The sequence below is a fragment of the candidate division KSB1 bacterium genome (assembly GCA_016214895.1).
Taxonomy (GTDB): Bacteria; Electryoneota; RPQS01; order RPQS01; family RPQS01; genus JACRMR01.
In genome coordinates, this window is record JACRMR010000002.1 from 403,700 (window position 1) to 461,370 (window position 57,671).

Below are 57,671 nucleotides of genomic sequence, written 5' to 3' on the forward strand. Positions count from 1 at the left end.
TGTGGATCTTCGGCAACAATGTCGAAGATCATCTCGGCCATCTCAAGTTCCTGCTGTTCTATCTGGCCGCTGGAGTGATTGCCGCGCTCGCGCACTATGCGGGCGACATCACTTCGACGGTGCCGATGATCGGAGCGTCCGGCGCCATCAGTGGCGTGCTGGGCGCCTACCTGATCCTCTATCCGCAGGCGCGCGTGGTGACGATGGTCTGGTTCTTCTTCTTCCTACGATTTGTCCCGATTCCGGCCTACATTGTGCTCGGCGTCTGGTTCCTGATGCAGCTAACCAATCTGCTCGGCGGCGGCGGCGGTGGGGTCGCCTGGTGGGCGCACATCGGCGGGTTCATCGCCGGAATGCTGCTGATTTGGTCATTTGCGGAAACGAGGAACCGCCGCCGTCGCCTGATTACCTTCTAAACCTGCCTCAGATTTCATGCCGAAGCTGCAGCTCGAGAAAGCATACTCACCGCAACAGGTCGAACAACGTCTCTACCGGGAATGGGAATCCCGCGGCTATTTCACCGCGCCGGTACGTGAGGGCCGCTCACCGTATGTGATCATGATGCCGCCACCGAATGTGACCGGACGGCTCACCATCGGTCATGTGCTCAACAACACCATACAGGACGTCCTGATTCGCTGGCATCGGATGCTCGGCGAGGACACACTCTGGCTGCCCGGCATGGACCATGCGGGACTGGCGACGCAAGTAAAGGTTGAGGCGGAACTCGCGAAAGAGGGGCTGACTCGACACGACCTGGGCCGCGAGCAGATGATCCAGCGGATCAACGACTGGAAAGAACACCATGGCGGCATCATCCTCCGGCAGCTGCGACGCATAGGCGTATCTTGCGACTGGTCACGGGAGCGATTCACGCTGGATCCCAGTCTGTCGCGCGCGGTGCTGACCATCTTCGTTCGCTTGTACGAGAAGGGCCTGGTCTATCGCGGGAAACGCATCGTGAATTGGGATCCGGTCGGACACACCGCACTCTCCGACGAACAGGTGGAGATGCGACCGGTTTCGTCGTCGCTCTGGCATTTCAAGTACCCGCTAAGCGACGGTTCCGGTCACCTCGTCGTAGCGACCACACGTCCGGAGACGATGCTCGGCGATACGGCCGTGGCGATTCATCCGGAAGACGATCGCTATCGTCAGCTGCGCGGCAAGACCGTGCGGTTACCGATTGTGGGACGTGAGATCCCGATTGTGTTTGATGACTATGTCGATCGCGAGTTCGGGACCGGCTGCGTGAAGGTCACGCCGGCGCACGACCCGAACGACTTCGAGATCGCGATGCGGCACCATCTCGAATTCGTCATCGTGATCGGTCCGGATGGCAAGCTGACCAATGCCGCGCCCGCCGAATTCCAGGGCATGACGCGCGAAGCCGCGCGAAAACTCGTCGTCGAGCGGTTGCAGGAATTGGATGCGCTGGAGAAGATTGAGCCGTACACCCATGCGGTGGGTCACAACGAGCGGACGGGCACGATTATCGAGCCGCTCTTGTCCGAACAGTGGTTTGTGAAGATGCAGTCGCTGGCGGAACCGGCGATTCGGTCCGTGCGTGAGGGACGGGTTAACTTTCACCCCAAACATTGGGAGAAGACATTCTTCCATTGGATGGAGAACGTCCGCGACTGGTGTATCTCGCGGCAAGTGTGGTACGGCCATCGCATCCCGATCTGGACGGTGCAGGAAACCGGCGAGGTGATCTGCGCCGTCGATGATCCGTCTCGCGATCCGAGATTCGCCGGCCAGACCCTCGTTCAGGATCCCGACGTACTCGATACCTGGTTCTCCTCTTGGCTGTGGACGTTTTCGACGCTCGGCTGGCCCGAAGCTACCGCGGATTTGCAGAGGTTTCATCCCACGAGCGTACTCGTGACGGCGCCCGAGATCATCTTCCTTTGGGTCGCGCGCATGATGATGGCGTCCGAAGAGGTGTTCGGTGTCGAGCCGTTCCGCGATGTCTATTTCACGGGCATCGTGCGCGATCCCAAAGGCCGCAAGATGTCGAAGTCGCTGGGCAACTCGCCCGATCCGATCGACGTCATCGACGAGTTCGGGGCGGACGCATTGCGCTTCACGATGGTCTCGCTGACGCCGCATGGCGGTGATATCCGGTTCGGTGCTGAACTCTGCGAGAACGGCCGAAACTTCGCGAACAAGATCTGGAACGCGACTCGGTTCCTGCTCATGAATCTGCCGGAGGAGGGGGACGGGTTCGAGTTCGAGCGCATCGACGAACGGGGCAAGCTGCCGGACAGTCTGATTGACCGCTGGATCACGTCGGCGTTCTTCTCCGCGGTCAACGACGTAACGGCGTCGCTTGCCGACATGCGGTTTTCGGACGCGACAAAACGGCTCTATGCCTTCATCTGGAACGATTTCTGTGATTGGTACCTCGAACTGGTTAAGACCCGATTGCAGAGCGCAAATGCCGAGGAAAAACGTGCGGTGTTGCAACATGCGCTGGCGATTCTGGAAGGCGCGCTGCGGCTGTTGCATCCGCTGATGCCGTTTATTACCGAAGAGATATATCAGACGCTGATCCAGTTGTCCCCGAATTCGTTGTCGCAGCCTACCATCTTGTATGCGCCGTTTCCCCGCGTGCGTAAGGATGCCATCGACTCCGCTGTGGAGGCGGAATTCGTGCTGCTGCAGGAAGTCGTCAGTGCATTGCGCACGATTCGCGGCGAGCTGGGTGTGCAATCCAACCGCAAGATTACCGTCGGCCTGACGGGCGGCAGTGACCAGCAGCTGGATTTTCTCGCCGGGTATTCGGCGTTTGTCCAGAAATTGACCGGCGCTGAGCAACTGGTGATTCGAGCGCCAAAGCCCAAGGGCAGCGCGTCGAGCGTCGTGCAGGGAATCGAAGTGTACGTTCCGCTCGGCGGCCTCATCGACCCGGTCGTCGAGCGGGCGCGCTTGAGCAAGGAATTTGACCGCCTCGGTAAGCTGATTGCCGGAGCTGACGGTCGGCTGGCGAACCCGCAATTCGTCGCGTCCGCAAAACCCGAAATCGTCGATGCGGAACGACAGAAACTGGCTGACTTGCGCGACGCGCGCGAAAAGGTTGCGCGCTTCCTGACTGAAATTGAAGCTATGGGAGGGCATTCATGATCCGCAATCTTCTGAGGGCCGCCGCGGCGCTGGCGCTCGCCACGGCTGCGCTGGCCGCGCCGGGGGTCTCGATTACGATCTACAACGACAATCTGTCGCTGGTCCGGGATACGCGCGGCATGGAGTTCAAAGCCGGCCGCGGAGAACTGATGTTCCGCGATGTCTCCGCGCAGATCGACGCGACCTCCGTGCACTTTCGCGCCGACGGCGTGGATATGCTCGAGCAGAATTTCGACTACGATCTGGTATCGCCCGACAAATTGCTTCAGAAGTATATCGACAAAGAGATCGAGGTCGTCAACGAAAAGGGCGAGATCGCGCGCGGAACGCTGTTGAGTTTCGGCGGGATGAGGGGCGCCGGACAATTGGTACTCAAGCAGGGCGACGGTTCGCTGCGCTCGCTGATGCTCGATAAAGCCGCGGATATCCGCTATCCCAGTTTGCCCGAGGGTCTCATCACGCGCCCGACGCTGCGCTGGCTCGTCGATGCCCGGAGCGGCGGCAACAAGGAAACTGAAGTATCGTACCTGACCTCCGGGCTGTCCTGGAAAGCCAATTACGTGCTCGTCTCGAATCAGGAGAACACGCGCGCCGACATGGACGCATGGGTGACGATTACGAATAGCTGCGGCACATCCTACACGGATGCCAAACTGAAGTTGATCGCGGGCGAACCCAATCGCGTGCGGGACGTCATGCGGCGCGCCTATGCCGCTGACATGATGGTGGAGTCCGTGGGGGCGAAGGCCGCGCCACAGTTTCAGGAACAGTCCTTCTTCGAGTACCACCTGTACACGCTCCAGCGCCCCGCGTCGGTGATGGACAATCAGATCAAACAGATCAGCCTGTTTCCGTCCGCAGCGTTTTCGACGAAGAAGTTGTTCACCTACGACTCGCAGGTTGACAACGACCGTGTGACCGTGTCACTGGAATTTGAGAATCGCGAGGAGAACGGGCTCGGGATCGCGCTGCCGGCCGGCGTCGTGCGCGTCTATCAACTGGGTCCGGATGGAAGTCAGGAGTTCATCGGCGAAGATCGAATCGAGCACACGCCGCGCCATGAAACGATGCGCGTGACCGTCGGCAAGGCGTTCGATGTGGTGGTCGAAAAGAACCAGCAGGATTATCGGCAGATTTCGAGTCATTCGAGCGAGACCGATTGGGAAGTGAAGCTCAGAAATCGCAAGCAGGACAAGATCGAAGTGGTCGTCGTCGATCATTTCTGGGGCGACTGGGAGATTCGCCAATCGAGTCTGCCGTACAAGAAGGTGACCGCGACCAAAGTCGAGTTCACGGTCCCCTGCGATGCCGACCAAGAAACCATCCTGACCTACACTGTCCGACAGTGGTAATGAGGCGCTAAGCCGCCCTGCTTCTTGGCTCGAACGTCCGGTCACGGATATCCGCATGATCGGAGAGCACCGTCGTGAGGCGCTCGCTGAATACGGAATCACGACGGTCGGCGAGCTGCTGGAGTTCTATCCGCGCAAATATCTGGATCGCTCGCAAGTCATGCGGATCAAAGATCTGCGGCTGACCGAACACGAAATCACGGTGGTCGGCAAGATCTCGTATGTGAATTGGATCAAGAGCAAGCGCGGCAAAGAGTGGCTCGTAGTCGGCGTGAACGACGGCTCGGGGCTGCTCGAGTGCATCTGGTTTCAGGGTATCCAATACTGGAGCCGGCAGCTCAAGGAGGACCAAACGGTCGCGGTGTCCGGCATGATCAACGATCTTGCCGAGCGCAAGTTCATTCATCCGGCTGTCGATCAACTCGGCGACGACGGCGATACGGAGTTCTATAATACCGGGCGCATTGTGCCGCTTTATCCCGGCGGTATGGCACTGCGCAAAGCGGGGTTGGAAAGCCGGACCTTGCGCAAGATCATGCGGCTGGCGTTGGACTTCGCCGAACGCGATCTGATCGAATTCCTGCCCGAGCAGGACCTGCACGACGCGAATGCGCTTACGCGCGCGCCGGCCATGCGCCAAATTCATGAACCGGAGTCAAACGAGCAGCTGCATGCCGCGTGGCGCCGAGTCCGATTCGAAGAGTTGTTCATCTATCAGCTGCTGTTTGCTTATCGACGGCGAATGAACGCCGAATTGCCCGGCGGTATTGCGTTTGACAAAATCGGCCCGTGCACCAAAGCCGTCTTGGCCGCGCTGCCATTCCGGCTCACTGAAGGTCAGCGCGGGGTATTGACCGAGATCCGTCACGATCTCGAACGAAACTACCCGATGCAGCGGCTGCTGCAAGGCGAAGTCGGCTCGGGCAAGACCACTGTCGCACTGTTAGCGATGGCGATGGCGGCGGACTGCGGTTATCAGTCCGCCATGATGGCGCCGACGGAACTGCTCGCCGAGCAGCATGCGCAACGACTGCTCCTACCGGCGGCCGCCGCCGGTTTGACGGTTCGGTTGTTGCGAGGCAAGCAGCGCCTTGCGGAGCGACGCGAGATCCTGGAAGCGATCGCCGGCGGCCATGCCGAGTTGGTGGTGGGTACGCATGCGCTGATTCAGGATCAAGTTCAGTTCGCCCGGCTGGGACTGGTGATTATCGACGAACAGCATCGCTTCGGCGTCGAGCAGCGCACGTCGCTTCGTTCAAAAGGCATCCGCCCGCACCTGCTGCTGATGACGGCGACGCCGATCCCGCGTTCACTGCGGATGGCACAAATGGGCGATCTGGACGTCTCAACGCTGCGCGAGCTGCCCGGCGGTCCGCGCCAAGTCGTTTCGGCCATCCGGACCGAGCCGGACCGCGCCAAAGTCTATAGCTTTATCGCGGAGCAGGCGCAGGCTGGCCAGCGCATCTTCATCGTCTGTCCACTGATTGAAGAGTCAGAGAAGCTGGACACCGAGGCGGCCATCGCTTACCACGAACGCGTGACGCGCGGTCCACTCAAGGGGGTAAAGGTCGGGCTTGTACATGGACGAATGGCGGCGGAGGCCAAGCAGATCGCCCTCAATGCATTCCGGTCGGGCACAACTCCGGTCCTCGTCTGTACACCGGTCATTGAGGTCGGGGTGGATGTGCCCGAGGCGTCCCTGATGCTGATCGAGAATGCGGAGCGCTTCGGCCTCGCCGCATTACACCAGTTGCGCGGGCGAATTGGACGCATGGGCCAACGAGCCTTCTTCATCCTCATGCCCGGACCGCGAATGACGGTCGAAGCGGAAGATCGAATCAAGACACTGTGCGAAACGGATGACGGCTTTCAGATTGCCGAGCGCGATCTGGAACTGCGCGGCGCGGGTGAATTCTTCGGCACGCGTCAAAGCGGTGAGTTTGAATTGCGCTATAGCAACCCCGCCCGGGATGCCGATCTGCTCAGTCTGGCCGCCGAGCGGGCCGCTGCCCTGATCGAACGGGACCCGGACCTCGAGGGATACCCCGAGTTGAATCGGCGATTCCAGAGTAAACATGCCCACAGGCTGAATTTCCCCGCCAGCGGCTGAGAGGGACAATCTGCCCTTGCATATTTTGCCGCCGTGCCCTATATTAGACATTCTATGAGAAAGATCATCGCGATTGCCAATCAGAAAGGCGGAGTGGGCAAGACCACAACCGCCATTCATCTTGCCGCCGGGCTTGCCCTCGAGGGGAGGCGAGCCTTGCTGGTCGATACGGATCCGCAGGGTAATGCGACGGCGGGCGTCGGACTCTCCAGCACCGGCGAATTCCCCGGTATCTATGATCTGCTCATCAACGGGGCCGCTGCCATTGAGGTGATTCGCCGCACGAACATCGAGGGGCTCGACGTCCTCGGAGCGGACACCAGGCTGCATGGCGCGGAGATCGAACTCGTGCCACGCATGGCCCGCGAACGAATTCTGGACGAGGCGCTGTCGGCGCTCGAGACGCACTATGACTATGTGATTCTGGATTGCCCGCCCTCTCTGGGCCTGCTCACATTGAACGCACTGGCCGCGGCCACGTCGATCATCGTACCGATGCAGTGCGAGTACTTTGCGCTGGAGGGATTGGCCCATCTCATGAAAACGGTCAAGCTCGTGCAAAAACACCTTAATCCGCAGCTCGAAATCGAGGGAATCGTGCTCACCATGTTCGACGGGCGGTTGAACCTGTCGAAGCAGGTCGCCGACGAAATCGGCCAAGTGTTCGGCAGCCGTGTGTACAAGACCATGATCGCCCGCAATGTCCGACTGTCCGAAGCCCCGAGCTACGGGCAGCCCGTTTACCTCTACGACCCGAGTTCGCGTGGCGCGCAGAACTACCGCGATCTGACCGTCGAATTCCTCGGAGCGCAACGATCTATCCGCAGTGAGGTCGTGGCGTGAAGCCGCCCAAGGGATTGGGCAAAGGCCTGCGGGCGCTGATTACGGAATCCGAACTCACCGCGGAAAACGGCGCGACCATCTCCGAACTCGCGGTCGGGGTGATCGACCCCAATCCGTTTCAACCGCGAACGGTTTTCGATGACGCGGAGATCGAGGAACTCAAGCAGTCGATCCTGAAGCAGGGCGTCCTGCAACCCGTGATCGTCCGACCCATGGGGGCAAGGTTCCAGCTGGTGGTCGGCGAGCGCAGGTTGCGCGCGTCGAAGGCCGCCGGGCGTGAGACCATTCCGGCGATCATCCGCGAAGTGGCCAGCGACGAGGAGATGCTCGAGCTGGCGTTGCTCGAGAATGTCGTCCGCAGTGATCTCAATCCGATCGAAATCGCCAAGGCCATCGTCCAGTTGCAAACCCGGTGCAAACTCACGCAGGAGGCGATCGCGGACCGGCTCGGCATGAGCCGCGCCCACGTCGCGAACACCGTGCGGCTGCTGAAATTACCGGGACACATTCAGGGTGCGTTGCAGGACCGCAAGCTTACGATGGGCCACGCGCGCGCGTTGCTGTCGGTCGCCGATGATCGCGAGCGGGAGTTGCTGTTCAACCGCTTTGTGAGTGACGGCAAGCTGACGGTTCGCGCCGCTGAAGCGCTCACGCGCGGGGCCAGCGTCAAAGCGATCAAAGCCCGCTTGAACGGCGAGCTTGAGCTCGGTCCGCGGGCATCGGTCGAATTGCAGCGCATCGAACAGCGACTGCAAAGCGCCCTCGCCACCCGCGTGAAAATCAAGCCCGGTGTGCGCGGCGGCACCATTGAAATCCAGTACTATTCCAACGATGATCTCGAGCGATTTCTGGAACTGCTTGAACCGTGAAAGCTGACCGTTCCCGACGCACCGCCCACCGCTCACGGCCCGCCGATTTTCGCCCCTCGGAGCCCGGAACTGAATCCGGGCTGATTCGTATTTATGGCCGGAAACCGGTCATCGAAGCACTGCGCATCGGTGTCGTTCAGCGCATCGAAATCGCGCGCGGCGCCCATGGCCGCATCATCGCTGACCTTGCGGCGATTGCGCGCACGGAAAAGGTAGAGATGCTCGAAGTCGAAGGCTGGGCGGAGGATGAACCCGGCGTCACACAGGGTATCCGAGCACTCGCCAGGCCCCCCGCTCTGCGCCACGACTTGCGCCAATTCGCGGAGGCATTCCCTGCGGACGAACAGCCCGTCCTGCTGATGTTGGACGGGGTCACGGATCCCCATAACTTCGGCGCGATCTTGCGCACGGCAGCCGCCGCCAATGTTGCAGCCGTCGTGATCCGCGATCGTCGCCAGGCGCCCGTCACGGAAGTCGTCGTAAAGGCGTCGGCTGGAGTGGCCTATCTCGTTCCGATATTCACGGTGACCAATCTCTCCAGCAGTTTAAGAGATTTGGCCGAGCGCGGATTCTGGTCGGTCGCCGCCGCCGGACTCGCCAGCGCCAGGACATACACGGAGTACGACTGGAAGCGACGCCTGGTTCTGGTTGTGGGCAGCGAAGGGGAAGGAGTGAGTGAGCTTGTCCTACGTTCGGTTGACGATATTGTCAGAATTCCACTGCCAGCCCATGTCGATAGCCTCAATGTCTCTGTGGCCACCGGTATCCTCTTATTCGAATGTGCGCGCTGCCGATTTCGCTGAGAATCCTGGTGAGGAATGGTAAATAGTATCGTTTTGTAAGCGTATGTAATTCATTATGTTACATGCATACCTTGTTGCGCTTTGTTCTTGTTTTCACTTGACTCAATCGGGCAAAATCGCTATATTAAAAAGTTTAGAATATTTAAATTAAGTAAAGGCAAAGAGTTGGCTGCAATGAAGGGGCGAGGGTGGACGCTCCTCGTGATTCCGGAGAATGAATCCGGCACTCGCCAGTTCCGGCTGCCTCGCCGGGCCGTTGTGCTCCTTGTCAGCGCCTTGGCCCTCGTTGTTCTTTATGCTGTCGTAGAGACCGTCCTGTTCTGGGCCGTAGCGCGCCGGGCCGCCGACGCGGATCACCTGCGAATCCGAGTACGCGAACTCGAAAACTCAAGCGATGAGTTGCTGCGCATGGGAACGGAACTCGCCAAGTTGCAGGCCTTCGAACGACAGGTCAGAAGAGTCCTCGGAGCGGGCGCCCAGACGGAATCCGAATCCACCCCGTGGATTCCGCCCCCGGTCACGACCTCCTCGCCCTTCGGGAACTTAGGTTCGGGCATCGTCCCGCTGTCGGACGCCGCTCGCGGGAACCAACCCGCGACCCAAGGTTACTCCGCTTCTGACGTCCCCGCCGCATCGCCCGTGTCCGGATTCCTTACGCGCGGTTTCATTACTCACGACGACTCACGAGAGCTCGCTCACCATGGCATCGATCTGGCAGCCAAAGAGGGCGCTCCCGTGGTCGCGGCTGCCGATGGAATCGTGATTAACGCCGGATGGTCTTATCCTTACGGCAATCTTGTGGCGCTGGCGCATCGCTCCGGCTACTTTACCTTTTACGGCCACAATCAGCTCTTGTTGGTCCGACCCGGCGACCGTGTTCGCCAGGGTGAGCCGATTGCCTTGATCGGGAATTCCGGAGTCAGTTCCGCGCCTCACTTGCACTTCGAAGTCTGGTACGACGGCCAGCCCGTCGATCCGACTACTCTCATCCGCAGCATCCCCTGACGACTGTCTGCGCGGTTGCTCGCGGAATGCACTCGCCGTCCACCGGCGATATCTTCAATTCCGTTCTCTCAGGAGGCTGAACATGAGTAAGTGGGGTTCGTCCAACTTGCGGTCGCTCTCCTCTGCCGATATCTCGACCCTCCTCAGCAAGGATGCTGAGATTCGCGGGTCGATCAAGACACAAGGTTCGATTCGCATCGACGGCGCGGTCGTCGGCGATGTGGTCTCCGCCAAGACAGTGACCGTCGGCGCCGGCGGCAGCGTCGAAGGCAACGTCGTCGCCGAAGAGATTATCGTTTCCGGTCGAGTGAAAGGGACTTTGACGGCCAAACAGAAGATTTCTCTCGAAGCCACGGCCCAGTTGGAAGGTGATATCCACGCGACCCGGCTCACGATCAGTGAGGGCGCTGTATTCCGTGGGCAGTCCAGCATGGGTGCGCCGCAGACACCGAGAGTCGTGGTCAGTAATGGCCAAAGCAAGATCGGTGAACTCCCCAAACCCGCAGAGCGAGCCGCCGTCGGAGGGTAAGCCCGGTCGGCGCAAGTTCACCGAGCCGCCACGAAACTTCCTGCGCGACCCGCTGCAAATCGGAGTCTCCATCGTCGGGGTCACGGTGGTCTTCGGCGGAGGGGGATGGTGGCTCGACAGCAAGCTGGGCAGCTTCCCGGTCTTCCTGTTTGTCGGATCGGTGCTCGGTCTGTTCGGTAGTATCTACTCCATTGTGGTCCGATTGCGCGTACAGGATTCCGACGCTTGGAAGAAATCCCATCCCCGCTCCTGACTTCTGTGCTTTCCATAGCGGTTGGTGGTCTGATATCGCTGGTTGCCGCACTGCCCTCCGTACTGCTGCTGGTCGCCACCAAACATTCCGATTTGGGATTGCGCATGCGCGCCTGGGCAATCGGGGTGGCGCTCAGGTTCTTGATCATACTGCTTTCCCTGATCTTCCTCTTTCGTCGTACAGCCCTGAACCGCATCTCCGTCCTCGTCGGCATCCTGCTCGTATTCTTCCTGATTTTCGGTATCGAAGTCTATTTCGCGTTTCGCAGATCTAAGTCCCAATGAAACTGCTCGCAAAGACGATACTTCTGGTCATATTCTGCAGCCTGATTCCGGTCGCAACCGCGAATGTGCCCGCGACTGACCGCATGCCAGCGGCCGCCGATTCGGCAACGGCCGCAAGTGCGGCCGAGGGCGGAGCCGCGCACACCGAACATGAAGGTGGGATTGGCACGACCCTCGTGCGGATTCTTGAGCATCACCTCGTCGATGCCGACAAGATCGATCTGTTCGGATATGAAATTCACCTGCCCGTGTTCGAGATCGGCGGGATGACCTTCGTGACCAAACATCAGGTCTGGTGGTTGATCGCGATGCTGATTGTATTCGCGCTGGTGTGGCGGGCGGGGAAGCAGACGACGGCCGTGCCCACCGGGATGAGAAACGTGTTCGAAATTCTCGCGACGTTCATCCGCGATGAAATCTTGCGACCGAACCTGCACGAGAAGGCGGATACGTTCCTGCCCTATTTCCTCACGCTCTTTACCTGCATCCTCTTTTCCAACCTGCTCGGGCTGCTACCGTGGGGCGCTTCGGCGACGGGAAACATCGGGACCACGGCCGGTCTCGCGCTCTGCACACTCGGTCTCATGACTGGAATGGGCATTAAAGAGAATGGAATCGGCGGTTTTCTGCACAGCTTTGCTCCTCCGGGAGTGCCCGGCTGGCTGATGCCGCTGATCATTGTGGTAGAGATCGCCAGTTTCTTCATCCGCCCGTTTGCCCTCACGATTCGTCTCTTTGCCAACATGCTGGCCGGGCACGCGGTCATTGCGGTATTGCTCGGCCTCATTGTGACACCGCTCTTCGCGATTCCGTCCATCGCCGTGGCGACCGGGGTCATGCTGCTCGAAATCGTCGTCGCCTTGATCCAGGCCTACATCTTCATCATGCTCTCCGCGGTGTTCATCGGATTGGCCGTCCATCCGCACTAATCTGGCAACTTCAACACATCACATATTCAATTCAAGTCTCAAGGGAGTTTTCTGATCCATGGAACAAGGACTTGCTCTGCTCGGTGCCGGTCTCGGTGCCGGACTGTTCGCGCTGGGAGCCGGAGTCGGTATCGGTCAAATCGGCGGTCGCGCAATGGAAGCTATCGCCCGTCAGCCCGAAGCCGCCGGTAAGATTCAGGGTGCCGCTTTGGTGATGGCCGGTCTGGTCGAAGGTGCCGCGCTGTTTGCCTTCCTCATCGAAATCCTGATCTGGACGAAGTAATGTCACGCGCCTTAGCGGCGCATCCGGTGCGAACCTATGCTTAACTTCTTACTCCCGATTGCCGCCGAAAGCGGTGGTCTGGCCTCGGTTGTCAGTCCCAAACCCGGCTCTGTCCTCTGGACAATTATCACCTTTCTGGTAATTGTCTGGCTGGTCTCCAAATTCGGCTGGAAGCCAATCCTGTCCGGCCTCAAGTCGCGCGAGGACTCTATTCGGAAAGACCTCGAAACCGCCAAGGCGGAACGCGAAAAGGCGTCCGCCTTGCTGGCCGACTATCAGGCGTCCATGGCCAACGCCAAGAAAGAGGCTGCCGAGGTCATTCAGCGCGCACAGGATGCCGCCAATCAACACCTTGAACTGGAACGAATTCGCGCCAAGGAAACCGCCGACCGCCTGATTGACCGTGCCAATGCCGAAATCGAGCGAGAACGCGATGCCGCCCGCGCCGATCTCCGACAGTACGTGGCCGACCTTACCGCTCGCGCGACCAGCCGGCTCGTCGGCAAGACCGTAGATGCCAAAGATCACGAGCGGTTCATTCTCGACGCGCTCAAGGAGGATCGGTGAAAGCCGCCCCGCGCTCGCTGGTCAACCGCTACGCCCGGTCGCTGTTCAAGGTCGCCGTGGACCAGAAGGTCGTCGAGCAGGTGCGAAATGACCTGGCGGAAATCGCTGACGTTCTGCACGGAAACAAGGAGCTGACCGCCATGTTGCTCAATCCCGGCGTGAATACCGCGCGCCTCAAAGCGCTGGTTGATGCGCTTTGCAAGAGACTGCCGGCGCAGGAACTCACCCGGCACTTTCTGCATCTGCTGATCGACAAGGACCGGATCGAAGTGCTGCATACGCTCTCACCCGTGTTCGACGATTATTACCGAAAGCACCAAGGCGAGGTGGTGGTCACCGTGACGACTGCCGTGACCGTCAGTGACGCGCTGCAATCACAGATCAAGAGCCAGCTTGCTGCACACAGCGGCATGACGCCGCTGGTCACCTGGAATACGAATCCTGAGTTACTCGGCGGTCTCGTGGTGGAGTGGCCCGATCGCGTCTTCGATGGCTCCCTCGCCCGCAAGATCTCCAACCTCAAATCCGCGCTGGCCGGCACCGCCTGATCGCCGCGGCACGCTCCAAGAATTCAGACCCTCAATAAGATAGCATCATGAGAGTTCGTCCGGAAGAAATCACTTCCATTCTTAAGGAACAGATTGCCGATTATCAGGCACTGTCCTCCGTCGATGAAGTCGGCCGCGTGGTCTATGTCGGCGACGGTATCGCCCGCGTCTATGGCTTGGACAAAGTCATGTACGGAGAGATGGTCGAGTTTGCCGGTGGCGCGCTCGGCATGGCGCTCAACCTCGAAGAGGACAACGTCGGTTGCGCGCTCTTCAGCGGCGATGCGCAGATCGCGGAAGGCAGCGTGGCCAAACGCACCGGACGCGTCGTACAGGTGCCCGTCGGTGACGAACTCGTCGGGCGCGTCGTCAATCCGCTCGGCATGCCGCTCGATGGCAAGGGGCCGATCAACGCCAAGAAATTCAGCCCGGTTGAACGCCTGGCCACCGGTGTGATCACGCGCCAGCCCGTCAAGGAACCGTTGCAGACCGGGATTAAGGCGATCGACGCCATGATCCCGATTGGCCGCGGTCAGCGCGAACTTATCATTGGTGACCGCCAGACCGGCAAGACGACGATCGCGCTCGACACGATCATCAGCCAGAAAGGCACCGGCGTCATTTGTATCTACGTCGCCGTTGGCCAAAAGGGCTCCACGATTGCCAAAGTTGTCAAGACCCTGGACGAACATGGCGCGATGGAACACACCATCGTGGTTTCCTCGACCGCGGTCGAGCCCGCGCCGATTCAATTCCTGGCGCCGTATGCCGGCGCCGCCATGGGCGAGTTCTTCCGTGATAGCGGTCGGCATGCCGTCTGTATCTATGACGATCTCACCAAGCACGCCTGGGCGTATCGCCAACTTTCGCTTCTGTTGCGCCGCCCGCCGGGCCGCGAAGCCTATCCCGGCGACGTGTTCTATCTGCACTCACGCCTCCTCGAACGCGCCGCCAAACTTAGCGATGCGCTGGGCGGCGGATCGCTGACTGCCCTGCCGATTATCGAAACGCAGGCTGGCGACGTCTCCGCCTATATTCCGACCAACGTGATTTCGATTACCGACGGCCAGATCTTCCTCGAATCAGAACTCTTCTATTCCGGAATTCGCCCGGCCATCAACGCCGGTATTTCAGTCTCCCGCGTCGGCGGCAATGCGCAGATCAAAGCGATGCGGCAGGTCGGCGGGTCATTGAGACTTGATCTTGCCCAGTACCGCGAGCTCGCGGCCTTCGCGCAATTCGGTTCCGATCTCGATAAGGCCACGCTCGCGCAACTCACCCGCGGCGCGCGATTGATGGAAGTGCTTAAGCAAGGTCAATATGCGCCGTGGCCCGTTGAAGAACAAGTCGCCGTGTTATGGGTGGCGACTCGCGGATACATGGATGATGTTCCGGTCGATGCGGTCGGCAAATTCCAGTCCGACCTGCAAAAGTACTTCCGCAGTGCGGGCAAAGCCTTGCTGACCGAGATCACGCAAAAGAAGATCATCGACAAGGAGCTGGAAGAGAAGTTGACGCAGCTCGCCAAGGACTTCAAGGCGAGCTGGACTAAGTAGCAGTTTCCGCCACGAGCAAGGGGCGTTGTGGAAGTCGTTCGCAGGCCGCCACCGGACTGGTTGCTGATCGTCGCCCTGCTCACCGGACTGTTCTTGTGGCAGCGCACGGTCTTTCCGCTGTGGATGGTTGATCTTTTCCATATTCAGTACGCGAGTTACGAATGGAAGCAGGGCGAGCTGCAGTGGATGTACACATCCATCGAAGACACCCGGGACTGGGAAGCACACCGCGCGCCCATCGCCGCGAAACTTGGAGCCGAAGGTTGGCCTAACGAACCCCTGTACCCGCCGTTCCTGCATGCTCTGCTCTCCCCGTTCGCCGATGCTGATGCCGCTTCATGGATGTACACGGTCTTTGCCATGAACTTGCTACTGCTTCCCGCCTTCGCATTAATCGTACTGCGCGCGTGCGAAGTCCGCTGCAGCATGCGCTCCATCCTTTGGGGACTCGCGCTGGTAATGGTCTGCTATCCGATGGCGCGCGCGACGAAGTTGGGCCAGATCGGGCCCTTGTTGGTGGCGATCACGTGGCTGGCAATCCTCGCGCTGCGCAGGTCGCGGCAGGTGTTCGGCGGAATCTTGCTCGGCATCGTGGGCGCGCTAAAGATATTTCCGCTGTCGCTCCTGCTGGCGCCGCTGCTATTGCGCCGTTTCCGGTTTGTGACCGCGGCACTGGTGACCGTGATCGGCATTTACGCCATCAGCCTGTTTGCACTGGGGCTGGAGGTGCACGGCTACTGGTGGAAGGCGATTACGAAGTTTGGTAATCTCGTTTGGCCGTTCTTTGGTAACCAATCACTGGCGGGTTGGTTCGTGCGGCTGACGTCAGACGTGCGAATGGATGATTACCGGCCCGTGCTCGACACAAGAATTGTCTGCTTCCGGCTCGCCGCGTTCGGCGGATGCGTTGTGGCCATCCTGCCGGTGGCAATGCGGATCTGGCGCAAGAGCAACTCTGCCGCAGCCATCCCGCTGATCGGCCTCGTCATGGGTGCGGTGTTGCTGCTGTTGCCCACCTCGTGGGAGCACTACTGGCTCTGGATGCTCCCGGTGCTGGGCTGGGCGATTCACCGCGAATGGTGCCGCCAACGCCATTCTGCAACCTCCGCCGTGCTGCTGGGAGTCGCGGCGTTCTTCTTCCTGATGAAGCTAACGCGATGCTATGGCGAATCGATGCTCGGCAGGCTTATCTCAGGTTCGCAGACTATCGGCCTAACGCTATTGGTGCTCTGGCTCCTGCTGGAAATGCGTCGGATGGCGGATCCCTCACCATACGACACCGATGAGACAGTGGTTTCTGCTTCGCGCTGACGGCTGACCCCGCGACTATTGGCTGATCCCGGCCTATCTGCTGGTATTCTTGCTGTTCGCCCGCGGTGCATTTCCGCTCTCGACTTCCGATCTTTTCCATATCCAATTCGCCGCTTACGAATGGAAGCAGGGAACGCTGGAGCGGATCTACACCTCATTCGAGCCCGCGGAATGGGAGGCCTGGCGGGTAGAATGGGAGCGGACGGCGAAGCAATTCGGCGCAGACCTTTACGACAATCCGCACTTCTACCCTCCGTTTGTTTCGGCGGCACTGGCTCCGGTTGCGGACGTTCCCGCGGTGTACTGGCGGAATGCTGTGTTTGTCCTGAACTGCTTGCTACTGATTGCACTCGTGGAAGTGACGCGGCGCCTCTGCCAACTTCCGCCTGGCTGGCGCGGCTTCGTCTGGTTAATGGCGTTCTTCCTCGCCTCCGTGCCACTGGCAAGTGCGGTCCGCTTCGGCCAATTTGCGTTGCTCGTCACTCTTTGCACATGGTCCGGCCTCCTCGCACTTAGCCGACACCGTGAATCGGCTGCCGGTCTCCTGATTGGACTCGCCGCGGCAATAAAACTCACCCCCGTCGCGTTTCTCGCGATTCCGACCATTCAGCGAAGATGGCGACCTGTGCTCTTTGGCGGTTCGCTTGTGGTCACCTTGTTCGCCGCCTCGTGGCTGGTACTCCGCCCTGAAATCCACGCTCAGTGGTGGCGGGCCGCACAGGATGCCAGCCAGACGGTTTGGCCGAACGCGCTCGATCAGTCCCTGAGTAGTTGGTTCGCCCGGTTGTTTCTCGGGTGCAGCGTCAACGACCTCTACTTTCCTCAACCGCCGACCATTCGACTGCTGCGAATTCTTGGGAATCTCGTTTTCGGATTAGGGACGATGATTGTGCTCTGGGTGCGCCGGCGTAACCTGACCGTTGAGAATTTCCCCGCCGCGGCGGGCCTGATGGTTTCCGGTGTTGTGCTGGCCCTGCCGTTTGCCTGGAACTACTATTTCCTGCTCTCGATGCCGGTGCTCGCCTGGGCACTGTTGCGGAGCGAAACGGAACAGGATCGCACGGTCTGGCGCTACGTGCTGTGGACCGTCGCCTTCTTGGTCTTCATGCGGTTCTGGCGATGGTTCGGCGATGGAGGTGTAGGCAAGATCGCGGCTGGACACATCGCCATCGCCAACCTCCTGCTCTATGCGTGGCTGGTGCAGCGCTTCCTGACTAATCCTGCAATCCGGAATCACCGAGCGCTGCAGGTTCCGCCGGCGCCCTGATTCTCTACGGAGGCTCCCGTGGCGTGGTTTCGGTGGCTGCTCGTGAGCATTGCCGCGTTCCAATTCGTCGCCGTCGGTCTCCCGCCCGGCAACGCGGACCTGCTCTCGATCCAATTGCTGGCCTACGATCTTTCCCACGATGATGTCCGTCTGTTGTATCCGGGCCGCGACTATGCGTTGAACGAATCGTGGGTCGAGCATCACGAACGCAATCTGCGTGAGTTGCGCGTGGATGGTGAACCCAATTGGTGCTTCTATCCGCCGCTGGTTCCTTATCTTTGCGTGCCGATAGCTCACGCGGGCATTGAGACCTGGCGAGTCGCCTGGGGAGCGATTCAAATTCTGCTCGCCGTTCTCTACGCGCTGCTGATAGAGCGGATGCTGACCGCGCTGGCGCTGCCTGCTTCGCGAGTCTTGATCTTTGCACTGGTGTTCGGTTCGTACCCGGTCGCGCGCTCCGTATTCCTCGGACAGACCAGTTTATTGATCGCCGTCCTGCTCTGGATCGCAATTTACTTGCGCGAGCTTCGCGGGCGATCTTGGTCGGCATTGATCACGGGCGCGGCTTGTTTCGTAAAGCCGTTCCTGCTGATCGGAGAGCTACCGCGGATCTTTCGGCGACAATACCGGACGACCGCGATTGCGCTGACCATGATGGCAGTATTGCTGGCGATCTCCCTTGCGATACTGGGCGTGACCGCGCATCGCGAGTACTGGAATCTGCTCAGCACGCTGGGCGCCTCGCAAACCGCGTTCAGCGGAAACCAGAGTCTGCTCGCGGGACTCATGCGGATCGGGACTCCAGTGTCGGTCTCCGACTATGGCTTTCAGATGGACCCGACGCTGAATGGGGTCGGGAAACTCGTCGCTCTCGTCGTATTGGCGATCGCCGCCGGGGCGCAGCTGCGTTCGAAGCACGTCCGAATTGTGTATTCCGTGGGGCTTTGGTACTCGGCGATTCTACTCGCGTTGCCGATCTCGTGGGAACACCACCTGATTATCCTGCTGCCGGTGATCGCATTCCTCTGGGCGGAGCAACCCCGGCCTTTCGTCCCACTGCTCGTGACCACCCTGGCGCTCTCCGTCGCGCTGGAGTCGAGCTATGGCGACACTGCCGGCGGCAAACTCGCGTCGATCGTTCCGCTATTCGGCAACTGTTGTCTGTTCGTCCTGCTCACCCGTTTGCATCTGAAGAGCCGCCGCACCCCGGCGCTGCCCGCCACCTCCTGAATCCGATCCTATGTCCGGTCTGAAGCTAATCAAGCGTCGCATTCGCAGCGTGCAATCCACGCAGCAGATCACCCGCGTGATGAAGATGGTGGCTGCCGCAAAACTGCGACGCGCCCAGGAGAACATCGTTCGCGCCCGCCCGTATTCGCTCCGGCTGCGGCGGGTCATCCGCGAGGTCTCCGCGCGCATCGACCGCTCGGCGCATCCGCTGCTTGCCTTGAAACCGCAAAAAGAGCTGGGCATTGTGGTCGTGACCGGCGACCGCGGACTGTGCGGCTCGTTCAATACGAATATCCTGCGCCGCGCGCAACGCCTGATCGAGGAGAACCGACACCAAAGAGTGTTCCTGTTCACGGTCGGCAAGCGCGGCACCGAGTTTTTTACCCGTCGCGGCGCGGCGATCACACACTCGTTGATCGGGCTCTTCAATCACCTGCACTTCCATCATGCGCAGGAACTCGCGGACGAGATCATCGACCGCTACCACCATCATGACATGGATCATGTGGTCGTCGTGTACAATGAGTTCAAGTCGGCGATCCAGCAAAACGTCGTCGTCGAGTCGCTGCTCCCGATCGTTCCGGACGAGTCCGATCATGATGGTCCGACCGCCGATATCATTTACGAACCGTCGGAACTCGAAATCCTGAATTCAATCCTGCCGCAGTTCGTGGAAGTGCAGCTCTGGCGCATCATGCAGGAATCCTTTGCCGCCGAGATGGGCGCGCGCATGACGGCCATGGAAAACGCCACGAAGAATGCGCAAGAATTAATTGAATCGCTTACGCTGACCTACAACAAGGTGCGGCAGGCCTCCATCACCAACGAAATTCTCGAAGTCGTAGCCGGCGCGGAAAGCCTGCGCTGACCACGCCCGACCGCTCCGCGCCTGCCGAGGCGCCGCCGCCGCGCAGGAAACGCGGCCGTTGAAAGTGCTTTATGCCGGCGATGTGACGGAATTCCGGTCCACCGCCAAATGTCTGATCTTATCGAGTCGGCTTTCGAGCTGGATTGAAAAGATCGCCGCGCGCGCCGATGCGGGTGACGCGCGCTGCAACTTGGGTCTCGAAACCGTGCCGATGCGGAGACATCGGAAAATGTAGTTGACTTATGTAAGGAATTGACACGAGATGGGCTTCACTGGTGGCCGTAAACGCGTCTCAATTTTTGTTGACGGCGCAAACATGTTTTACACGCAGAAGAAAGGACTTGGCTGGTTCTTCGATCCGGCCAAACTGCTGAAGGTCCTGCGTTCTGACGACGACCTTACTGACGCTTACTGGTATATGGGACTCAAACAGCCGCCGGACCCGCGTGATGAGAACTTCGTCCGATTCTTGGCTTATGCCGGCTACGTCGTGCGTACAAAAGGTCTCAAGACCATCTATGATCAGGAAACCGGCGAGACCACGCAAAAGGCGAATCTCGACGTTGAAATCGTCATGGATATGTTCAACACCGTCGAGAACTACGACAAAGCGATTCTGCTGTCGGGTGACGGCGACTTCGAACGCGCACTTGAGCTGCTGCGCTCGCGAGGCAAGGAGATCTGCGTCGTCTCCACGCAGAACTGGATCGCCGCGGAATTGAGAATGGCGGTCGGATCGCACTTCGTGGATCTGCAGGACCTGCGGCAACAGATCGAACGCACGGACCGCGTCGCCCCGAGCGAAGCGCAGGCCGCCCGCGCCGCGGAAGCCGCCGCCAGCAGCTCCGATTCCTGACGTTGACGTCGTCGCCGGACCACGCCGCGACCGCTCGCATTGTCGAGCTCTTTGAAGCGTATCTACAAGACCCCGACGACCTGTCGATGCCGGAGCTGGACGCGCTGACCGAGCTGCTCCCGCTCTTCCCGCCCGAATCGATCCGCTCGGTCGCGCGAACCGTGGCGATCCTCGTCGAGAACAAGCCCAAACAAGCGCTGGAGCTGGCGCTGAAACTGGCGGCGTCCGAGGAACCCGCGACCCGCGCCGTTGCCGCGGGAATCATCTCCCGGCTCGCACAGTTTCAGCCAGCCCTGTGGCGCGATTTCGGACGGATGCTCGTCGCCGATCCGGTCTGGGAAGTGCGGCTGCATGCCGCCAGGATCTTCGATTCCTACGCGGAGGGAGAAGGTGCCGCGGAGTATCACATTGACTTCGTCTTCGAGTTGGTGAACGAATGGGTTCGCGACCAACAGTATCTCGTTCGCCACGCGGCTACGCAAGCCCTGCTCGGATGGGCCGGTCTGCACCTCGAACAGGTACCGCGGTTGTTGGCGGCACTTGAACCGACCTTCAACGATCCCATCGAATACGTGCGCGCCGGAGGTGTGCTCGCCCTGCGTGCCATCGGGCGTAAACGGCCGCCGCTGGTGCTCTCTTATATAGAACTTAGATTGGACGACCTCGGTGAATTCGAGCGGGAGACCTACTTGTCCGCGCTCGATGACCGGTTCGCCAATGCTCATACCGAGTGGAAGTCGCGGCTGATGGAAGGTCTGAGTCAGCCGCCGTCGGTTCCTCCCGCGAACATCGAATAGCCATCTACATTTCAGCCCATGAACAAAGGCACCGTTAAGCAGATTATCGGCGTGGTCGTGGACGTGGAGTTTCCCGATGGGCAGCTCCCCGCTCTTTACAATGCGCTCCACATTAGGCAAAGCGACGGGCACCTCATTACGCTCGAAGTCCAACAGCACCTCGGCGACAGCAGCGTGCGCACCGTCTCCATGGATCAGACCGAGGGGCTGCAGCGCGGTACCGAGGTGATCGACACGGGCGTGGCGATCGCGGTCCCGGTCGGTCCGGAAACGCTGGGGCGAATCATGAACGTCGTCGGCGAACCGATCGACGGCTTGGGCGAGGTCAAGACCCAAAAGAAATACCCGATTCATAGACCCGCCCCGCTGTTGATCGATCTGGATACGTCGGCCGACATGCTCGAAACCGGAATCAAGGTGATCGATCTGATCCAGCCGTTCGCCAAGGGCGGAAAGATCGGCCTGTTCGGCGGCGCCGGGGTCGGCAAGACTGTCATCGTCCAGGAGCTCATCAACAATATCGCCAAAGCGCATGCCGGAATCTCCGTATTTGCCGGGGTCGGCGAGCGCACGCGTGAAGGCAACGACCTGTTGCGCGAAATGGTCGAGTCGGGAGTCGTGGATTACGGCAAGAGTTTCGACAAACACTCCTTCAAGACCGAAACTGTCGAACATGCCGCTCTGAAGAATTCCAAAGTCGCCTTCGTCTTCGGCCAGATGAATGAACCGCCCGGCTCGCGTTCGCGCGTCGCGCTCACCGGCCTGACGCTCGCCGAGTACTTCCGCGATGATGAAGGCCGCGATGTGTTGCTGTTCATCGACAATATCTTCCGCTTCACCCAGGCCGGCTCGGAAGTCTCTGCGCTGCTCGGGCGCATGCCTTCCGCCGTCGGATATCAGCCCACGCTCGCCACCGAAATGGGCGCATTGCAGGAGCGCATCGCCTCGACCAAGAAGGGCTCCATCACCTCGGTGCAGGCGGTCTATGTTCCGGCCGACGACCTCACCGATCCGGCGCCCGCGACGACCTTCGCGCACCTTGACGCCACGACCGTGCTGTCCCGCAAGATCTCAGAGTTGGGGATTTACCCCGCCGTCGATCCGCTCGACTCCACGTCGCGGATTCTCGACCCGCTCGTTGTGGGCGAAGAGCATTACAATACGGCCAGACGTGTGCAGGGAACTTTGCAGCGTTACAAGGACCTGCAGGACATCATCGCGATTCTCGGGATGGACGAGTTGGCCGATGAGGATAAGCTCACCGTGGACCGCGCGCGCAAGATGCAAAAATTCCTCTCCCAGCCGTTCCATGTCGCCGAGGCGTTCACCGGCCGCAAGGGCGTGTACGTCAACATCAAAGACACGATCCGCGGCTTCAAGGGAATTCTCGACGGCGAGTTCGATCACATTCCTGAGGGCTGCTTCTATATGTGCGGTGGCATTGAAGAAGCGCTGAAGAACTACGAAGCACAGAAATAAGCGGCATGGCCAAGAACTTCCATCTCGATGTCATCACCCCCACGGAGAAAGTCTTCTCCGGCGACGTCTGGCACCTCCGCGCGCCCGGTGCCGGCGGTGACTTCGGTGTGCTTGCCGACCATGCGCCGATGATGGCGGGACTCAAGCCCGGACGACTCCGCATTGATCTGCCGGACATGAGCTTCGACCTGTTCGCTATCGGCCGCGGTTATTTTGAAGTGCACGGAAACAATGCCGTCGTGCTGGCCGGAGGCTGCTTGCGCAAAGACGATATCGATCTCGATCGCGCGCAGGCTGCGCAGGAACGCGCCTTGCAGCATCTCGCCAAGAGCACGGATCCGCGCGAAGTCGAGGAGGCGCGGGCCGCACTCGAGTTTGCTCTGGCGCAAATCAAGGTCGCCGAAGGCTGACATAGACTTCGCCATAGCAATGCGCAGCGGGCAATTCCCTCGGGAGTTGCCCGCTTCCTCTTTCGGGCATGCTGGCATGTAGTTTGCCCAAAGCTGAGCGATACCCGCGTCGTCGAAGTCCAGGATTTCCCATGCCAATTCTTCTCGCATCGATATTCTCGCTCGCGCTCGGCTGCACGGCGGTCTTGGCGGAGCCGAATCTGCCGGCAACCCTCGATAGGGCGCGCGCCATGGTTGCCGACCCGCGCAGCGACAGCGCGGCCTGCCTCGCGACGGCAACCGAGCTCGCTGAAGCCGTGGCGGCCTATCCCGCTTCGTCGCTCGCCGCCGAGGCCGTGGACATCGCGCTCCATCTGAATCTGCGCTGGGGCGATCGACTCGCGGCGCAGACCTGCGCGGATCTCATCGTGCGCCAGTATCCACTATCCGAGTTTGCGGAGCCTGCGTTTGACGTGGTATGGAACTATCTGACCGCCCACGGCGAAAGCCCGGGTACCGGTGCGGAGGTCGCAAAGCAGTTCGCACTCTCACTGCAAAGCGACGCCCGTTCGCCCCGCTACTTCATGCTCGCGTTTCAGGGCTTCGCGGCGGACGGACGCTGGAAAGATGCCGCCGAAATGGGGGAGCAATTCCTCGGCAGTGCCGCCGGAGCCGCCGCCGATCCGATGGTCTATCTGTCCATGTCCGAAGTCGCGCTCCGGCTCGGAAACACCGCATTAGCACGGCAATCGCTCGAAGCCTTCACGTCGCGCTTCGGCGAGCTTCCGCAAATGGTGATTGCTCTGACTCAGCTCGGCCATCTGCACACCGCGCTCGGTAATCCCGAAATCGCTCGAACCCACTACGGCCGTGCCTGGTCGCTCTATCAGAAAAACCAGCAACGCAGCCAATTTGCCGTCGCCGAAATTTCACATGCTGCCGCGGAAGCGCTCTGGATACTGCAAGCCGAGCGTCGCACCGCCTTTGACGAGGCAGTCGTCCCCGGACCGGGATTCAAAGAACCGGCCGTGCGCCGAACGGCCAACAGTCTCATCGATAGCTACACCGAAATCGTCAATACCGATGCCGAGTTCGATTTCCGGGCCTTCTCAGCAATGGCCGATGTCTGTGCCGCGCTGGCCACTGCCCTCGCTGACGAATCGTTTCGCAAACTCGTGATGTCACCGGGCGAAACCCCGCGATTGGACCCCCTCGCGGCCGCATCCGCCCAGGCCAATCGCGCCGCGGCGTACTATCAAGCCGCTACCGAACGCGTCATGCTGCACGAACACGATCCGGATCGGCAGCGGGACCTGCACGCCGCCGCTCGATACGTTGGAGAGCGGCGCTTTGAAATCGCGAATGCGCAAGCTCAATGGACTTACCGCTACGCCAATCTGCTCGCGGACAATGCTCCGACGGAGAAGCTCGGCAATCCGCATGACTTGTCCAGACTCAATTACTTCATCGACGTCGTGCTGCCGGTCGCGACGCGTGGTCTCGAGCAAAAGCAAGTCGCACTGTCCATTGTGGGCCCGGCGGACCACAATTCGCTAACGGCGGCCACCGCCGCCACGGCGGACGAGCCGCTGCGCGAGCTTGTGACCAAGCTGTCGTCGCTCTGCATGACACAGTGGAAGCAAACCGCCACGGCCGCCACGCAGCTCTCGTCGTCGGTTCGCTTCGGATTGCGAACGTCATCCTCCTCGGGGCTGGTCGATGGATTGGACGCGAACTGGAACCGCTCTGAGCAGTATGCCGCGCGCGCCGTTAAGGCGGTTCGTGAGACTTACGACGTGGCGCGCAAGTCGAATCTGTCCCCTGAGTCGCTGCCGCACTGGAACTCGCTGATGATCTCGCTGCTCGGAGAGTATGTCGCGCTCAGCGCGGCCGCACAGTCCGCCCTGCAGGAGGCAGTGGCGGCGCTGCCGCCGGACCCGGACAATCCGCTGGCTCCGCTTCGGGCGCAGCTCGGTCGGCTGGCTGCCGACTGCGGAAGCGCGGAGTATAGCACGCTTGTGGCCTGGAATGATCTGGTAACCTATCAGAACATTGATGATCCGCGTAACCGCGAGATGGCCCTCAGGCTCGCCACCCTCGATCCGCAACGCTACGGGGCCGGAGCCGACCCCTCCGCCAGCCGCAAGCATCCCTGACTCGCGGGTCGCGGACCGCCGTCATGGGGACTCGAACGGATCCGGGACTTGATTTTCTGACGAAAAATCCGCAATTTACCCTCTGCCGATGTAGGGCAGAACTGGAGCACCGCCCCCGGGCGGTGTTTTTGTTCCCGCCGGTCGTAGCTCCCGGGCCTGCGCGGCAGGTTCTAACTGGTACAATCCTTAACATGCAAAGACGTACTCATACTTGTGGCCAACTGCGGAAAGCCGACGCCAATCAATCCGTCATCCTGCAAGGCTGGGTCGCGCGCAGTCGCGATCTCGGCGGGCTGATCTTCATCGACCTGCGCGATCGCTATGGTAAGACACAATGTGTCGTTCATCCGCAGGACAATCCCGACCTGGCCAATCTTGCCCCGACCCTGCATGCCGAATGGGTGGTCGAAATCCACGGGGTTGTGATCGCCCGCCCCGCCGGCATGATCAACAACGAGATGGTCACGGGCGAAATCGAGGTGAAAGTCCTGGCGCTCGAAGTGCTGAATCAGAGTCCTGTACTGCCGTTCCAACTTGACGACGCGGCGAAGGCGAGCGAAGAGCTCCGGCTCAAGTATCGCTACCTCGATTTGCGCCGCCCGGAAATGCAGGAGATCCTGTTGCTCCGGCATCGGATGTCGAATGTCATCCGCGAACATTTCACCGGCGAGGAGTTCATCGAGGTTGAGACGCCGTGCCTGGTCAAGAGCACCCCCGAAGGTGCCCGTGACTATCTCGTCCCGAGCCGCGTCTTTCCGACACAGTTCTATGCCCTGCCGCAATCGCCGCAGATCTATAAACAGATCCTGATGGTCGCCGGGTTCGACCGCTATTTCCAGATCGTGCGTTGCTTCCGCGATGAAGATCTGCGCAGCGATCGGCAGCCGGAGTTCACGCAGGTTGATGTCGAAGTCAGTTTTCCGGATCTTGACCTGATCTTCGGCATCGCCGAACGGCTGTTCGTCAAGATCATGCGCGCGGGATGGAACATCGAGATCAAGACCCCGTTCCCGCGCCTATCCTATCGCGAAGTCATGGAAATGTACGGCAGCGATAAGCCCGATCTGCGGTATGACCTCGCGTTCCGCAACGTCACCGATCACTTGCGCGGAACCGATTTTCGCGTGGTGGCCGGGGCGCTGGAGCAGGGCGGCGAGGCGATCGGACTGAAGCTGGAGGGCAAGGCGGAACTGTCGCGAAAAGAGATCGGCGCGGTCGAGGAGCTCGCCAAAAGCTCCGGACTCGCGGGCATCCTTCCACTCAAAGTGACCGCTGAAGGTTTTTCCGGTGTGCTCGCGGGCAAGGTGAGCGAGGGATCATTGCGGGCGATCGCGACCGCATTCGCGGCGATCCCGGGTGATCTGCTGTTGATCGCCGTGGGCAAGAAGAGCGACGTGTTGAAAGCGCTCGGCGTGTTCCGCCGCCGCCTCGCCGAAGAGTTCAAACTCTATGACCCGGAGGACCATTCCAATCCGTCGTTGTTCTGGGTCGTAAATTTCCCGCTGTTCGAACGCGACGACGAAACCGGCGAAGTGTTTCCATCGCATCATCCGTTCACAGGATATCTGCCGGAAGACGAGCAGCTCGTCGAAACGGAACCCTGGAACGTTCGTTCCACTGCTTTCGACGTCGTCATGAACGGAAGTGAACTGATCTCGGGATCCATTCGTATTCATGATCCGAAGCAACAGGCGCGCATCTTCCGGCTGCTTGGCATCAGCGACGAGGAGGCCGAAATGCGATTCGGTTTCCTCGTGGATGCGCTGCGCTACGGTGCGCCGCCGATGGGCGGATTCGCCCTCGGCCTCGACCGCTTGATCATGAACCTGACCAACAGGTCCATCCGCGACGTCATTGCCTTTCCCAAGACCAACTTGGCTCAGAGCCTCATGGACGGCTGCCCTTCTCCGGTGGACCCGCGGCTCCTGAAGGACCTTGCCCTGATCCTCGATCCCGCGAGCGCAAAATGAGCGGCGTACGCGTGCCCTGACCGTCGGGGAATCCGGTTCGCTGCTGGCGAGGCTTGACTTGCCCTCGCCGATTTCGTATCTTTGTACTCTATTGTTTGTCTAAAACGAGGCGTTCCAGCAGTTCCGAGTGGACGATCCGCTCTCCCAGTTGCCTTTCGCAAGGCCCCAATAAAGCGACTTAGCCTCTGTTTTTTAGAGAGTTCTCTCTAACTGCGGAGGCCTTTTTCATTCTCATACACTGATTCACTTTCACTGAGGAATACTCAACTGCCGTCGAAAAGTCAGGAAGCTCTCCAAAACAGCGACGAATACACCGAGATAGTCGAACTCCCGGTCGAAGAGGGTGTCTTACGGCCGCTCCTCGGACCCGGTGATTCCAATTTGCACTATCTGCAACGGTTCCTCGGTAGCCGGATCACGGCCCGCCGCGAGAAGATCCTGCTGCGGGGCGCTCCTGCTGAAAACCTCCGTGCAGTTGAAATCGTTACGGAATTAGTCAACCTGACCCGGCGACGCGGAATGCTCGCTCCATCGGATATCGATCAAGTGGTCCGCCTGTCTGGCGAGCCGCAGCGAACCGCAGTCGAAGCCACCGAGAGTTCTCAGGTGATCGTCCGCTCCGGCGAGCGAGCCTACGGGCCTCGAACCGCCGGTCAAGCCGCCTACTACAAGGCGATTCTGAGCAACCACATCACGTTCGGCATCGGACCGGCAGGTACCGGCAAGACATTCATCGCGGTGGCGGTGGCGGTATCTCAATTTCTCGCGGGCAAGTACGACCGGATTATTCTCTGTCGCCCGGTGGTGGAAGCCGGTGAAAGTCTCGGGTTCTTGCCCGGAGATGTTCAAGAAAAGGTCGATCCCTATTTTCGGCCGTTGTATGATGCCCTCATGAAAATGATCCCGGCGGATCGCCTCCGCAAGTTCTTCGATCGCTCGGCCATCGAGATTGCTCCGCTGGCCTACATGCGCGGCCGCACGCTCGATCATGCGTTTGTGATCCTCGACGAAGCGCAGAACACGAACGCTCTGCAAATGAAGATGTTTCTGACCCGACTCGGGGAATACTCCCGGGCCGTCATCACCGGCGATGTCACGCAGATCGATTTGCCGCACAAGTCGGAAAGCGGCCTGCTGTCGATTCACGATATCTTAAACGGCATTGACGGCATCGATTTCTGTTACTTCGATCAGAACGACGTCGTCCGCCATCCGCTGGTAGCCAAGATCATCCTCGCTTACGAACAGCACTCCAAGTCCCAGAACGAAGCGGAGTCCGGCTCGTTTAGCCGTTCCGCCGGTGACCCCCCGGACTCCACTGACGACTCTGCTCATGTCTGACCCCCTTCCCGGTCGCCGCCGCGCGGGCGGAAGCTACGAAGTGCACTCGACAATCCCGCGCGCGCGTTTCCGAAAGTCACTCCTGCTCGATACCGTCCTCGCCGGTGCTCGTCGCACCCGCGCGGCCTTCGGACGAGTTAACCTGGTCATTGTCGATGATCGCGAAATGGCCCGATTGCATCGCCAATTCTCCGGAATTCCCGGTACGACCGACGTCTTGACTTTCGACCTGACCGACAATGACCGGCTGGAAGGCGACATCTATATCTGCCTCGATCAGGCCCGCCGACAGGCGCTGGAGTACCGGGTCACGCTCAGCGAAGAACTCGCGCGACTGGCCGTGCACGGCGTCTTGCACCTAGCCGGGTATTCCGATCGCACGACGAGTGAACGCGACGAAATGCGGCGACTCGAAAACGCGGCCCTCGCTGCCGCGCGGAGCGACCGATGACCTTCGAGTCGTTCCCCTACTGGAGTATCGTCGCCTTTTTCGCGATGCTCGGCTGCTCGGCCTTCTTCTCGTCCTCCGAAACGGCGCTGTTCTCGCTCACCCGCGCGCAAATCGACGAGTTGAGCAAGCGCCGCGATCCCGCGGCCATGCGCCTGACACGGTTGCTCGATGATCCCCGGCGGCTGCTGATCGTCTTGCTCACCGGTAACACGATCATCAACATTCTCGCCGCGACCCTCGCCGCGCTGGTCACCTCAAGCCTGTTGGGTGAATCCGTCGTCGCCGCCTGGGTCGTGTTCGCCGTGCAGGTGATCGCGGTCACGCTCGTGATTGTGATCACCGGCGACATTCTACCGAAGCTTGCCGCGATTCGCAATCCCTTGGCCTGGTCGCTGAGCATCGCTACGCCGCTGGCCTTCGTCACCAAGCTGTTTACGCCGCTGGTCGCGCTGCTCTTGCCGTTCTCGGATTTCGTGGCGCGCACGCTGGGCGTCGAGAAACGCAAGCTGTGGATCTCGGAGGACGAGATCAAGACGCTGGTCGAAGTCGGCGAAGAGCGAGGCGCGCTCGAGACCACCGAAAAAGAGCTGATCCACTCGATCTTCGAATTCAGCGATACGACCGTGCGCGAGATCATGGTGCCGCGGACGGACATGCGATGCCTCGACATCAACACCTCGATCGACATGGTGCTCGAGTTCATCCGCGAGTCCGAGCATACGCGCATCCCGATCTACAGCGGTTCGATCGACAATATCATCGGCGTTCTACACACCAAGGATCTGCTCCTCAAGTATCCGTTCGACACGCCATTCGACCTGCGGACGATTCTACGCGAAGCGTCGTATGTTCCCGAGGCCAAGCTGATCTCCGAGCTGCTGAAGCAGTTTCAGGACCGCCGCCTGCATATGGCGATCGCCGTGGACGAATACGGCGGAACCGCCGGGTTGGTCACGCTCGAAGATGTGATCGAAGAAATTGTCGGCGAGATCCAGGACGAACACGACACCGAGCGGCCGCTCTGGACGAAGCTCGATGATAACACGATCATCGCCGACGCCATGCTCGACGTCGAAACCGTTAATCAGGTGCTTGATGACGATGTCATCCCCACCGATCAGGACTTCGAGACGCTCGGCGGGTTCATCCTGAATGAACTCGGCGAGTTCCCCGAAGCAAAGACCGCGCTCGACTTTCATAACTACGAGTTCGTGGTCGAAGAGGTGTCGGGACACCGGCTCGGTCGGGTCCGGATCATCAAGCGCGAATCGATCACCGAAGGCTCCAAATGACGCTGCGCGAAAAACTGCTCCGGCGCGCATGCTGGTTCTGGTGGAAGCTGCGGGAAGGCCGGATCGAGGCCGCCTTCAAAGTGACGTCCGCGGGCGTGCGTCCGCAGCATCTGATGGTCGTCCTGCCCGCCGAGTTTCACGATTTCGATGTGGCGCGCAATGTGATCGAACCCCTGTTGCAACGCACGCAGCCACGCTTCGCGACGATCTGCCTGCGAGAGAATTTTCGCACCTGGCTGTCACCTGATCTGCGGGCGAAGATCGTCACGTTCAACCCCGCCAGAAAGAACTGGCTCGGTCTGCCCACCAACGGAATCTGCGAACAAGCGCGCGATGTCGGGGCCGATGTGGTCATCGACCTCACTCCCAGTTTCTCGCCGTACACCGCCGCGATCACCGCGGCGTCCCGGGCCCCGCTGCGCATCACCGTGGAGCGGGAGCTGGGTTCCGAGTTCTACAACTGCTATGTGCTGCCGGACGGAGATCGCGACCTCGCCGGACGATATGAAATGTTGCTGCGTTATGTGTGAGTCGTGCGTCGGCCACCTCTCGTTTTCCTAACCGCGGGCGGGTTGTACAACCCGCCGCTTTCATCATCAAGCTCCCCGATCCAATGATCCCAAGTATCCAGACCGTGGCGCAAAACCCCGGCGACGAATTCCTGCGCTTGATCGAGATCATGCGGCGCTTGCGCGCGCCCGACGGCTGCCCGTGGGATCGCGAGCAGACTCACGAATCGCTGCGCCCCTACCTGATCGAGGAAACCTATGAAGTCCTCGACAGCATCGACCGCCGCCATTACGAAGAACTGAAAAAAGAACTGGGCGATCTGCTCTTGCACATCGTCTTTCACGCGCAACTTGCCGCGGAGGAGCAGCTGTTCGACGTCAAGGACGTGCTGCACGAGATTAACGACAAATTGGTCCGGCGGCATCCGCACGTGTTCGCCGACGGCAAAGTGAATTCCGCCGACGATGTGCTGAAGCAATGGGAACAACTCAAACTGAAGGAGAAGGCGAAGCCGCGGCTGCTGGACGGCGTGCCGAAAGCCCAGCCCGCACTCAATCGGGCGTATCGCGTGCAGGAGAAGGCCGCCGGCGTGGGATTTGATTGGCCGGACGTGAAACCGGTGTGGCAGAAACTGCGCGAGGAGATCGACGAACTTGAGTTAGAAGTGAACGCCGGTGATCGCGGACGGATGGAGCACGAGTTCGGAGACCTGCTGTTCTCCATGGTGAATCTCGGTCGAAAACTGCGACTCAGTCCCGAAGCCGCACTTCGTACGTCCATCGAGTCGTTCACAAGGCGATTCGGCTACATTGAAGATCGCCTGGCGGAGCGGGGGAGCGGCTTGCATGATTCCAGCCTCGAAGAAATGGACTCACTCTGGAATGAGGCCAAACGTGACGGAGTGTAAGTGAAGCGCCACAAACCAGATCCCCGTCCCGGCCCGCCGCGCAACTCCGAGCGCAGCAGCCCGCGCCACGATACGGCGCCGGTCCGCGGCAAGAGCAATCTGATCGAGACGGCCGTTGAACCCGAGCGCGCATTGCTAGTCGGGATTCAATGGCCCGTGCTGACCGGTGCGCTAACGATTGAGTACTTGGATGAACTGGACATGCTTGCGCAGACGGCTGGCGCCTGCGTGGTCGGCCGCGAAATCAGCAAGCGCGCAAAAAAAGACCCCGCACTACTGATCGGCAAGGGGAAGGCCGAGGAACTCGCGGCGATCATCGCCGAGCTTGAGGCCAACCTCGTCATCTTCGATGAAGACCTGGCGCCCAATCAGGCGCGCAATTTGGAGAAGATCTTCGGACAGCGCGTGCTGGACCGCAGCGGACTCATCCTTGACATCTTCGCGCGCCGCGCGCGCACTCGTGAATCGCGAACACAGGTCGAGCTTGCGCAGTTGCGCTACCTGCTGCCGCGACTCGCCGGCGCGTGGACGCACCTTGAGCGACAGCGCGGCGGTATTGGATTGCGCGGACCCGGCGAAACGCAGATCGAGACCGATCGCCGGATTGTGCGCACGCGGATCTCCGTGCTTGAGGATGAGCTTGTGCACATCGACAAAGTTCACCAAACGCAGCGCGCCAATCGTGACGAGCTGTTCCGCTTTGCGCTCGCGGGATATACCAACGTCGGCAAGTCAACGCTGATGAACGCGCTGACCTCCGCCGGTGTGTACGAAGAGAACTTGCTCTTTGCCACGCTTGATTCCACGACGCGCACGCTGCCCGTGAGTCCACGGCGCAGCGCGCTCTTGTCGGATACCGTGGGATTCATTCGCAAACTGCCGCCGGCGCTGATGGCGAGCTTCCGCAGTACGCTCGCCGAAATCCGCGAGGCGAATTGCATTCTCCATATCGTGGATCTCGCCTCGCCGTCGTACCGCGAACAGATGGCGGAAATCACGAAGATCCTCGGCGAATTGGAAGCTGCGACGATTCCATCCGTGCTGGTCTTCAACAAAATCGATGCGCTCGAAGATGAAGCGACGCTGCGCCTGACCAAGTCCGAATTCCCCGACGCGGTCTTTATCAGCGCGCGCAAGCGCACCGGGATCGACTCACTGCTGGAGCGCATGCGCGAGGAGATGAATCGTGATTTCGTCGAGCTGACGGTGACGCTGCGACCGGAGGACGGCAAACTACTTTCCGAATTGCATCGGGTGGCGGAAATCCTCGATGAACAGGCCGATGCGTCCACGATCATACTGCGCGTACGGATCAGCAAGCAGGTGGGTCAGAAGCTGGGGCTATTGGATAAGGATAAGCGGTCGAGGAGGCGGGAGGGGTGAGGGAGGGCAGATTCTTTCACGCAGTGTCGTGGTTGGCACATGATCCGCTCGGGAGAGATGTTTCGAGTCGCTTGACCGTTGGCTGCAACCGGTGCTGAATGACGGGGCGGAGGAAGACTTGAAACGTGAAACTTGAAGCGTGAGAGGCCGACCCCCTTTCATGGAAATGCGAAGGGAAGAGCGCAGGCAGTGCGGCAGTACGCAGGTAGGCAGGTCACGGACTCCGCCTCTACAGGGGCGAACTTGGTTGACGCTGTGCGCTTGACGCGCCTGCCGAGGCCGGCGCTACAGGCGTTTCCCCCTTGGTCCCCACGGGATGTGGGAGACCCCGAACTCCGATTCCGGGGAGGCGGGGACCTCCGCCTCAGCGAACGGTAGCACACGGATATCACCAAACCTATGATTTTGTCATTGCAAAGCGCTGCCGAGAGGCGGCGTTCGTTGTTTTGGCCGGGTCGGCGCGGGTCAGTTTTTGGTTTTCGAGCCGGTTTGATTGCTATAGCCGGATTCCAAATCACCTATAAGTGACCGGCAAGTTCACTTAAAGGTGCTAAGATTTTTCATTATAAACCTATAGTTACGCATTTCGCCAAAAATTTTTCTTGACAAACCGGAAACTATTTTGTATCTTACGCGTCCTGTAAAGTGAACAAGACGTTTCATTAACTGAGTGGGCACTTGTGAAAGTTGGCGAACGCATCCGCAACCTCCGACTGGCCAGTAATCTGACCCAGGAAGAGCTTGCTGAACGGGCCGACCTCGCCAAGTCCTTTATTTCTCAGCTGGAACGCGACCAGATGAGTATCTCGGTCGATAATCTCCTCGAGATCCTGCGCGCGCTGAACGTTCCGGTCACCGACTTCTTTCGCGAGACCAATCCCGAAAAAGTCGTTTACGGCGCCGACGAACGAACCGCACTGGTCGATACTGGCGCCGATCACTTCGAACTGCTGATTCCCGGCGGAACCAACCGGGAGATGGAAGCCGCGCTGGTCAGGCTCCTGCCCGGCCAACGCACGGACCCGATCAAGCCGTTCCAGGGTGAGGCGTTTGGGTTTGTGCTCAAAGGGGTCGTGACTCTGAACTTCGGCAGCGAAAGCCATACTGCCAAGGGTGGGGATAGTTTCTACTTTTCCGGACAACGCGAACACGTGATCGAGAACGCGGGCCAACGTCCGGCTGAATTTCTGTGGGTGACTACGCCGCCAATGTTTTAACGTGCCGGGCGGTGCACGATTCGACCTTCACCGTTAAGGAGATTGTGAAATGAAGGCTTTGGGTCGTCAGATTGTCGTGGAATTCTACGGCTGTAATCAAAAGACGCTCAACGACGTCGCCGCGATCAAGCGGTCGATGCGCGGAGCCGCGATTGCCGCCGGAGCAACGATTGTACAGGATGCGTTCCACCTGTTCAATCCCCACGGCGTGTCCGGCGTGGTGGTGATTGCCGAGTCGCATCTGGCGATTCACACGTGGCCTGAGTACGGGTATGCCGCCGTCGATCTGTTTACCTGCGGAGACGATGTCAGCCCGGACCTGGCTTTTCAACACCTGAAGACTCATCTCGAGGCCAGCAGCTTCTCCTGTATGGAGATGAAGCGCGGAATTCTTGACGCGAATTCCCTGGGTGAATTGCCGCACAAGCCGGTGGAGGCGCTGGACCTGGCGTGATCATCACCAGACTCGACAAGTACTTTCTTGTGGCAGGCTTCGCGGAAGGTCCCTCCTTACTCAATGCGTTTGACAATGCGCTGATGGCGGCCGGTGTCGGGAACACGAACATCGTCAAGATGAGTTCCATTCTGCCTCCGAACTGCCAGAATATCCCACCCCTCACCCTGCCGTACGGAGCGCTGGTGCCGGTGGCTTATGCGGAGGAGACATGGGACGAGGCGGGAGTCGTGGTCTCGGCCGCTGTGGCCTGCGGGATTCCCGACGACCCCGAATTGCCCGGGGTGATCATGGAACACCATATGCGCGCCGACGAGCAGGCCTGTCGCGAAAATGTGATCCGCAAAGTCGAGTGGGCCTTCGAACAGCGGAAGTTCAAACTCGCCGACCTGAAGGTCGCCTCGGCCTCCGGGAAGATCGTCGGGATTGGTTCAGCCTTCGCCGGAGTCGTACTGTGGTCCTGAAGTTTACATTGCCAACTTCTCGTCGTTACCGTCATTCAAGCTGAAGATACCGGAAGCCCAGGATCCTCGACTCAGGATCCGGGCTTCTTCATTAATATAGCTGGCTGTTCCGTCTGGTTCGGTCGCGCACCCTCCTCGTTCCTCACCCGCTCTTCACGCCTTCGATAGTTCCCCGGACCGGGACAGCCACGCTGGACCCGGTCAGGTGCTCCATGGCTCTTGAATTCTAACCGTTCGCCGCGCTCCAAATCCGCTCATGGAAGTCTGGTTCAAAGAAACCTTTGGCGACATTCAAGCCGCCTGGCGCATCACCGAGGTTTTGCATCATCGTCGCTCACCGTATCAGGACGTCCTAGTCGTGAACACCGTCGAGTTCGGTCGCATGCTGGTGCTCGACGACTGCGTCATGACCACCGACAAGGACGAAGCCGCCTATCACGAAATGCTCGTCCATCCGGCCCTGCTGGCGCATCCGCGGCCGCGATCGGTCTGTGTGGTGGGCGGGGGAGATGGAGGCACGATTCGAGAAGTCCTGCGCCACTCGTGCGTGGAACGAGCCGTGCTGGCGGAGATTGACGGCGATGTGATCGAGGTCTGTCAACAGTACTTCCCGCGACTCGCGGATTGCCTCACCCGGGATCATCGCGTGCAGCTCGCGGTCGGCGACGGGTTCAAGTTTCTCGAGGAAAATCCGGATTGCTTCGATGTCATTCTCTCGGATTCCACCGATCCGATCGGTCCCGGAGCCGCGCTCTTTGACGACGACTATTTCCGCCTGGCGAAACGCGCCCTCAAGCAGGGCGGCAGCTTCGTCACGCAGTGCAAATCGCTGTGGACCGACGTCAAGACCGCGCGCGAAATTCAGGCGAGAATGCAGCGGCATTTCGGAGTCGTCCTGCCTTACGTTTCCTCCGTTCCGACTTATCCGACCGGCACCTGGAGCTTCATGTATGCAGCGGAGAGCATCGACCCCCGGACACAATTCGACACGGCTCGCCAGCGCGAAATCTGCCAATCGTCCCACTACTACACCGCCGCTCATCAGAGCGGCGCCTTCGCGGTCCCGGCATTCTACTTCCGGGATTGAGCTCAGGCAATCGGTCCCGCGGCGCCGACGAGCGCGGGACGTCACTTGCTTCCTTCCCCAATGAGTCCTGCTGACTACTCGACATCCCTCGCGCCCGGCCAGCCGTTCATGGGAGCCCAGGCGACCGCCGTCGGCGCGGAGACCGTGCTGTTCGGCTGTCCGTATGACGGCACGTGCTCGTTCCGCCCCGGCACGCGCTTCGGCCCCCCGGCGATTCGCGCCGTTTCTGATGGTCTCGAAACCTACTGCCCCGAACTGGATCGTGACCTCGATGACATCAAGTTCTTTGATGCCGGCGACTTGATCCTGCCTCCCGGTGACAGGGACAAGACTTTAGAAATGACATATCAAATGGCCTGTCAAGTCCATGCCGGTGGGCAAATAGCGGCTGCCTTAGGAGGTGAGCATCTGCTCTCCTTGCCGTTGGGCAGGGCTGCAGCACGGCATCACCCCGAACTCGTGATGATCCAGTTCGATGCTCATATGGATTTGAGAAATCAGTACTTAGGTGTGGAACTGAGCCATGCTACCGTGATGCGGCGCATTTGCGACGTCGTGTCGCCGTCACGTATTTTGCAAGTGGGTCAGCGGTCGGGCACAAGAGAAGAGTACGAGTTCTCCAGAAGTCATAATTTATTAAGGAGTTCGGAGATCTCGCCCTACGAAATCGCGCAGTGGGTTGCGGGTCGCCCCTTGTATGTTACTGTAGATCTTGATGTTCTCGACCCCGCAATCTTGCCGGGTACCGGCACGCCGGAAGCAGGTGGTGTGAGCTTCCAAACGCTTCAATCCTGGCTGATCGGACTCAAGGACTGCAACTGGGTGGGCTGGGATGCCATGGAATTGTCTCCCCAACTTGACCCAACTCACGTGTCCTCAATCGTTTCGGCAAAGGTCGTCCGGACTCTGCTTCTCGCCAGCTCCAAAAGCCACGGAATAGGCCACTGAGTTGTCAATAAAGTCATTAATTAACAATCCTATATGAATATCGGTAGACGATGCCACGGACATCCCGCGGCAAGCTTCCGCAAACCCAATAACTTGGGCGTTAGTGACCCGACCCATGGCCGCTTACTAAATTCAACTTTTTGCTTGACAAGATATTCGGGAATGAGTATATTTGGGAACTTTCACTGGTATAGAAGTTTCTTGAACTTAGGATTTAGCCGTTCGGCTAACTTTTTGGTTTTCTTAGAACCGATTTCACCGATTCAACCGACGAGAGGGAAACCCACCCCGGACCGGGGAGGGGACCGCTCCGACGGTTTGTGTTTTTTTCCTCAAAGCGTTACGGACACATTGCCAGTCTGACCATGACCGACACGGACAGTTTTGATTTGAAATCCCCCTACAGCTTTGATCCCAACCGGCCTCGCCCGCGCTCCGCGGGTCAGACCGGTTTGCGCTCTGCACAGCAAGCGCCGCGCGATATCAATCGCCCCACTGAAAGAACAAGATTTACCCATATCCAGGAGAGTCACAAAATGAGGTTCCAGACTCCTTTTGTGTGGCTTGCGATTCTCTTTGCAGCCTGCTTCGGGCTGCTCACGGGACCGGCTGCCTACGCGCAGTTCAACATCATCGACGGGCCAGACATCGTATGTATCGATAACGGCGGCGCGCCAGATACGATCGATGCCCCCGAAGATTCCATCCGCATTACCGTCACCATGACGGGCGAGGCGGCGTACGGCGATATCCTGCAATTGATCTTCAACCCCTCGCCGGGGCTCGGTCTGTTGCCGGTGTCGCCGCAGACCTTCGACTGCCCGACCGGACCCATCACCGGATACCCGATGACTATTACCTCGACGGTCAATGACCCGCCGGGGTTCATCACGTTTACCGGTGAAATCGTCATCAGGCCGGAAGGTATCTGCATCGCCGCCGACAGCTTGATCACCTTCGATATCGCGGCGCGCGGCACCGACACCTCGCCGAATCCCGACATCGTGCAGTGTGGTCAGTTCACCCGCACGCAGACGCCGCAGTGCAATATCTGTATTCCCTGCGGACTCGTCTTCTTCACCGAGGTTTGCGGCATCTGGAATGACGGCATCATCGCCATCGGCGACTCCGTCTGGCTCGACTCCACCGCGGCGTCCGCGTTCGAGCTGAATGACAATGACACCGTCTTTGCCGACTTCTCCAATTTCACGTGCGACGGGGCCGACGCGATCACCTTTATCAAGGACACCATCGAAGTCGTGGATTGCGCCGCGCTCGAAAACGGTGTCGGCTGTGATACCGTCTATGTCATTCACGCGACTTGGGATCCTGGCGATAGTTTCGGGGACCCCAGCACCGTGTACGACACCGTAGGAGTCTGTCTGCGAGCCGCGGATAACCTCCGTCCGGAACTCGAAGACTGTCTGGACTCCATGGTCGTGATCAACGGCAACTATCTCGAAAACGACACCCTGGCCGGTTGCTACGATACGATCCGCTTCTACTTCAGCCCGTACGTCGGCGGATCCTGCTACGATCTGTTCGGCGGCGTGGACCTCGCCTGCGGCGAACACGTCGATGATAACTTCGACGTTACCTACGTCGCGATCCAATTCGCCGACTGGGTGTCCGACCTGATCGCGGCCGATCCGGACTATCTCTATCAGCACAACAACGACCCCGTTTTTGTCCACTGCATCGAAACCCCCGACGGCGTCGATAGCACCTGGTGGATCGGCGACGCCTTCACAGATGGAACTGGAATCATCTGGGCCGACCTGATCGTCAGCAGCCAATTCTGGGATTCACTGCAGCGCTGTCTGGATAACACCACCGCCGGAGCAATCCACTTCCAGTTCATCGACGATGCCGGTAACTCCGACAACGTCGGCGTGGATCTGGATATCTTCTCCAATTACGCCGACAACTTCTGCGCGGACAACGTGCCGCCGGATACGCTCGGCAACGAAATCTACTTTGACGACTCGTTCGCGGCCTGCGCCACCAAGCGCTTCTCCCCGTACGACAGTCTCGATGCCTCCTATTACACGAACCTGAGCCCGGACTCCGCTCGCTGGTATTTGCCGCAAATTGATGAGTCCTGGGGCACGGATCCGGACGAGTGGGACGATCTCTTTAATGACGTGTACCTCGTCGGCTTCGATATTCGTCAAGAACCGGACGAAAACCCGGAAGGCCCGACCGGTGCCATCATCAGCTATCTGGACTGGATCGCCCCCGGCGCCCCGGCTCCGATGGACGACGATATCGACACCATCGCCTGGGTCTGGCGCGATCCGGCCGAAGGCTGCTTCATGTGGTGGGGCAAGAACGGCACCGATAGCCTCGATGCGCTTCTGAGCCTCGTCAGCCCCTGCCCGTACGGCGCGATCGTCGGAATCACCCACGCGCGTTATATGGATGCCGCCGGTTGCAATACCGTGCTCGGCAGCGACCATGACGGGATGACCGACCTCAGCGAAGGCTACACGACCCTTAACCAGCTCCACTGTGTTATTGATACGTGCAAGCCGACCTTCGCGGGTCCGCTGGATGGTCTCCACTTCAATCCCGCCCTGCCCGCCGGCCCGAACTACGGTCCGGATGCCACCTGCGTGTGGAACGGGCCGAACGGCGTGGCCGATGACCCGATCATCGAGTTCCGAGCCCGCCGCTGGTTTACGCAGGGTCTGTCCGACACCTGCCAGCGGGAGTGGCTGTACTATCGAGTTCGCGTCGATACCGTATTCCTCCAATGCACGCCCGGCCAAGCCTGGCTGCCCGGCGACTCTACGCTTTGGTACACGGAAGACGATCCCGATCAAGGCTTGACCAGTGCGCCGCTCGAGCCGGTGCCGTTCCAGCAGAACAGCTTCATTGCTGATACGGTCAATTTCACGTGGGGACATGAGAATTCGGTCGGCGACCCGCTGCCCGACGGCCTCTACCTCGTGACGCTCGAATTGGTCGATAACGCCGGCAATGTCCAGCGCGACCCGAAGTACTTCTGGCTCAATGGCGTAGGACCGTGCATCGACTCGTTGATCGTGACCGGTGACGGACCCCCGCAACCGACCGCGCCGGATTGCAAGGTGGACTACTACGTCAATGACCTGCTCTGCGTCTGGATGCGTACGGATACCACCGCCGACTCCGTCCTGTTCGACTTCAGCTGCATTTACCAGATGGAAGATAGTTTGCCCGACGGCGATTCGGTCTGGGTGACCAGTTGGATCGATGAGGGCGACGAGCGAGTTTGGGAAGCCTGCATTACCGTCGAAGACTGGATGATCGATACGGCCGGTGCCTACGGCAACAACCAGTACATCGTCGGCTACAACCTGGAATTCTTCAGTGGCGTCTGCGGCAACTTCTTCGGCTCGCACTTTATTGGTGCCAGCGTCTTTGACGACGGCCTCGTCAGTTACCCGGAGACCCTCACCGATCCGGACCTGGGTCCGTGCGTGGTGGCGGTGCTGGGTCTGACCCCGTGCCCGCGGATCGTGCCGATCTCGCAGTGGTTCTTCTACTACGATCCGGACAGCGTTCAGGCGCCGACCGGACCCGCGTCCTACGTTGACCCGGCGTTTATTCCGTTCGACACCATGCCGGACTGGAATGCCTTCTCGCCCGGTTCGATGGACTCGATGGGTCTTGGCGGTTCTTATGACGCCATTCTGAATCCGGCCAACGACGAGATTCAGGACAGCCTGTTTGTCCGCCTCCTGATCGATCTCTCAACGATTGATCCGGACACGACCGACACGCTCGTACTGCAGTTCTACAATCCGACCAACGACCGTCTGCGCGAAGTCCGCAAGGCGCTCTTCGTGCCGACCTCCGAGTCGCTGACCCCGGATCCGAACATCAACAATACGATCTACGACGGCTTCCTCGAGCTGGATGATGCGCTGCCCGCGTACTTCGCCGAATTCCGCTACTATTGGAACGGCACGTGGTATCAGGACGCCGGAGTCGATAGCCTCATGCTCGTCCACCGGACGCTGCAGGACACGATTATCGTCCGCGCCTATACGATCGCCGGCGACAGCGTGGTTTCCGCCGATCCGGATACGACCTACCTGATTTGCGATACGGTTTCCACCGAGCTGGACGTCGATAACGAGAATCCGTTCTTCATCGGCGACGGCTGGTCCGGCATTGCCGACAATCACCGCGACTGGTACACCGGCACCACCCGCACTGTGCTCAACCTCGGGGTGGACGGCGATTGCGGTCGTCGCTATGAAGATGGCGAGCCCTTCAGCCTGATGGTGAAGCTGTCCGAACGCGTCCATTACGATGCGGCCGCCTATCCGAACAACGACGGTTCGACCTATCCTTGGGATGTGACCCGCAACTGGCAGATCTCGGCCGTTAACACGGTCACGGGCGCGCTGATTTCGGGTGTCGATGTGTGGTTGAACAGCGTCGAAGACTCAATTGTCAATTCCGACTCCGTGTACTACACGCTGAGCGGCTACTTCGATCTGCCTGATGTTTGGGATTCCCAGGAAGTTTGCCTCGTGATTCGCAGCGCGTGGGATCAGGCGGGTAACCCGGGACGCTACAATGACCCGGTCTTCACCGATGCCTACGAGAATGACGCGACCGAAGACACGTCCTATTGCGTGTTCCTGATTGATTGTAATCCGTGGACCGGCTGCCCCGACGTTTGGGGCCGTCCCGATGGCGTCGGCACACCCGACTCCGTCTTGGGCTGGATCGCCGCCGAGGAGGACAGCATTGTCGTCTGCGCTACCATCGTCGAGACCTGCGAGCTGGCCCTCTGCCCGCCCGGATCCCTGGGAGCCGCCCCGGTCGATTCGATCCATGTGATCGAAGGAAACTTCCAGACCATCACGGATGACCCAAATCCGTGGGTGATCGCCGACGCGCACGGTGAGTGGTTCAAGTATGTGAACCCCGAGAATCCGCTCGATACGATCGGTTGGGCGCGCAACTGGTACTGGTACCTCCGCGCCGACTCCGCCGATCTGGCGACGATTCACTGTGACGGCGACTATCTGCCGTTCGGCCTGCACTTTACGACTTACGGCGGCAAGGATGAAACCGCCGACTTCGAGGAGTGCGTCCAAGTTGACGTCAACGAACCGCAATGGTTCGCCTATTCCTTTGTTGCGGATACGGCCGGCGGCATGCTCGCGCTGATGTACGATGAGCACCTTGAGCTGGCCAACTACCCGTGGGGTGCGCCGCCGATTCCGACGCTGACCTGCGTCAATCCGGCTCAGCCATACACGTTTATCGGTTTCCTGACTGACGACGGTATCGACTGCGAAGATGGCGACGGTGTGGGCCTCGACACGGCCGCCGTGTGGGCCGACTTCACGAACGTCTATATGGATGCCGACAGTGACAGCGTACGCGCGGACAGCGTGGTCCTCGCCGATCCGGGACTCTGGCTCGCCTACTGGACGATCTGGAACACCAACGATGCCTACGACTGTCTGGTCGATACGTTCGCTATCGTCCGCTATCATGCGCTGCACGACTCGCTCGGTCACCATGATCGCGAATTGTTCTGGCAGGACACCCTCTACTACTGCAGTGACTGCCTGCCGCCGGACTTTAGCCCGGCCGTGTTCTGCGACTGTGACTCGATGTTTGAGATCCTCGATGACGTCGAGGAGTCCGGCGATTGCCCGGTCATCGGCTTGCAGTATGTGCATCCGGGAGGTGACATCAACGTCTTCGCCTGCGTGCATGACCCGGACACGGACTCGAGCTTCGGCTTGACCGATAACACGTCCTCGTATGCCGTTGACCTGTCGCAGTTCGACCCCGGACTGGGCTGGGTTACGGCCGATCAGATCAGCCTGCTGATGACTCCCGAGTTCCTCGGCGGACCGGTCGATACGCAGGCCGTCGCGATCTGGGGTGGCGGCAATTGTGACGACCAATTCTCGTCGTACATGCTGACCAACACCTACGAAAACGGGGACACGATCTACGCCCGGTTCTGGATCTGCGACGGTTGGGGCAATTGCACCGACACCACGATCTGGTACCCGGTGGCCATCGTTGATACCCTGCGCCCGATCATTGACTTCGTGTATACCATCGGCGACGACTCGGTGCGCGCTTACGTCACGCCGGGTGACGACCATGTCAACATCTACGCTGATATCAACGGCTACGCCGCTGATCTGATCAGCAGCCCGCTCGGAATCTGGGCTGACTTCTCCGACTTCTGGTGTGACGACGACTCCGCGGAATACTATGATACGGTCTATGCGGATTATGTCGATCAGATCGACGAGAATCACTTCCGCGCCTATTGGGGTTGGTACCCCGGCGTCGGCTATGCCGATCCGAACGATACGACGACCTATCTCAGCAACCACTACAGCGTTGATCCTGAGATCTGTGCGTGCAGCAATGTGGGCGCCGAAGGCACGTACGGGACCCTCTACTTCTATGTTGGCGACGCCGCCTGCAATGTCGGCTCCGCCTTCAGCATTTTCGAGTTCAGCGGCTGTGACAGCACGGTGCCCGATGTGGACAGCGTGTGGGTGATGGACGTCGGTCAGGACTGCGCGCCAAATTGGTTCCGCGGCCAAATCGGCGACACCATTGAAGTCTGGGCCTGGCTCGACAGCCTCTTTAATGGCATCGAAGATACCCTTCGAATCGACTCCATGATGGCGGATCTGCGGCAGTTCGGCGCCAGCTATGACTGGACCGCGATTACCACGCAGCCCGACCACTACGGCGGCGCGCCGGCATACGGCGTGGAGCCGGACTGGACGCAGGATGTCCCGGCCTATTGGGATATCGAAGTCGATTGCGAAGGTCGTGACCGGCTCGTCGCCAAGTGGATTATCGTCAACGAAGTCGCGTATGATTGCGGCGTCGTCGTCGAAATCCCGGTGAAGAGTCAGCGTCAGACCGGCCAGAACGGTTCGCACGGCTACTACCTCGACATGACCTATGGCAGCGCTGAATCGTTCACCGCGACTTACGTTTGGTCGTGGGTCCGCGGCGACTATACCTGGGTGACCGGATTCCCGGGCAACCCGGACGAGGACAACGTCGATAGCGTCGTCGTGCTCCAGCGCGGTGTCTATAACATCGACTTCGACTCGTTGATGACTGTCTCCGTCGTGATGGATCCGGGCTGTCTGGTCCATCCGGAGTCGGAAGAAGTCTATGACTGGTCCGATGTCCATATCGACTTCACCGGCTTCCTGACCACGGATCCGTGGCAGTACCCGGATGAAATCTTCTACAACTTCGACGAGAATGGCCACGACTCGTTGGTCTTCTATGTCCCGCTCTATGATGAATCGGGCGGCGGCGCGGAGTTCAACACCTCGATTGCCTCGAATCGCTACTGGTTCCCGCTGGTCCTGTCTGACGTCGTTGACTGCGGCGAAGGCACGTTCTGGGAGCAGTACTGCCTGTGGGAAGACCTGGACAGCGTGATCAGCTTCACGATCCAGAACTACAACGAGCCGAATCCGGGCATGATCCTGCTCTGTGACTCGACCACGGCCGGCTGCGACACGAATATCACCGACGCCTACAACATGGCGTTGTGGAATCAGGAGAACACGTACTGGGGCATCTCGTCGCCGGATACCGAGTACGAGAACCTGTACAAGATCTATTACGCACCGGGCAACTGGGCGTGGTTCTCGCATAGCGACGACACCGATGACCCGACGCGCTTCTTCATCTTCGTGGAAGACAGCGTGCTGCAGTGCGACGGGATCGACAACGACAACGACGGGTTCCTCGACGAACTCGGCGAAGGCGTGGATTTCTACACGGCCGACCTCCGCATCAATACGATGCCGCAGGTGGCCCACATTGACTCGATGAACGTCGAAGGCGTGTGGATCAATTACCTGTGGTACGCGGACAACTTCAGTGAGCGCGTCTATAATGTCGATCTGTTTATCAGCGACATCTATGGGCATCGCGATACCTTGGCCTGCGGTGACTATGCGTTAACTTTCCTCGAAGACGAGACCTGCCCGGTATTCAGCGAGCTGACCCTGTGGTTGGATGGCGAGCCGACGTTGATTCGCGTTGACCAGACGAACGTCAGCACACTGGACTTGGAGGAGTTGACCGCCGACGATAGTCTGTTCGTGTTCGCGAACTTCGACTCCGTGCAGTTGTCGATCTATGATCCGGCATTGTTCGACGGGATGGGCGCGCCGGGTTCCGGTGTGGACGTCGATCCGTCGGATGCCGTGGACAGCCTGACCTACAACGGTACCGGCGCCTCGACGATCGAGCTGCTCGATCCGAGCGACAACGTGATCGCCGGGTTCGGTCAGACGTTCTATACGGATAGCGACATCTTCAGCGACGCATTGCTGACCCTGAGTGATCCGACCGGCACCGTGATGGATGGTCTGCCCGACGGCGTGTACACCGTCCGCATCACGACACTCGACCGCGTCGGCAATTCCTGCAACTTCTCGTGGCAGTTCACGTTGGATCGGACCTGCCCGGAGATCGTGGATGTTTACACCGCGCGCCCGGGTACGCTGGATGCCACCGACGACCTGTTCGCGTCCTGGGATTATGTCGAAATCCGCTCCCACATCGTCGATCAGCTCGACGGCGTGGATAGTGTGATTTTCGATTACTGCTTCGATGCGAACCGCGACAATAACGTTGACGCGTATCCGTTCTGGCAGACGACCAACATCCTGGGTGACGAGGGCGGCAATTGGGATACCGAGTACCCGTTCGTCGTGTACTGGAATATCCGTAACTTGCCGTGGAACTCCGAAGATACGCTGGGCCTGCCGCCGGTACGCCCGGACAGCTGCATGAACCGCTACTTCGTCCGCATCCGGGCCTGGGATATTTACGGTCACGAATGCGCCGATACGATTCCGGTGGATATCACCGACGATATCGCACCGCTGGCCGGGATGGCCAGTCTTGTCTACGGCGGCGCCGAGTTCGGCGAAGACCAGATTCAGGGTGCGTTGATTCCCTGCTTCAACCCGAACACGATGACCGACTCGACCGTGTTCCTGCTGGCTGATGACTACATCGATCTGGACCTCGGTTACGACCCGCTGCCGGGTGACAGCTTCACGATTGCCACCAACTGGTTTGACCTCTTTGAAGGTATGTTCCAGTTCAAGCAGTTCGAGGCGCCGAATATCTACTTCACCGGCAATACGGATCCGAACGCCGGCTGGGTGGTGATCCCGTCGGGAACGCATGGCGACGGTCAAGATACCATCACCTATCGCCATTTCTTCTTCGAAGACTTCGCAGCCAACTGGAATATCGTCGGCTTGCCGAGTGACCAGTATAACCTGCGCTTCTTGTCGTTCGACGTTTGTGGCAATGTCGATCCGCTGAACACTCCGGTGGTTACCGTCCGTATCGAGTGCGATACGACCGCGCCGCTGGCCGTGATCTGCTGGCCGACGCCGGACCTCTGCCTGACCAACTACCGCTGCGACAGCACCGGTACGGATGCGTGGGTGCCCGTCAAGTCATCGAGCCCGATCTTCTCGGATGTGGACAGCGTCGCCTTCTTCTTCGTGGACTCGCTGTCGGTGCCGGGTCAGGGCATTCACACCTTTATCGGTGGCAATACCGAACCTGATTCCGTCGTCGATGGATTCGCCTTCTATTTCGGTACGCGTTGGAACACCAACAACCTGCTGTCCGGTACCTACTGGCTGTACGCTGTCGCCTACGACAACGGTGGCCTGTTCGATACCGATCCGATCTGGCAGCCGGTGTTCGTGGACAACGAGATGCCGCGCGTGACCGAGTGCTGGGTCGCCGATCCGGATGTGCCGGACGAGTTCGAGATCCTCTTCACCACTTGGGAAGACTCGACCTTCGTGCTGCGCGCCAACGCCAGCGATAATGGCTGCGGTATCACCGGAGTCCAGTTCCAGTATCTTGATCGCTTCGGTAACTGGCGCAATCTGGTGGAAGATAACGACGTCGCGGAACTGTATTATGTCGATATGGCCGTCTCACCGATCGATGGTTTCGATGAAGTCCCGGATGCCGCGGGTTACTATGAAGTCTGGGTCTCGTTCCACGACTTCGGCAACAGCCCGCTGGATTCGATCCGCTTCCGCGCTTACGCCATCGACGACGTGGACTACGGTAACGACAACGTGCAGGGCGACTACAATCGCGACTGCAACCTCGACCGCGACCTCGAGTGCGGATCCGAGATCTGCTGCATGGCGCTTGAAATCCGTGACCGGATTCCGTTCGGCACGAATGTGACCTGCTGGAACCATGGCGTGTTCGCGTGGGCCCTTCCGCAGTTCGCCGAGAGCTTCCTGCTGACGGATGGTCAGATCCTCTCGACCTGCGATAACAGCTCGCCGCTCGATACCCTGCTCATGACCGCCACGGTCCATGACAGTGTCGAAGATGGCTGGCTGATGCACTTCAAGTACCGCCGTTCCGGTCCGGAAGGATACGAGACGGCGTGGGACTACATCCCGAACGACCAGTCGCTGAACCCGGCCATCCCGGCCCTCGGCCCGATCGCCCTCATTAATACGTGGGACAGCGTGTACGTGGTCTGGTCCGGCGTCCGGGGCTTCATCGAAGCCGCCGACGAAGCCGCCGGCCTCTGGTACTCGACTTGGGAGTTCACGGCTTACGTGACCGACCTCACGGGCAACGCCGAAGCCTCCGCCGCGCAGAATACCTGCGAGCTGAACTTCGCTTGCATGCCGAAGGCGCCGATCACGGCTGTCAGTTACGTTCAGAATAGCGTCGAAGATCCGGAAGTGCGCGTACGCGTGACCGAACCGGTCAGCTGGCAGGACGCGGAAGTCGATACCATCGAGATCATCTACAACCGCACAACCGATCCGAATGACAACGATCCGGATGCTCTCGTGCTGTTCTACACCGATGCCGATGCGATCCGCAATTGCCGCGGCGATACCATTCAGGCCTTCAATATCCAGCTCTGGAATCAGGATACCGGAGAACTCGTCACCACCCAGCAAATCTGCTGGCCGGCCGGCGACTTCCGCACGGTTGACCAACTGGATAATGACCTCGGCTGGGATCAGTATCCGCCGGACGGTGACAACGGCAACCAGTATCAGATTGCTGTCTATTTCAATAACAGCTATCTGCCTGGCGTTTACAACTTCGCGATGATCGTCCGGACCGATCCGCTCTACTTCGCCGAGGACGGCCTGTTCGAGTCCGATAGCGACTTCGACGGTGATCTGTACGAAGAACTGTCCTGCATCGACCTCGTGGTTCGTGTGGCAAACGTCAACGAGCCGCAAATGGTGTTCTGTACGCCGGACTACGGCGACCTCTGCGTCCATGGTACCGTCCCGCTGTCCGCGCATCAGGCGCTGCTGCCGCCGGTCTTCACGGGCGTGGTTGACACCGTCTGGTTCCAGCGCTTTGACGGAACGACCTGGCAGCCGGTGGTTGACGCGATCTCGGGTCTGAGCTATGACGCGGATCCGACCTCGAGTGCTTTCCGCTTCCAGATCGACGAACACGAAGTGCAGGGTATGGCCGGTTGGTATTACGACATGGCCAACAGCAATAACGATCCGGTATATGACTGGTACGCGGAACGCGACCTGATCCCGGATGTGGCCCTGTGGCTGGCCGACACGGATGAATTCCACCCGATGACTCGTGACGATGCTACGGGTATTTGGACCGTGGACGTTACGCTGAATACGGAAGGCGATCCGAGTTGCTACGGATACGCGTTTGTGATCGACGCCAACGATAACAATATTTGGGAAGGCCCGAATGTTGACCGCTGGGTCGATGACCCACGCGACGCCTGCGCCGAGCCGCTGTTCGTTCAGTACGGCGAAGGTGGTGTCCCGGTCTCCCAAGTGTGCGCCTGCAACTACATGGTCAACTTCGATACCCGGACCGTGCTTGACGGCAGCTACAACTACGGAACGATCGTCCGCTGGCACGACGACGTGGCCTACCACGTGATCGAGGATCCGTCGGAAGGCGATTCGGTGCATGTCTTCTTCATCAACAATACGATCGTTGAAGATGGCTCGATTCCGGCGGTGCACGATATCGAGTTCGACCGCTTCTATCTGAACGGCGGTCTCTGCGATACCGCGGACGTCGCGCACTTCGTCACCGATATCCAGACCAACAACGGCGGTCTGGTCGTCGAAGATATCTGCATGGTCATCTATCAGGTCAGCTTGACCAGCAATCCGTTCGCCGACAGCTCGTGGGCCAATGTGGACACGGTCTGGTCGAATGACGATCAGGGCTGGATCGAAGCCTGGCCGGGTAGCTGGGCTGCTTACAACCCGATCGCCGACAACATCGATAACGACGGCGACGGTCTGGTTGACGAAACTTATGACGTTCAGGCCGGCGACGGCGTGGGCGAAGAGAACACGTTGTTCTGGAGCCGTTCGGTCGTCATTGATGAGTGTGGCAATACGTATGTCACCAATGCCGAGCAGTTGTGGGTCGATGTGAGCGAGCCGCAGGCCTGCATCACGACGATCAACAACGTGGACAATCCGGACAATACCGCGATTATGATTCCGGCAGACCGCCTGATCACGATCACGGCGACGGATCAGAGCTACGCCGACCACGGTGTGCTGGGCTGGTTCCAGTATCGTTCGCTGAACCCGAACGATCCGGAATACATGACGTGGACGAGTATCCAGCCGGCCGCCGGTTCGGATACGCTGATCCGCCATGACGGCCTGACCTACACCGGCGTGTGGGATCTCGAAGCCTACTTCAACCACGTCGAGCCGAATCCGGACCCGGAAAGCTGGTTCCAGCTGCGTGTCGTCGCCATCGATACGGTGAACAACACCGACCTGTGCGACAACGTGGTCTGCCAGATCACGGTCCGCTTCAACGACAGTGAACCGGCGTCCCGCATCGAAGTGTACCAGATCTGGAATGCCATCGATACCGCTTACAGCTGTACCGAACCCGAGATCTGCTACATTCAGCCCGATGCTCCGTATTGGATCAACGCGATCTTCGCCGCGACCAATATCGACACCGGTCTGGCCTCGCTGACTTTCCAGTACCAGAGTCTGATTCCGGGCGGCGAGCCGAGCGAATGGCGCAACCTCGAAACGATCTACGACGACCTGACTTGGGGTTCGGATGGCGATACGACCGTCGCCGTCGAGTTCCAGCCGCGGCCGGACGAAATCGGCGACCACGGCTTCAATATCCGTGTCATCGTCGAAGATTATAACGGCAACGACACCTCGGTTGTCAAGACCCTGTACGTGGACGGTACCGCCCCGATCGGCGAATCCGAAGCCACCCCGACGGTTCTACACAACACGTACTGCGGTGACCGCTGCCGCCTCGACAACGAAAACGGTATCGTCACCATCACCTTCGATCCGGATGATGTTTCCGGCGAGGTGAACGTCAATCAGGTCTGGCTGTACGTTGAGCGCGACGACGAACTCTTCTCGCACAACTTCGGTGAACTGACCAACGACGACGTGGATACCTGGACCTTCGACTTTGGCGGTGATCTGTGTACCGCGTGGCTGGCGGCGAACCTCGATATGGGTTGCTACCATATGTGGGTGAGCTTCAGCGACTGCGCCGGGAATATCGACACCGTGGCCGTGACCACCGACTGTGGCTTCGGCGTGACTGACCTGGTTTGCATCGATTGCACGCCGGAACTGCCGGATCACAGCACCCTCGACTACATGGAATACGAGGGCTGGGATTGCACGGAAAATGAAACCGTTGAGCTGACCGATAACGTCCTTGACGGAACCACGGAAGTTGGAAATCAAACCGTGAGTATTTGCGGCGCGTTGCCCGAATACCAGCAGTATGTCTGGGGCGTCCAACTCTGGGGTCAGCTTGGCGACGATGAGCCGGTACTGATCGACTCCATCTACTGGACCGATAGCCGCGACACGCACGGCAATGGATACTGCTTCGATTGGGATGTGTCGGACTATGAGAATGGCCATTGGCACCTGTGGGTGCTGGCGATCGACGCGATCTGCGACCAGCAGGCAGATACGATGGCCGATAACTTCTGGGTGTACGTGGACAACGCGACCCCGCTGGGAACGATCACGCAGCTGAATGGCGCCGCGCCGAATCCGGTCGCTCCGGATACGCTCGAACTGCTCAGCGGCGAGAACGAACCGGCTTGGCTGTGGGTCGAGTGGACCGACGGTCTGAACCCGGATGATAGCACGCAGGCGCATAACCGCGTCCAACTGTACTGCAAGGATGCGTGGCATCCGAACCAGGCAGACTCGTGGTTGCTGTGCGGCGAAATTCCGAGTGACTGCAATCCGCATTACATCCTGCTTGAGCTCACGACCCGCTGCAACCAGACCCTCGACATCGTCGCGGTGGTCAGCGATCGTTGGGGCAACGGTGATCTGAGCGTCGAAGAGGCCATGGAAGCCTACACGGCCGGCCGCTACATTGACGTCTATATTCAGGACACCACCCCGCCGGCCGTGCAGCTGTGGGCTTTGAACTGGGATGATACCCCGGACTGCGACGAAGAGGCCTTCACCGTGTTCGACCAGCAAGCGCACTCCGCGAACTGGACGGCCGCCTGGGGTCACGACGTCTGGCTGCATGCGTTCGGAGCACAGGGCGACTACACCATCGAGCGTGTGTACTTCGAGTACAGCCTCGACGGTACGACGTGGTTCGAGATCGGCATGGATGACAATGCCGACTGGCCGGCGTCGTGGAACTGCGAAGAGTGCAGCGAGCCGCTTCCGTGGTGGTGCGGTGCCGAAAACAATCCGGATATCCTCTGGACCGCGTATTGGGATGTGGCCGGCCTGACCGGTGATGTCCGGGTCCGCGTCCGTGGCGAAGATCGTTGCGGAAACATCGAGGAATGGGAAAACTACACCGTCTCCTTCGATGTCGAAGCGCCGATCGCGGAAGTGTTCGTCTGGGAAAGCGACGTCACGGTCGATGATCTGCCGTGCGACCAGTGGACCGAACCGCAGATTCCGGATACGCTCGAACGCTACACCCTGCTGACGCTGGGTGCCTGCCCCGAGCAGGAGAACTATGATGCCTACGGCGTGTACTGGCTGATCAAGCGTGCCGATGACCATCCGCTGAACCTCTTCAGCTGGTGCTACCTCGGCGACGACTCGACCGGTCCGTTCAGCGCCCGTTATGTTGACCTGTGGAACGGTGACTGCCCGAACGTCGAAGTCGGCTCGTGGTACGATATCGCGGCCCTCACGACGGATCAGTCCGGTAACCAGTTGACCCTCACGCAGCTCTTGAACCACGGTAACGGAACGACCTACGAAGAGAAGTGGGCGGACCTGATCAGCCGTGGCTATGTCAAGCGCTTCCGGGTCACTGACCATACGGCTCCGATCGCCTACAGCCTGACCGTTACGCCGGATCAGACGCCCGATTCGTCGGTAGTCTTCGTGACCGGAAATGTGAACCTGCAGGCCCTGCTTGACGCTCGCGATGTCGAAGCCGTCACGTGGGCGACCTTGGAGCAGGGCATGCCCGGACCGTGGACGATCATCGAACGCATCGCGGCCGAAAGCGATACCCAGTCCGTCTTCAGCCCGGTGGAAGGCACCTGGAATACCGAACTTCTGAATGGTACCTACTGGATCGGTGCGTTTGCCGAAGACTTCTACGGCAACATCGACGGTAACACCAGCCTCGGTGAGGCCGGCGCGCCGACGAATCCGTTGATCGTCAACGTCGATAACCAGCCCCCGACCGCCGTCATTACTCAGGTTACCCGCGACGACGTCGTGGTGACCAACCTCGAGCGCGGTGCGGTACACACCTTCGCCTTGAACGCCGCCGACAACTTCGGGCTGCGTCAGGTCGCGTTGTACTACCGTCACAGCGGCGGCGATCCGGATGCCTGGACCTTGATCGGCACGGATACCAACTTCCCGTACAGCTTCAACTGGCAGGTCCCGACGGACCTGGTGGACGGCTGGACCTATGACTTCGCCGCCGTAGCGACCGACCTCGTGTACCAGACCGACTTCATGGACGCGCAGGGTCAGTACATTATCGACGGCAGCTATCAGGTCGTGGATAACGAAGCCAACATCGCGATCTTCACGATCGGTGGTGTTGACGCCGAGACGAACCCGCACCTGAACGGAACGAACATCGCCATCGTCGCCCACAGCGAGCCGTACCTCGATAACGTGCGGTTCGTATGGGTGCGTGGTGTGGATACCACGGACATCCGGACCGTGCCGGGCCCGATCGGCACGACCACGTGGACCGTGCCCGACTGGGACGTCACGACCATCAGCGAAGGCCCGGCGCAGCTTGGCGCCATCGGCTCCGCGGATGTCGGCGGCGAACTGGTCACGCGCGGCTATGACTTCCGCAACATCGTGATCGATCACAGCGTCCCGGCCGCGATTAACGGCAACCTGCCGGTAACCCGCGGCTTGGTCGGCGGTGCTTGCGAACTGGATGGCAGCAGCGAATGGTACGACGATGTCTGGGTCACCTTCAACCTCGGTCAGACCGACGCCAATGTCGATAGCGTCTGGTTCGAATGGAAGTGGGCGGCCGACAACGACACCAACCGTTGGACCAACCTGGGTCTGGCGGTGCGTGACGGCGTCACCGGGCGCTGGGCCTTGGCCAGCGACTTCACGAGCTTCAGCTGCGGTACCATCTCGGTCCGCGCGAGAATCAGTGATAACGCGGTCCCGCTGTCGAACGAAGCGTTCATCCTGTTCGCCGACTCGGTCCGTGTCGATAACTGTGCCCCGATCGTGGACATCACCAACATCAATGGTGACGTGACGCCGGCCGGCACCGAAATCGCACAGGGTCAGGTGGCCACCATTTCGGCCACGGCGACGGATCCGTTCTCCAACGGCGGCGTCAGCCAGGTCGATAGCGTCTGCTTCTACTTCGTACCCGAGGACGACGGCGAGTATCAGTTCGAAACCTGGCAGCGCCTCGGCTGCGACAACAGCGCACCGTATCAAGTGAGCTGGAACACGGGTGGCGTGCCGTTCGGTGAGTACATCGTGTACGCCGTCGGCTACGATCACGCGGGTAATTGCACCGTCGAAGCGGTCAACATCTTCATCATTGATCAGCTCTACCAGCGTGCCTGGATCGTCGGCTTCGATGTCGATAACGGTCTCGGCTGTCTGGATAAGATCTGGGCCGTCACGGATGACTGCCCGCCGAATTGGACTTCGAGCGTGGTCTTCCAGTACTCGACCGACAACGGTCAGAGCTGGGTGGCCCTCGGCGAAGACAACGACGGAACGGAGTACTGTGACGAATGGCTGGATTACCACATCTGGGAGATCAGCGCTGAGTTCGATGCCATCCCGGCGAACGCCGCCTTCCGCGCCGTCGCCTATGATGAATCGGGCACCGTCGATCCGGCCCCACCGCGGTTCCTCTTCTCTGACGTCAGCACGAGTCCGACGCCGGTCCTCTACACGGAGAACTGGGTCAACGTGCCGGTCCAGGAGGGCCAGGTCCCGTGGGTGTTCGCAACCTTGGAAGACTATACCGAATCCTGCATCACCGACGGTGGTCTGGTCTGCGTCGAGCAGACCGAGGGTGACCCGACGCACTATGCCGGCCCGCTGCCGAGCATCGTCCACCCGTGCCGCCTCAACAACCGCGATGGTCAGGTGACGGTCTTCCGTACGGTAACCACCGTCCGCAGTGGCAACACCTTCGTGCTCGTTACCAAGTACGAGATGAATGTCCACCGCGTCGATCAGGAAGGCGGTTCCAACGGCTGGCTGACGAGCGAAGACTTGCAGCTGCGGATGATCGTTCCGGACAACGGCATCACGGGACACGGAGCGGTCTGGTTCCAGCCGTCGCACGACAACGACAACGTCAACCTGTTGCCGCCGTCACAGTACTACTACACGCTGCTGTCCGAGGTCGAGACCGTGTTCTCGAATGATCTCGGCAACGGTACCGACGAGTCGCGCTTCAGCATGCGCTTCAACGCCGCGTTGCTGCCGCAGGGCTACGTCACGAACCAGATCATCGCCGCCTACTGGGACGAGGAAGCACAAATCTGGGTCGAGCGCGGAATCGTCTATGAGAATCGCAACGTGCCGCAGGGTACCATCGACTTCCACTGGATTGTTGACTGGAACGTCTCCATCAGCAACGAGTGCCCGGACGGTGCGACCCTCGCCATCTTCTACTCCAACGTCGCCCCGCTCAGCGGCCAGGTCTTCTTCCGAGATGACGACAACTGCTGGCAGAATCCCGATAGCACCTACTACACGCCGGCTCGCGGTGTGACGGTGGACTGCGACCCGGTCTTCTGGGCGGTCCTGCGGCAGGGCGAATACGTGCCGCTGCAGAGCACGATTGATGTCTGGCTGGATGGCATCCGCATCGTCAACGACGGCCAGCCCTCTGGTCCGTACGAAAACGTGTGGACGACCAGCTACGAATCCGTCAGCGGCATCTTCACCGTGCAGTTCGCCAGCGGGTCGGAGAGCATCCCGCCGTACTTCGGCTGCCTGGCTCCGGGACAGCACCACGTCCAGTTCTGGACGGATAACCTGTCCATTCCGGTCACGCCGTTCTGGGTTGACGTTACCGGTCCGGAAGCGTGGATGAACCCGACCTACATCAATCATCAGACGACTTTGGTCGCCCTGTTGACTGACGGTGAGTCGGGAATCGATACCGCGTTCACCTACCTTGACCTGATGAACTGCGAAGACTATGATTACACCTACGAAGTGACCGCTGAGGCCCTCACGTGGCAGCGGATCGAAGGTGGATATCAGGTCTCCATCCAGTTGCAGTGGGATCAAATCGTCGCCCTATTCCCGGCTGACGAGTGGGGCTCCTGCCTAAATCCGCCGCGTCTTTGTGCGCACTGGCACATCTACAACGATGTGTGCGGGTACAACGACGAGACGCATGACTACGCCTTCACGATCGACGTCGAGCCGCCGCAGGTGCGCGCGGTATCGCCGATCGGTGACCCCATTGACAACGACGGCGACGGTCTGACCAACGAAGATTGGCGCGACTGCGTGAACAACGATAACGACTTCTGGTGGAATAACGACTGGGATCGCTGGGAACCGCGTTACGACGAAGATCCGATTGACTTCGAGACGGACACGATGAACTGCGGTCAGCGTTCGCCCATTCAGGCCGCGATCAATGATCTCGTCATGTGTTGCAGCGGCGCGTCGCAGGTCGATATCCGCAGCATCGCCCTCTTCATCGACGGCGTCCGCTTCGGCATCGCCGACACGGCTAATGCACAACTCAACTTCCGCGTCTATCAGCGGTACAACCAGGATGATGCGTTCATCACCTTCGGCGGCCCGACCTCGGGTGCCGCGGCTGACTTCGCCTACATCCCCGGCCCGCACAATATCGCGGTCGTCGTCGCCGACTCGGCCGGCAATGCCGCCGGTGACAACTTCGCCTGGGAATACTACGTCCGCTGCGCCGGCCCGGCGATTACCTTCGCCCAGCAAGAGTGTGGCAACTGGTGGAATCCCGAAGGTCAGAACGAATTCGCGTTCTGGGTTCAGGAGAATGGCGCCGGTGCCAACATCGCCCCGAATGGTATTCGTTACCGTGCCTACACGCTGCCGGATAGTGTGACCACCTGGCCCTGGACCACGATTGACCCGAACGGCCGCGACAGCGTCTATGTGTCGTACGATCCGTCCGGCTCCTTCCCGGATGACCAGACGGCCCTCGTGATCGAAGTCGAAGCCACGGACATCAACTTTGTCCAGGGCGACGACAACGGCCGTACCTTCAGTTCGTGGACCTTCACGGTCGATAATTGCGCGCCGACGCTCACCGCGGTCACCCCGACTGACGGCCAGGGCTTCACGCGTGATCAGGCGATCGTCGTCGAAGTCCTGTTTACGGATGACTGCAACGAAGATACGATCACGGTGCGCAATGGTGGCAACAACCCGGCGGTGATTAACACCGGCAAGCAGTTGAGCACCGGAACAGTCAAGATCGGCCGCATGGGCGCCGACGGCAGCATCACGAATCTCACCACCGGTCATCTGGCCGACATGATCTCCGGACTGGATTCGCGCGGCGGTCACGGCACTCTCGACGACAACGGTTCGGGCATCATTCTCGAAACGTTTGATCTGAACATCTTTAACCCGCTGGGTGAGAACGTTGGTCCGGAAAGCACGGGTGACTACGCTGAGCTGGATGACGCTCATGCGAAGTACATCGTCGCGCCGGGC

Annotated in this window: 39 protein-coding genes (2 of these 39 running past the window's edge); all 39 read left to right on the top strand. The window is 59.9% G+C overall.

Annotated features, from left to right (window positions below):
• Positions 1–416, top strand: partial view of a rhomboid family intramembrane serine protease gene (locus HZB60_01660; protein ID MBI5058467.1) — the 3' portion only. It extends 268 nt beyond the left edge of the window; only the last 416 of its 684 coding nucleotides appear in the window; the start codon falls outside the window, past its left edge; its stop codon occupies positions 414–416.
• Between the two features lie 16 nt (positions 417–432).
• Positions 433–3,126: a valine--tRNA ligase gene (locus tag HZB60_01665; protein ID MBI5058468.1), complete on the top strand. Its 2,694-nt coding sequence runs from the start codon at positions 433–435 to the stop codon at positions 3,124–3,126.
• Positions 3,123–4,478 carry a DUF4139 domain-containing protein gene (locus HZB60_01670; GenBank protein MBI5058469.1) on the top strand — a complete coding sequence of 452 codons (1,356 nt, stop codon included), beginning with the start codon at positions 3,123–3,125 and terminating at the stop codon, positions 4,476–4,478. The genes HZB60_01665 and HZB60_01670 overlap by 4 nt, the downstream gene beginning before the upstream one ends.
• A gap of 55 nt (positions 4,479–4,533) precedes the next feature.
• Entirely contained in the window at positions 4,534–6,588 is a 2,055-nt protein-coding gene (recG, locus tag HZB60_01675) for an ATP-dependent DNA helicase RecG (protein ID MBI5058470.1), read from the top strand.
• 54 nt (positions 6,589–6,642) lie between these two features.
• A complete protein-coding gene (locus HZB60_01680; GenBank protein ID MBI5058471.1) occupies positions 6,643–7,431 on the top strand; it encodes a ParA family protein in 789 nt (262 codons plus the stop codon).
• Positions 7,428–8,300, top strand: coding sequence for a ParB/RepB/Spo0J family partition protein (locus HZB60_01685; GenBank protein MBI5058472.1), 873 nt, complete (start codon positions 7,428–7,430; stop codon positions 8,298–8,300). Before HZB60_01680 ends, HZB60_01685 begins: the two co-directional genes overlap by 4 nt.
• On the top strand, positions 8,297–9,103 hold the full coding sequence (rlmB, locus tag HZB60_01690; protein ID MBI5058473.1) for a 23S rRNA (guanosine(2251)-2'-O)-methyltransferase RlmB: 807 nt from the start codon (positions 8,297–8,299) through the stop codon (positions 9,101–9,103). The genes HZB60_01685 and rlmB overlap by 4 nt, the downstream gene beginning before the upstream one ends.
• Positions 9,104–9,268: 165 nt before the next feature.
• Positions 9,269–10,108 carry a M23 family metallopeptidase gene (locus HZB60_01695; protein MBI5058474.1) on the top strand — a complete coding sequence of 280 codons (840 nt, stop codon included), beginning with the start codon at positions 9,269–9,271 and terminating at the stop codon, positions 10,106–10,108.
• Positions 10,109–10,190: 82 nt separating this feature from the next.
• On the top strand, positions 10,191–10,637 hold the full coding sequence (locus HZB60_01700) for a polymer-forming cytoskeletal protein (GenBank protein ID MBI5058475.1): 447 nt from the start codon (positions 10,191–10,193) through the stop codon (positions 10,635–10,637).
• Positions 10,594–10,890 carry an AtpZ/AtpI family protein gene (locus HZB60_01705; GenBank protein ID MBI5058476.1) on the top strand — a complete coding sequence of 99 codons (297 nt, stop codon included), beginning with the start codon at positions 10,594–10,596 and terminating at the stop codon, positions 10,888–10,890. The genes HZB60_01700 and HZB60_01705 overlap by 44 nt, the downstream gene beginning before the upstream one ends.
• Positions 10,863–11,174 carry a hypothetical protein gene (locus HZB60_01710; GenBank protein MBI5058477.1) on the top strand — a complete coding sequence of 104 codons (312 nt, stop codon included), beginning with the start codon at positions 10,863–10,865 and terminating at the stop codon, positions 11,172–11,174. Before HZB60_01705 ends, HZB60_01710 begins: the two co-directional genes overlap by 28 nt.
• Entirely contained in the window at positions 11,171–12,103 is a 933-nt protein-coding gene (atpB, locus tag HZB60_01715; protein MBI5058478.1) for a F0F1 ATP synthase subunit A, read from the top strand. The genes HZB60_01710 and atpB overlap by 4 nt, the downstream gene beginning before the upstream one ends.
• 58 nt (positions 12,104–12,161) lie before the next feature.
• Positions 12,162–12,386 carry an ATP synthase F0 subunit C gene (atpE, locus tag HZB60_01720; protein MBI5058479.1) on the top strand — a complete coding sequence of 75 codons (225 nt, stop codon included), beginning with the start codon at positions 12,162–12,164 and terminating at the stop codon, positions 12,384–12,386.
• Positions 12,387–12,422: 36 nt separating this feature from the next.
• Complete coding sequence (atpF, locus tag HZB60_01725; protein ID MBI5058480.1) at positions 12,423–12,953, top strand: F0F1 ATP synthase subunit B; 531 nt, start codon at positions 12,423–12,425, stop codon at positions 12,951–12,953.
• Positions 12,950–13,501: an ATP synthase F1 subunit delta gene (gene atpH / locus HZB60_01730; GenBank protein MBI5058481.1), complete on the top strand. Its 552-nt coding sequence runs from the start codon at positions 12,950–12,952 to the stop codon at positions 13,499–13,501. Before atpF ends, atpH begins: the two co-directional genes overlap by 4 nt.
• Before the next feature lie 47 nt (positions 13,502–13,548).
• Positions 13,549–15,057: a F0F1 ATP synthase subunit alpha gene (locus tag HZB60_01735; protein ID MBI5058482.1), complete on the top strand. Its 1,509-nt coding sequence runs from the start codon at positions 13,549–13,551 to the stop codon at positions 15,055–15,057.
• 27 nt (positions 15,058–15,084) lie between these two features.
• Positions 15,085–16,368, top strand: a complete 1,284-nt coding sequence (locus HZB60_01740) for a DUF2029 domain-containing protein (protein MBI5058483.1) — start codon at positions 15,085–15,087, stop codon at positions 16,366–16,368.
• A gap of 49 nt (positions 16,369–16,417) precedes the next feature.
• A complete protein-coding gene (locus HZB60_01745) occupies positions 16,418–17,635 on the top strand; it encodes a DUF2029 domain-containing protein (protein ID MBI5058484.1) in 1,218 nt (405 codons plus the stop codon).
• Positions 17,636–17,653: 18 nt separating this feature from the next.
• The gene (locus HZB60_01750; protein MBI5058485.1) at positions 17,654–18,865 is read left to right on the top strand and encodes a DUF2029 domain-containing protein; all 1,212 of its coding nucleotides are present in this window, start codon (positions 17,654–17,656) and stop codon (positions 18,863–18,865) included.
• Between the two features lie 10 nt (positions 18,866–18,875).
• Complete coding sequence (gene atpG, locus HZB60_01755; protein MBI5058486.1) at positions 18,876–19,733, top strand: ATP synthase F1 subunit gamma; 858 nt, start codon at positions 18,876–18,878, stop codon at positions 19,731–19,733.
• A 58-nt stretch (positions 19,734–19,791) separates the two neighbouring features.
• Complete coding sequence (locus tag HZB60_01760) at positions 19,792–19,968, top strand: hypothetical protein (GenBank protein MBI5058487.1); 177 nt, start codon at positions 19,792–19,794, stop codon at positions 19,966–19,968.
• Positions 19,969–19,995: 27 nt separating this feature from the next.
• Positions 19,996–20,589, top strand: coding sequence for an NYN domain-containing protein (locus HZB60_01765; GenBank protein MBI5058488.1), 594 nt, complete (start codon positions 19,996–19,998; stop codon positions 20,587–20,589).
• A 2-nt stretch (positions 20,590–20,591) separates the two neighbouring features.
• Positions 20,592–21,386 carry a DNA alkylation repair protein gene (locus HZB60_01770; protein MBI5058489.1) on the top strand — a complete coding sequence of 265 codons (795 nt, stop codon included), beginning with the start codon at positions 20,592–20,594 and terminating at the stop codon, positions 21,384–21,386.
• An 18-nt stretch (positions 21,387–21,404) separates the two neighbouring features.
• Entirely contained in the window at positions 21,405–22,865 is a 1,461-nt protein-coding gene (atpD, locus tag HZB60_01775; protein MBI5058490.1) for a F0F1 ATP synthase subunit beta, read from the top strand.
• Positions 22,866–22,870: 5 nt separating this feature from the next.
• A complete protein-coding gene (atpC, locus tag HZB60_01780) occupies positions 22,871–23,275 on the top strand; it encodes an ATP synthase F1 subunit epsilon (GenBank protein ID MBI5058491.1) in 405 nt (134 codons plus the stop codon).
• A 131-nt stretch (positions 23,276–23,406) separates the two neighbouring features.
• Complete coding sequence (locus HZB60_01785) at positions 23,407–25,410, top strand: hypothetical protein (GenBank protein MBI5058492.1); 2,004 nt, start codon at positions 23,407–23,409, stop codon at positions 25,408–25,410.
• A gap of 191 nt (positions 25,411–25,601) precedes the next feature.
• Positions 25,602–27,380, top strand: a complete 1,779-nt coding sequence (aspS, locus tag HZB60_01790; GenBank protein ID MBI5058493.1) for an aspartate--tRNA ligase — start codon at positions 25,602–25,604, stop codon at positions 27,378–27,380.
• 519 nt (positions 27,381–27,899) lie between these two features.
• Positions 27,900–28,721, top strand: coding sequence for a PhoH family protein (locus tag HZB60_01795; GenBank protein MBI5058494.1), 822 nt, complete (start codon positions 27,900–27,902; stop codon positions 28,719–28,721).
• The gene (gene ybeY, locus HZB60_01800) at positions 28,714–29,172 is read left to right on the top strand and encodes an rRNA maturation RNase YbeY (protein MBI5058495.1); all 459 of its coding nucleotides are present in this window, start codon (positions 28,714–28,716) and stop codon (positions 29,170–29,172) included. The genes HZB60_01795 and ybeY overlap by 8 nt, the downstream gene beginning before the upstream one ends.
• Entirely contained in the window at positions 29,169–30,464 is a 1,296-nt protein-coding gene (locus HZB60_01805; GenBank protein ID MBI5058496.1) for an HlyC/CorC family transporter, read from the top strand. Before ybeY ends, HZB60_01805 begins: the two co-directional genes overlap by 4 nt.
• Entirely contained in the window at positions 30,461–30,994 is a 534-nt protein-coding gene (locus HZB60_01810) for a hypothetical protein (protein MBI5058497.1), read from the top strand. Before HZB60_01805 ends, HZB60_01810 begins: the two co-directional genes overlap by 4 nt.
• 83 nt (positions 30,995–31,077) lie before the next feature.
• Positions 31,078–31,881 carry a nucleoside triphosphate pyrophosphohydrolase gene (mazG, locus tag HZB60_01815; protein ID MBI5058498.1) on the top strand — a complete coding sequence of 268 codons (804 nt, stop codon included), beginning with the start codon at positions 31,078–31,080 and terminating at the stop codon, positions 31,879–31,881.
• Positions 31,882–33,264 (top strand): GTPase HflX, encoded by a 1,383-nt coding sequence (gene hflX / locus HZB60_01820; GenBank protein ID MBI5058499.1) that lies wholly within the window; start codon positions 31,882–31,884, stop codon positions 33,262–33,264. It abuts the gene before it with no gap.
• 680 nt (positions 33,265–33,944) lie between these two features.
• A complete protein-coding gene (locus HZB60_01825; protein ID MBI5058500.1) occupies positions 33,945–34,481 on the top strand; it encodes a helix-turn-helix transcriptional regulator in 537 nt (178 codons plus the stop codon).
• Between the two features lie 49 nt (positions 34,482–34,530).
• Positions 34,531–34,935, top strand: a complete 405-nt coding sequence (gene speD / locus HZB60_01830; protein ID MBI5058501.1) for an adenosylmethionine decarboxylase — start codon at positions 34,531–34,533, stop codon at positions 34,933–34,935.
• Complete coding sequence (locus HZB60_01835) at positions 34,932–35,399, top strand: arginine decarboxylase, pyruvoyl-dependent (GenBank protein MBI5058502.1); 468 nt, start codon at positions 34,932–34,934, stop codon at positions 35,397–35,399. Before speD ends, HZB60_01835 begins: the two co-directional genes overlap by 4 nt.
• Positions 35,400–35,655: 256 nt before the next feature.
• Complete coding sequence (speE, locus tag HZB60_01840) at positions 35,656–36,486, top strand: polyamine aminopropyltransferase (GenBank protein MBI5058503.1); 831 nt, start codon at positions 35,656–35,658, stop codon at positions 36,484–36,486.
• 108 nt (positions 36,487–36,594) lie between these two features.
• Positions 36,595–37,434, top strand: a complete 840-nt coding sequence (speB, locus tag HZB60_01845) for an agmatinase (GenBank protein MBI5058504.1) — start codon at positions 36,595–36,597, stop codon at positions 37,432–37,434.
• Between the two features lie 536 nt (positions 37,435–37,970).
• Positions 37,971–57,671, top strand: partial view of a hypothetical protein gene (locus HZB60_01850; GenBank protein MBI5058505.1) — the 5' portion only. It continues 1,953 nt past the right edge of the window; 19,701 of the gene's 21,654 nt are visible here — the first part of the coding sequence; the start codon lies at positions 37,971–37,973; its stop codon lies off the right edge, out of view.

Coding starts and splice junctions, on each gene's coding strand:
- HZB60_01665 (MBI5058468.1), top strand. CDS start 433: ATGCCGAAGCTGCAGCTCGAGAAAGCATACTCACCGCAACAGGTCGAA.
- HZB60_01670 (MBI5058469.1), top strand. CDS start 3,123: ATGATCCGCAATCTTCTGAGGGCCGCCGCGGCGCTGGCGCTCGCCACG.
- recG (MBI5058470.1), top strand. CDS start 4,534: ATGATCGGAGAGCACCGTCGTGAGGCGCTCGCTGAATACGGAATCACG.
- HZB60_01680 (MBI5058471.1), top strand. CDS start 6,643: ATGAGAAAGATCATCGCGATTGCCAATCAGAAAGGCGGAGTGGGCAAG.
- HZB60_01700 (MBI5058475.1), top strand. CDS start 10,191: ATGAGTAAGTGGGGTTCGTCCAACTTGCGGTCGCTCTCCTCTGCCGAT.
- atpB (MBI5058478.1), top strand. CDS start 11,171: ATGAAACTGCTCGCAAAGACGATACTTCTGGTCATATTCTGCAGCCTG.
- atpE (MBI5058479.1), top strand. CDS start 12,162: ATGGAACAAGGACTTGCTCTGCTCGGTGCCGGTCTCGGTGCCGGACTG.
- atpF (MBI5058480.1), top strand. CDS start 12,423: ATGCTTAACTTCTTACTCCCGATTGCCGCCGAAAGCGGTGGTCTGGCC.
- HZB60_01735 (MBI5058482.1), top strand. CDS start 13,549: ATGAGAGTTCGTCCGGAAGAAATCACTTCCATTCTTAAGGAACAGATT.
- atpG (MBI5058486.1), top strand. CDS start 18,876: ATGTCCGGTCTGAAGCTAATCAAGCGTCGCATTCGCAGCGTGCAATCC.
- HZB60_01765 (MBI5058488.1), top strand. CDS start 19,996: ATGGGCTTCACTGGTGGCCGTAAACGCGTCTCAATTTTTGTTGACGGC.
- atpD (MBI5058490.1), top strand. CDS start 21,405: ATGAACAAAGGCACCGTTAAGCAGATTATCGGCGTGGTCGTGGACGTG.
- atpC (MBI5058491.1), top strand. CDS start 22,871: ATGGCCAAGAACTTCCATCTCGATGTCATCACCCCCACGGAGAAAGTC.
- HZB60_01785 (MBI5058492.1), top strand. CDS start 23,407: ATGCCAATTCTTCTCGCATCGATATTCTCGCTCGCGCTCGGCTGCACG.
- aspS (MBI5058493.1), top strand. CDS start 25,602: ATGCAAAGACGTACTCATACTTGTGGCCAACTGCGGAAAGCCGACGCC.
- HZB60_01795 (MBI5058494.1), top strand. CDS start 27,900: ATGCTCGCTCCATCGGATATCGATCAAGTGGTCCGCCTGTCTGGCGAG.
- ybeY (MBI5058495.1), top strand. CDS start 28,714: ATGTCTGACCCCCTTCCCGGTCGCCGCCGCGCGGGCGGAAGCTACGAA.
- HZB60_01805 (MBI5058496.1), top strand. CDS start 29,169: ATGACCTTCGAGTCGTTCCCCTACTGGAGTATCGTCGCCTTTTTCGCG.
- HZB60_01810 (MBI5058497.1), top strand. CDS start 30,461: ATGACGCTGCGCGAAAAACTGCTCCGGCGCGCATGCTGGTTCTGGTGG.
- mazG (MBI5058498.1), top strand. CDS start 31,078: ATGATCCCAAGTATCCAGACCGTGGCGCAAAACCCCGGCGACGAATTC.
- speD (MBI5058501.1), top strand. CDS start 34,531: ATGAAGGCTTTGGGTCGTCAGATTGTCGTGGAATTCTACGGCTGTAAT.
- speE (MBI5058503.1), top strand. CDS start 35,656: ATGGAAGTCTGGTTCAAAGAAACCTTTGGCGACATTCAAGCCGCCTGG.
- speB (MBI5058504.1), top strand. CDS start 36,595: ATGGGAGCCCAGGCGACCGCCGTCGGCGCGGAGACCGTGCTGTTCGGC.